Consider the following 57122-nt stretch of genomic DNA (forward strand, 5'->3'; position numbering starts at 1 on the left):
CGACCCGCTACGACAAGACCGCCGAGTCCTACCAGGCAGCCGTCACCCTCGCCTCGCTCCTGATGTGGGCGTGACAATTGAAGACAACTCCTAGGGGCTTCAGGGCGCGTCTGGCGGCCTTGCTGGAGATTAACGCTCGCATTGGGGGACCGTAGGTCGCCCACAGCTCGTCCACAACTAACAAGAGGGTGCGCCGGGTTGAAGCACGCATGACGTCTGGGTCACGGATTGGTCAGCGCACCACCCAGTCCTCGCGGTACGCGGTCCAGTCCCCCTCCCGGGCCGCGAAGTCCACGTACAGGGCCACACCGAAGCGTTGCCGGTCAGGGTCCGTGCGGGACAGCCCGAGGCGGGTGCCGCGTACGGCGGCGGTGACGGTCTCGGCGGACTCGTGGTGCCCGATGTCGCTCTCGTGGAAGAAGGGCAGGCCCATGAGGAGGTCGGTGGTGGGCGGGGTGACCTCCAGGGCGAGCGAGGTCTGCTGGGCGACATAGCCGCCGTACAGGCTCTCCAGCGGCATGGCGGTGTCGTACGACATCACGGCGATCTGGTCGACGCGTCGGGCGACCTCGCCGAAGAACCGCTGCGACCACCACTTGGGGTGTCCGGTGAGGAAGCCGGCGACGGAGTGGAGGGCGGGCAGCGGGTCGATCTGGTGGGCGGCGACGGAGAGCGGGACGTTCCGTGCGTGGGTCTCCTCGCGAAGGGCGTCCAGGAGGGTGAGGTAGTCCCCGTCCCCGGAGTGGAGGGGTTCGAGATCGAAGTGGGCGCCGTCGAAGCCAGTGTCGAGGATCTGCCGGGTGGAGGCGACGACGGCGGCCCGGGTGTCCGGCCTGTCGAGGTGCAGGCCATCGGGGCCCTCGCCGGCGAGCTTGTCGCCGAGCCAGGCCTGGACGCGGAGGTGCGGGGCCGATCGCTGGACGGCGTCGAGGAACCAGCGGGCCCGGGGGTACTTGCCCGGGGGAAGGGTGCCGTCGTGTTCGAGGGGCCCCGCGTGGACGTAGAGATCACGGATCCCGGTGCTCTCCAGCCGCCGCAGCAGAGCGGCGACGTCCGCGTCCCGCTTGCGCCCGTCCACCCACGCATGGCCGAGCCAGATCGCGTCACGGTTTCGGGTGTACGTGCCGTCCTCGGGGTCTCCCGCGTAGTTCAGGCGCAGCGCCAGGGCGGCGGTGAGGGTGGGGAGGAGGAGCAGGAGGGCGAGGACCAGGGCGGCGCGGACCGCCCTTCGGCGCCACTTGCCGCCCCGCTCCGGACGCACCCCGGTCGCGTCCGCGCATTCCTGCTCATACTCTCCGAAATGTGACGTCATCCTTGATCCGGGGTCGGCCTCGGCGGGCCACCGCGCAGATATCCGTGCGCGTGGCGCATGCCGTGGTGGGTGTGCTGATCGCCTTGGCGTGGCTGGTTCTGCCGGGGATGACGACAGGAACCGATGGGCCGGTTGCGGACGGGCCGGTCGCCGGCGCCGTCGCCCAGGAGGAGCCGGACGACTCCTCCGCCGCGGAACTCGTGCTCCCGCTGGTCGCGGCCGTCGCCGCCGTCGCGGTCGCCGGATACGCGTATGTACGGCGCAGTCGGCGGGCGCGCACCCGGACGACACCCGGTGGCGGGCCCGCCACGGCGTCCGAGCCGAACCTCGCCGAGCTCGACGAACGGGCCCGGGGTCTCCTCGTCGAGGCCGACGACTGGGTGCGCACCAGCCGGGAGGAGCTGTCCTTCGTCGAGGGGCGCTCCGGGACGGAGGCCGCCGCGTCGGCCCTCCGCGCCGCCTCCGCCGAACTGGCCTCCGCCTTCCGCATGCGGCAGCGCTACGACGACGGGCTCCCGGAGGACGACGCCGGGCGGCGGCAGGCGCTCGCGGGGATCGTCGGCCGGTGCGAGGAGGCGGGGCGGCGGCTGGACGCGGAGGCGGCCGGGTTCGATCAACTGCGCGCTCTGGAGGGGGACATCGGCGAGGCACTGGCGGTGGCGGAGGGGCGGTTCCGGGAACTCACCGCCCGTACCTGGAGCGCGGGCGCCGCACTCGCCGAGCTGGGGAAGCGGTACGGCTCCGCGGCGGTGGCCGATGTGGGCGGTTACGTCGAACAGGCCAAGGACCGGCTGGTGTTCGCCACCTCGCGGCTCAACGAGGCCCGGCAGGGCGCCGACCGCGGGGAGACCGACGTGGCCGTCCGCCAACTGCGGGCCGCCGAGGGGGCCGTCGCGCAGGCCGAGGTCCTCGTCCACGGCGTCGAACGGCTCGCCGAGGAGCTGGCGGCGGCCGCCGCCCTGGTACCGGCCGCGCTGACCGGCGCCGAGACCGAGATCGCCGGGGCCCGCGCACGGGCCAGGGGCGCGGGCTCGCCCGGGGGTCCGCCGGACGTCCGGATCGGCCGCGCGGACGGCGTCCTGGCCGCCGTACGCGAGGAGCTGACCGCACGGCCGTACGACCCGGTGGACGCCTTGCGGCGGATCGTGCGCGGAGTCGCGCCGGTCGCGGACGGGCGGGCCGGGGTGCTGACGGCCGCCGCGTCGCTCGCGGCGCGCAGTGCCGTCGCGGCGGCGGACGATCACATCGCGGCCCACCGGGACGCCGTGGGCGGCACGGCCCGCACCCGTCTCGCGGAGGCGGTACGGCTCCTTTCGGCAGCCCCCGGGCTCACCGACCTGCTCGTCGCCGACGCCCTCGCCCGCCGGGCCCGGGAACTCGCGGAGCAGGACGTCCGGCTGCGCGGCGCCGGCGAGGCACGGGCGGCCGGCAGTTACGGCGGGCCCCGGACCCGGGCCCGCCGCGGGTGAGGATCAGAACAGGCTCAGCAGGGCTTCCGCCGGGTCCGTCAGGCCTGTCTCGCCGTCCGGGAGGGGCAGCTCGAACCAGACCGTCTTGCCGCGGGGAGTGCGGCGCGAGCCCCAGGCCGCGCTGAGCAGGCCCACCAGCTGGAGGCCGCGGCCGCCCTCGTCCGTGTCCCGGGCCCTGCGGCGGCGGGGCTGGACCAGGCCCGCGTCCCAGACCTCGCAGACCAGGGTGCGGTCGAGGAGGAGGCGGAGGCGGATGTCGCCCTCGCCGTAGCGCAGGGCGTTCGTCACCAGCTCGCTGACCAGCAGCTCCGTGGTGTCGACCAGGGGCTCCAGGTCCCAGGTGAGGAGCTGGCCGCGGGCGTACTCGCGGGCCCGGCCGACGCTGCGCGGCTCGCGGGGCAGCGTCCAGTCGCCCACCGATTCGACGGGCAGGCCCTGGACGCGGGCCATGAGCAGCGCGATGTCGTCCTCGCCGTGGTGGGTGTCGAGGGTGTTGAGGACGTGGTCGCAGACGTCCTCCAGCGGGCGGGCCGGGTCCGTGAGCGCCCCCACGAAGGCCTGGAGACCCTCGTCCAGGGGGTGATCGCGGCTTTCGACCAGTCCATCCGTGTAGAGAGCCAGCAGGGCGCCTTCGGGAAGTTCGACCTCCACCTCCTCGAAGGGCTCCCCGCCGACACCGAGCGGCATGCCCGGCGGTACGTCCAGCATCAGCGCGTCCTCGCCCGGCTCGACCAGGACGGGCGGCAGGTGGCCCGCGTTGGCGAAGGTGCAGCGGCGGGTCACCGAGTCGTACACGGCGTACACGCAGGTGGCGAGGTACACCTCGGAGAGGTCGGCCTCGCGGGGGCGGCGGGCCGCCCGGGTCGCCTGCTGCACGCCGCCCGGGGCGCCGAGTCCGCGCGCGATCTCGTCCAACGCGCTCAGCACTTCGGCGGGTTCGAGGTCCAGCAGGGCCAGGGTGCGCACGGCCGAGCGGAGTTCACCCATCGCGACCGCCGCGCGCAGGCCGCGGCCCATCACGTCGCCGACCACCAACGCCGTACGGTGTCCGGGCAGTTCGATCACGTCGAACCAGTCGCCGCCCACCTCGCTCGGCCGGTCCGAGGAGGAGTTGCCCGGCAGATAGCGGCAGGCGATGTCCAGGCCGGAGGCGACCGGGTCGCCGGGCGGGAGCAGGGACCGCTGCAGTATCAGCGCCCGCTCGTGCTCCCTGCGGTACAGCCGGGCGTTGTCGATGCACACCGCCGCCCGCGCGGCCAGCTCCACCGCCAGATCCCGGTCCCGGTCCCCGAACGGCTCGCTGCCCTTCGTCCGGGAGAACTGCGCGAGGCCGACGACCGTGTCGTGGGCGACCATCGGCACGGCCAGCGTGGACTGGACGAGGCCGCCCTCCTCGGCGGGCACGGACTGCGGCCGTGCGGTGCGCAGGGCGTCCGCGCACGGGGAGTTGAAGGGGTAGTGGTGGACCGCGCCGACCGCGACCGGGGCGCCGCCGCCGACGAGGGGCGCGTCGGAGACAGCGCTGGCGAAGGCGACCCGGCGCAGTTCGGCGCTGCCGTCGGCGAGGCCCGGCGGGGTCTCGTCGCCGGCCAGGAGGCCCTGGTAGAGGTCGACGGTGGCCAGATCGCAGAAGCCGGGGACCACCACGTCGAGCAGTTCGCGGGCCGTGGTCTCGAGGTCGAGGGAGTTCCCGATGCGGGCGCCGGCCTCGTTCAGGAGGGCGAGATTGCGCCGCGCGGCGGCGGCTTCCCGGGCGGCGGCCCTACGAGCCGTGATGTCGGTGCCGAGCCAGGCGATCCCGATGGGGCGGCCGGAGCCGCTGTGCACCCGGTAGAGGTTGACGGACCAGTGCCGCCGGTCGTCGGACCCCGGCAGGAAGCCCGTGACGTGCATGTCCGTGATGGAGTCGCCGGTCTCCATGACGCGGCGCAGGGTGGCCGTCACCCGGTCGGCCTCGGGCCTCGGCAGATAGTCGTGCACGCCCTTGCCGCGATGCTCGTCGGGGGTGCCGCCGAACAGCGAGGCGAACCGCTGGTTGGCGCGGCGCACCCGCAGGTCGGGGTCGATCAGCAGGAAGCCGAAGGGAGATTGACCGAAAATCGCCTGAGCAGCGGCGAGGTCGGTCTCGATCCCGCGCAGGGTCCGCACATCGACGACGATGCAGACGGCGGCCTTCTCCCCGTCCTCGGTCCGCGTCGGCATGACGTAGACCTCGGCCAGCGCCTCCTCCCCGCGTCCGCCGGTCTCCGGGTCGGGCTTGCGGAAGGGGACGACCCCGGTCCACTCCCGGCCGTCCAGGATCTCGGCCATCTTGCGGTGGCCCTGCTCCCGCCGGTCGGGGTCGATGAAGGCCGCGATGGGGTCCATGCCGACGGCACGTGAGGCGGGAATGCCGAAGAGCTGCTCGGCGCGCAGGCTCCACTGGTCGACCAGACCGTCGGGGCCGATGGAGAAGGACGCGACGCGGATGTAGTCGTACATGGAGCCGGGCGGGCTGCTCTGCCACATGGCGTCGGCGGGCGGCACCTCGTCGGAGGCCCGCGCCGCATCGACCGCGGCGGCCCTGTCGGCAGCCGCGGCCGCCGTCCTTGCGCCGTCCGACGGGTCCTCGGACTCCGTGGCCTTCGCTGGTATCTCGCTCACGCGAACCGTCCCCTCCAGCTCACCGCGTCCGGCACCGGTCACCGAAAGGCGGCTGCCCGCAGTATCCAGCACTACGGCGCCGCGCAACACGGTGTTCACGATCACAGCACGTTCCCGATCGTTTTTGGACCGGACCGCGGAAACACTTCCAGTCTTCTAACCAGCCAACACGCTGTCGAATCACGCACTCCGACAACCGCCAGTGGCCTGAACCAGTACGTCGACAGGGCGGGGGCGGACGTACAGGGTTCCGCCCACGGCCCTCAGGGCACCACGAGTTCGAACCACACCGTCTTGCCGGAGCCCCCGGGACGGGTGCCCCAGCGGCGCGAGGAGTGGGCGACCAGCTGGAGGCCGCGGCCGCTCTCGTCCTCCGGGCGGGCGACCCGTTCGCGCGGCAGGTCGGGGATCGGGTCGGAGACCTCCACCAGCAGGACGTCGCCGATGCGGGAGGGGCGGACGAGGCGGACGCCGATGGGGCCGGTGGCGTGCCGGAGGGCGTTGGTGACGAGTTCGCTGACCAGGAGGGCGGCGATGTCGGCGAGGCTGTCCAGGCCCCAGTCGCGCAGTCGGCTCCGGACGGCGGCCCGGGCGGCGCGGACGGCGCCGGGCTCGGCGGAGAAGGTCCACTCGACGCAGTCGCCTTCGGTGTTGATCACACCGATCACTTCCCAGGCAGCGGCTCTACCCATGTCCGATTTCGTGGGGTTAATGGCCACATACCCGATATTCGGGGCGGTGTATCGCCGCTCAGGGCGCGCAGTGGCACTAACGGCGTAGGAGGCGCGCACCCTCAGCGCCCCTCGAGAAGCGCACGCCCTCACCCCGGCGCTCGCCACCTCACACCCTCACCCCAGCCGGCTCGCCACCTCACGCACCGCCGGTACGTCCTGCGGCAGCCAGTCGACGTCCCACAGCTCGTCCGGCGTGAGCCAGCGCAGCTCGTCGTGGTCCTCAAGCGGCTTCGGCGCCGGGGAGCCGGGCAACAGGCGCGCCGTCCACACCTTCAGCACGTAGGGGTCGCGCAAGGGCCACTCCCCGGGTACCCGCTCGCGCGGCTCCGTCTCCACGCCCAGTTCCTCGCGCAGCTCGCGGACCAGGGCCGCCTCCGGGGTCTCGCCCGGTTCGACCTTGCCGCCGGGGAGTTCCCAGCGGCCGGCCAGCTCGGGGGGCGCGCTGCGGCGCGCGGCGAGGAGGCGGCCGCCGTCCAGCAGGGCGGCGCCCACCACCACGATCGGTTCCGTCATGCGCCGGAGCCTACGGGACCCCGGGGCATGGCTCAGTTGGCGGTCTCGCTGCCGCCCTGGCCGATCCGCTCGACCCAGTAGAGCTGCTTGTGCCCGCGGGAGTCGAGGCTGTCCGCGATCTTCTGGGCCTCGGCCCGGGTCGCGTATCGGCCCACGCGGTAGCGATTGCCGTTGTCGTCCTGGCGTATCACGAGCCAGGGGAGAGTGATCGTGCTGTCGTTCATCGCGCCCCACCACTCCTTCCCACCCGAGGCCGTCCCGCCCGCGGCCTGTGCCGTGCCCCGCCCGCTAAGGAAACCGCAATCCGCATATGCCCGAGCCTACGCCTAACCTTCACGCAGCGAATACGGCTTTTCACAAAGAGGTACGCAACCGGCCAGGACGCAGGGGGCGCACGTCATCGAATGCGCCGTCCCCGCCCGCCGACGCATCCGGTCAGCGGCATACCGGAGACGTCGGCGACCACCTGGGACGACGACGGAGAACGACCAGATTCCAACCCCGCGCGAACCGGCTCCGGTTGACGCGGTGCCGGGGACAACCGCACCGGAGTTGTGCGCTACTTCACGGGAAGGTGATAGGCGACCCGGTAGCGGTCGGCCGGGACGACCACGTCCGCGGTCTCCACGGGGCGCCCCGAGGCGTAGTAGGTGCGCTGGACGACCAGGACGACATGGCCGGGAACGCCGCCCAGCGCGTGGAGTTCCTCGGCGAGGCCGGGGCGGGCGCCGACCTCCTCGGTGACGTTGTCCACGATGACGTCGATCGCGCGCATCCGCTCGACGACGCCCATGCCGCCCAGCGGTCCCTCCTCGGGCAGCATCACGGGGGTGCGGCCGGTGACCGCGAGGGGCTCCCAGGAGGTGGAGAGCATCATCGCCTCGCCGGCCTCCCGGAACAGATACCGGGTGCACATGACCCGGTCGCCGGGCTGGATGCCGAGCCGCTCGGCGACCGCCCCGCTCGCCTCGGCCTGCTCGCTGCTGGACTCCCAGGTGCCGCGCGTCTCACCGTCGGCCTGCTCCTGCCGGAACGGCGTGGCCCCGCCGGAGGGGCGGAACCCGGAGCGGGCGATACGGCGGGGCACCGGCCGCTCGCGGACATAGGTCCCGGAGCCGGAGCGGCCCTCGACCAGCCCTTCGGCCATGAGCACCTTGCGCGCCTCCAGGGCGACGGTGTCCGAGACGCCGTACTCCTCGCGGATCCTCGCCTGGGACGGGAGGCGGGTGTGCGGGGGCAGTGAACCGTCGACGATCTTCTGGCGGAGATCACCCGCGACACGCAGGTATGCCGGCTGCTCACCGAATGTCACTGGCCGCTCCCATCAGGTTGTACAGACAGCAACAGCGTGGCAACCGTGGGTTGTGCCATGCAAGCAAAGGCCAGAGAATCACTCGATGTGATGACTTGTGCCCGGTGCGGGCTTTACGCAGGCACTTTCTCCCCGCTATAGCCGCGCTCACACATCGAGTTCGTCACCGCCCGGGCTCTCGCTCCCGCCGTCGTACTCCCCGTCGTAGCTGGGCACGGTGGTGGCGAGGCCCAGAGCCTTGCGCGCGGTGACGGTGGTGGGGCCGTCGACGTACCCGTAGCCGGTGTCGTAGTGCTCGTAGAAGGTCTCCACGTCCTTCGTGCCGGCCGCCTTCGCCCACGCCGTACGGGCGCCCTTCATGTCCTTGACGAGGTCGGCGACGGGCTTCTCGGCGGCCGCCGGCCAGCCGTGCCCCTCCAAGGCCTCGATCTGCTCGCCGAGGACGCCCTCGACCTCCTTCGCCCAGGCCCGGTTGGCGGGCAGGTCGTCCTCGGGGAAGTCCTCGGGCTCCTCGAAGAGCACGTCGTCCACGGTGTTGAGCGCCTCCAGGAAGGCGATCTGGTCGGCGTCGAGCGTGGTCGCGTCGCTGCGCAGCGAGCCGGTGAGGGTGCCCCCGTCCTCGGTGCTGCCGAACAGGCAGGTGATCTCGCGGTCCCCGAAGCGCCAGCTCTGGCTGGACGGCAGGAGGTAGTAGACGTCCACGTCGTCCGGCACCGCCCAGGGGTCCATGGCGTACTCGGCTTCCAGGGTGTAGCACCTGTCCTCGGCGGTCCGGGTCACCGAGTCGTCGCCGGGGTAGCGTCCGCCGGGCAGCGTGACCACGGCGAACACCTCACCGTCGTGCCGCCCGGCGCAGGGCACCTCCTCGACGTCGTAGGTGGCGCCCTCCAGGGATCCCGAGGGGGAGTCGAAGCAGTCGCCCTTGTCGAGCGCGTAGGCCGTGCCGTTCTCGCTCGCGGCGTCCTTCAGGTCGTCCCACAGGTCGGTGGCGAACCCGGTGGACAGCGTCACCGTCCACAGCGCGAGCCCCACGGTGGACAGCACGGAACCAGCGACCGCCATCCCCTTTCCGCGCTCGCCCCTGCGCTTGATCTGGGCCAGCGCCACCAGCCCGAGGACCAGACCGACGGCCGGCAGGAAGCAGAGGATGCCGAGGACCAGGGCGGCGATGGCCAGGCCGTTGACCGGCACGGGGCGGCCGTAGGGCCCGTAGGGGTGGTACGGGTACGGGGCGTAGGGGCCCGGAGCGGATGCGTACGGTCCGTAAGGTCCCGGGCCCCCCTGGGGCTCGTGCGGCTGGTGCGGCCCGTGAGGCGGAGGTATGGACACGAGTACCGTGCTCCTGGTTCGGGCGGTGAGGCCGGGACGGTGGGGAACTGCCGTACGACGCGAACTGTCGTACGACGGAACGCAACGCGCATGGTAAGCGCGGTACGGGTGGGGGTGGAATGCGGGTCACGAATGCCACGATCCGGGCGGTCAACGGACTGACCGCCCGTTGGGCCGGGGTCGCGGAGGGAGGCACGGTCTTCTCGGCGGCCGGCGTGTGGCCGCTGCTGGCCTTCCTCGCGGACGGAGCGGCGGGCCGGGCGCGCGCGGAGCTGGCGGACGCGGTGGGGCTGCCGGCGGACCAGGCGGCGGCAGCGGCGCGGGAGTTGCTCGCGGGGCTGGGGGCGGCGCGCGGGGTGGACGCCGCGCTCGGCCTGTGGACCAGCCGGGCCCTGGAGCTGCGCGAGCCCTGGGAGGCGGGACTGCCGGCCGACGCGCACGGGGTGCTCACCGGTGACGGCGACGCCGATCAGAAGGCGCTGGACGCCTGGGCCGCCAAGCGGACGGGCGGGCTGATCGAGCGGATGCCGGCACGGGTGACGGACGGGACCCTGCTGGTTCTGGCCAGCGCGCTGGCGATGCGGACACGGTGGCTGCGGCCCTTCCGCGAGACGCCCTGGCAGCCGGACGGCGGCCCGTGGGGCGAGCGCGTGCTGCTCGGGCTGCGGCGGAACACCGAGCTGCTGGACCGGATCGGGGTCGCGGACACGCCCTCGGGTCATGTCACCGAGCTGAAGGTGCTCGGGGACAACGCCGTCGACGTCCATCTCCTGCTCGGCGACGAGGGGATGACGCCGGGACAGGTCCTGGGCACGGGCGTGGACCTGCTCGGGGGCCGCCGCCCGGTCGTTCCCGGGTCCCGGCATCCCTACGGCGAGGCGGGCCCGGGGCTGCGGGTGGTGAGGGAGCTCTCCACGAGGCCCGCGCCGCCGACCCTCGCGGTCACCACGGCGGCCTACGAGGTGACCGCGAGCCACGACCTGCTGGAGCAGGACGCGTTGTTCGGCCTGACGACGGCCCGCACGGCGGTCGCCGGCCACTTCCCGGACGTGAGCCCGACGCCCCTGTGCGTCGAGCAGGCCCGGCAGTCGGCGATGGCGAGGTTCGGCGCCCGGGGCTTCGAGGCCGCCGCGGTGACGGCTGTGCCCATGGCGGCGGGATCGGCCATGCCCCGGCTGCGCTGGCGGGTGACGACCGTCGAGGCGGACTTCGGCCGCCCCTTCGCCTTCCTCGCCGTGCACCGCCACACGCGGTTGGTTCTGGCGGCCGGCTGGGTCGCGGAACCGACGCCGTTTCCCGGGATGCCGTGGTGAACCCGGTTCACGCCGTGAACCGGGTGACCGCGCGCTGGGCCGACACCGTGGATCACGGCACCGTTTTCTCCGCCGTGGGAGTCTGGCCGCTGCTCGCCTTCCTCACGGACGGTGCCGCCGAGCTGACCCGGGAGGAGCTGGCGGAAGCTCTCGGGGTGCGCGCGGAGGAAGCGGCGTTCCTCGCCCGGGAGTTGCTCGCGTCACTGGAGTCCGTCGACGGGTTGGACTCCGCCCTCGGGCTCTGGACCAAGCGCACGCTGACTCCCCGCGAGGAGTGGCTGGCCGGGCTGCCCGCCGGGGCCCACGGTGTGCTCGGCGGGGATCTCGAAGCCGATCGCAAGGCCCTGGACGCCTGGGCGGCGGAGCGGACCGGCGGGCTCGTGGACGCCGTGCCGGTGGAGCTGACGGAGCTGACGGAGCTGGTGCTGGCGAGTGCGCTGGTGCTGCGGACGACGTGGGAGGAGCCGTTCGAAGGGGCTTACGGCCGCTGGCTCGGCTCCTTCGACCACGCCGGGCTCAGCCGCACCACCGAGGGCCTGGACACCCTCGCGGTCGCCCGGACGGACGCCGGAAAGGTCACCCGAATCGAGGTGCGCGGCGACAACGGCATCGACGTCCATCTGCTGCTCGGCGAGGAGGAGATGCCTCCTGGTCAGGTGCTCGGCGCCGGTCTCGGCTGCCTCTCCGGCGAGCTGCGGCCGACCCCCGGCGAGCGGCTGAAGCAGGGGGTGGCCGGTCCCGGCCTGCGCATCTCCAAGTGCGGCAGCGCGCATCCGGTGACTCCGCGTCTGACCCTGGACACCGTCGAGTTCGGCATCAACGCCAGGCACGACCTGCTCGCCCGGCCCGAGCTGTTCGGGCTCTCCTGTGCCACCGACCCGGCGTGGGGCGGCTTCCCCTTCATCAGTGACGCGCCGCTCGGCGTCGGTTCGGCCGGGCAGTCCGTGACCGCCACCTTCAGCGCCGAGGGCTTCCGGGCGGCGGCGGTGACCGTGGCGGGCATGGCGTGGCTGGGCGCGCCGGGCGGGGAAACGCCGTACGAGACGACCAAGGCCTACGTCCGTATCGACCGGCCCTTCGGGTTCCTCGCCGTGCACCGGGAGACGCGGCTCGTCCTCGTCGCGGGCTGGGTGACGGATCCCAGGCCCTACGACGAGGACGAGTACAGCTATCCGGAGGACGATCCGGCCCTCACGTGAGCGTCAGAACTGCAGGGCCCAGGCGTCGATCCGCCCGGTGTCCAGGTTCGCGTTGTCGCTGACCCTCAGCTTCCACGTGCCGTTGGCGGCCTCGGAGGAGGCGTTCACCGAGTACGTGGTGTTGATGTTGTCCGAGCTGCCGCCGGTGCCGTAGCCCTTGAGCGTGTACGCCGTCCCGTCGGGGGCGATCAGCTGGACCTGGAGGTCACCGATGTAGGTGTGGACGATGTGCACCTCGACGGCCAGGGCCGCCGGAGCGTTGCCGGACACGCCGGAGACCGTCACCGGGGACTCCACGGTGGAGTTGTCGCTGATCGCGTAGTCGCCGGTGTTCTCGAAGCGCGGTCCGGGCGGGGTGGTGGTGCCGCCGCCGACGTAGAGCAGCCGGTTGGGCGAGCCGGTGCCGGGGCTGGTGACGACGTTCGGGGTGGCCGCTGTCGTCAGTGCCGCGGAGACCTGCGCGGGTGTGGCCGTCGGGTTCGCGCCCAGGTGGAGCGCGGCCGCGCCGGCCACGTGCGGGGCCGCCATCGACGTACCGGAGATCGTGTTGGTGGCGGAGTCGCTGGTGTTCCACGCCGAGGTGATGGACGAGCCCGGGGCGAACAGGTCCAGGACCGAACCGTAGTTGGAGTAACTGGCCTTCGCGTCCGACGAGGTGGTCGCTCCGACCGTGATGGCCTCCGTCACGCGGGCGGGGGACCTGGTCGAGGCGTTGGTGGACTCGTTGCCAGCCGCGACCGCGAAGGTGACGCCGGACGCGATGGCGTTGCGGACCGCGGTGTCGATCGCGGTGTCCGCGCCGCCGCCGAGGGACATGTTGGCCACGGCCGGCTTGACCGCGTTCCGGGCCACCCAGTCGATACCGGCGACGACCTGGGCGGTGGTGCCCTGACCGCTGTTGTTGAGCACGCGGACGCCGACGACGCGGGCCTTCTTGGCGACGCCGTAGGCCGTGCCCGCGACGGTGCCGGCGACATGCGTGCCGTGGCCGTGGCCGTCCTGGGCGGTGTTGTCGTTGTCGACGGCGTCGTACCCGTAGGAGGCACGGCCGCCGAAGTCGCCGTGGCTGATGCGGACGCCCGTGTCGATGACGTACGCGGTCACGCCCTGCCCGGCCGAGTCCGGGTAGGTGTACGAGCTGTTGAGCGGGAGGTTGCGCTGGTCGACCCGGTCCAGGCCCCAGGAGGGCGGGTTGGGCTGGGTCGCGGTGATGCTGAAGGTACGGTTCTGCACGACGGAGGCGACGGCCGGGTCGGCGGCGAACCGCTTCGCCTCGGCGGCGGAGGCCTCGACCGCGTAACCGTTGAGCGCCTTCTGGTACGTACGCTCGATGTCGGCCCCGTACTTCCGGGCGAGCGCCCGGCCCTCGGCGGAACCGGCGCGGGCCGCCTCCGGCTTGAGGGTGACGATGTAGCTGTCCGCCACGGCGTTGGCCGCTCCGGCGTACTGGACCCGGCCGTCGTCGGCGGTCGGGGCGGCACCGGCGGGGAGGGCGGAGACGAGGCCCGCGGTGAGGACCGCGGAGGCCGCCACGCTGATCGCGGCCAGTCTTCGCCGGGTAGAACGCATCACTGCCATCTGAGGGATCCTCCTCAATCGGTGGTGCGCTGGTGGGGGGAGGTGCGGGCACGCCGGAGTCCGCCCAAGATGGACGTGATCATGTCAACTCAGTTCCTGTGCGAACTCTGTGCACCAGCCGAAAGATTGAGGCTTCCACAGGAATTCCACAAGGGCCCTGCACGGACGTAACACACGTGCCATGCGCCGGTCATGACACGCCGTCACCTCGTGCCGGGCCCTCGCGATCAGGGTGGTCCGGGTTCCGGATCCGCTCCTCGTCAGTCGTCGAACGCGGTCGCCCGGGTGCGCTTCTCCCAGGCGACGACGTCCTCGCGCACCTGGTCCAGATGACCGAGTACGGCGGTCACGGCGTCGTCGCCGAGGGGCAGCCGGAGCGGGGTCCGCTCGGCCCGGAGCGCGGCCAGGACGGCGGCCGCCGCCTTCGCCGGATCGCCGGGCTGGGTGCCGTCGCCGCCCTCGACCATGCCCCGGGTCGCTGGACGACGCAGAGGTAGGCGCCGTCCGGGTCCTCCTCGGCCGGGGTGAGCCGGTAGATCTCGCGGAAGGCCTGCTTGAACGGCTGCCGGACCCGCGCTTCGAGCAGCAGGTCCCGCCAGGCCCGGACGGAGTCGGCGTCGGAGCGCAGGGGGTGCCAGAGCCGTAGGACTCGGCGATGAGGGCGCCCAGTTCCTCGTCGGAGATCTGGGACAGGTCGGGGAACGCCTCGTCGTACGACGATTCGGGGTCGGTGAGCGCGTTCTTCAGCCGGTCGGCCAGGTCCATCGGGCATGCCTCTCGTCGAGCCTGCCCGGATCATGGCAGTCGCCACTGACAACGCCGTCGGCACGGCCGCCCGGCGGTCACTGTCAGTGGGGGCGGCTACGGTGACAGCCACTTGATCGAGAGGTCACGGCCGGGGGGCCGGGCGGAGGGGAGGGGCCGTGCGCCCGACGGAAGCCGAGGTCGGTGAGGCGCGCCCGACGGAAGCCACAGCGAGTGACGTACGCCCGGACGAGGACACCTTCGTCATGCCCGCCGCCTGGCGGCGTCTGGTCCACCCGAGGCGTGGCGGTATCCGTCGCACGGTGCCCGAACCGCGCTCGGACGCGGAGGAGTTGCTGGCCCGGCGGCTGAGGGAGGAGTCGGCCTGGATCGAGGAGGTGCTCGCCGCGCCGGAGAGCGATCCGCGGATCGTCGAGGCCCTGCGCGCGCATCTGAACGGCGGTCACAGCCCGCTCGGCGCCGCCGCGCTGGCCCCGCTGACCATGCACCACCAACTCCCCGAGGGCGTCTTCGTGGACGCCTGGACGCGTGTGCACGGTCTGGTGTTCGCCGCTCGGGCGGTCGTGGAGTACTTCGAGGTCGAGGCCCACTGGATCCAGTTCGGCATGCGGCGGGAGGACTCCCGGATCCGCTTCCGCGCCGACGCGGTCTGCGCGGACGGCCACTGGGCCCGGCCCTTCGCCGACCGGCTGCGGGCCCTGCTGGCCGTGACCGACGAGAAGACCTATCGGCAGGCGGTCACCGTCCTCGCCAAGTGCCGGACCACCCCGCGGGGCCGCGTCGTCGTGTCGTACGTCGTGCCCGGCGAGCGTGAGTGGGTAGCCGAGGCCGCAGCGGACGCCGCTGTGGTCGATCCGACGCTGCGGGCGATGCTGCTCTGCTCGCTGAACTCCCCCGAGCAACTGGAGGGCTTCGGCAGCCGCTTCGAGCTCGGCTGGAACGACTGGTCGATGGCCCTGGTCGCCACGCTCGCCGAGGGTGTCGGCAAGGACATCGCGCCCGTCCTGGAACGGGGCATCGAGGAGGCGTACGGCACCGACCGGTTGCGCGCCTTCGCCGGCGCCCTGGTGGAACTGCCGACGGACGAGGCGTTCCGGGTACTGCTGGCCCGTGTCGAGGACAAGCACGTACGGCCGTGGCTGATGGAGGCGATGCGCCGGTGGCCGGTCCGCGCCCTGCGGCTGACGGGCGCGGCGGCGACCGGTTCGGGCAAGAGCGCGGCGACGGCGGGGCAACTGCTCGCCGCGCACATCCGGACCCACCCCGAACTGACCGCCTCGGTGCTGCCGGAACTGCCCGCGCGGGTGGCCGAGTTCGTGGAGCCGTGGCTCTCCGCCCGGGACCGGGTGGCCGAGGCGCCGGCCGAAGAGCTGCCCGAGTTGCTGGTCAGCCCGCCGTGGGCGACGAAGCGCGAGGCCGCGAAGGCGCGGATCGCCTCGACGCCGCCCCCGGCCCCGGAGCCGCGGGTCGTCTGGCAGCCCGATGAGCGGCAGGCGTGGGCCGGGACCACGTCCTGGTACAGCAGTTGGCGGGGCAAGTACGACTTCAAGGACGAGATCAAGGAGCTGCGGGCCGGCGGGCGGATGTCGGACGTCCGGCAGGCCCGGCTGTTCGTCACCGGGCCCGAGGACGTCGTACGCCCGCTGCTCGCCGACTGCGCTCCCGAGGACTACTGGGACGGCGAGGCCGCGCTCAAGCCGGTGGCCGCGCGGTTCGGGGTGGACGCCCTGCCGCTGCTGTCCCGCGCCGCCACCCGGCATCCGGCCACCCTGGGCACGCTGGTCATGCCGTATCTGAGCGTCGAGGTCGCCGCGCTGGTGGGTGACTGGGTGACCCGGCTGAAGTCGGCGGACGCCATGGGCCGCGCCTGGCTGCGACGGCACGCTCTGGCCTCCGTCCCGTATCTGCTCCCGCACGCGCTGGGCAAGGCGGGCCCGGCCCGCCGGGGCGCCGAGCGGGCGCTGCGGCTGCTGGCGGAGGCCCATGGCGAGGAGGCGGTGCTGGCGGCCGTCGCGGGGGCCTGCCAGGAGGGCGCGGGCGCGGAGGCCGTCGGCGTGGTCGGGGAAGCGCTGGCCGCCGATCCGCTGGTGAGTGCCCTTCCGGCCCGGATGCCGGTCGTCGGCGCCTGGGCCGAGCCCGCGCTGCTGCCGCAGATCGTGCTCGAGGCGGGCGGTGCGCTGCCCGTCGAGGCGGTGCACCACGTCCTCACCGTCCTCGCGCTGTCCAAGCCCGGCGACGTCTACCCCGGCCTCGACATCCTGACCGAGCACTGCACCGCCGACTCGCTCGCCGACTTCGCCTGGGGCCTGTTCGAGCAGTGGCGCCTGGCCGGCATGCCCCCTAAGGAGAGCTGGGCGCTGCACGCGCTCGGCTGGCTCGGCGACGACGGGACCGTACGGCGGCTCACCCCCGTGGTGCGCGCCTGGCCCGGCGAGAGCGCCCACCACCGCGCGGTGGAGGGGCTGAACGTGCTCGCGGCGATCGGCACCGATGTCGCCCTGCTGCATCTGCACGGCATCGCCCAGCGGGTGCCGTTCAAGGCCCTGAAGGCCCGCGCCCAGGAGAAGATCGCCGAGGTCGCCGAGGGGCTCGGGCTCACCGCCGAGCAGCTGGGCGACCGGCTCGTCCCCGACTTCGGCCTGGACGCGGACGGCAGCACCGTCATCGACTACGGCACCCGGCGGTTCACGGTCGGCTTCGACGAACAGCTGCGTCCCTACGTCCGGGACGCCGACGGCAGGCTCCGCAAGGCGTTGCCCGCACCGGCGGCGAAGGACGATCCGGAGCTGGCCCCGGCCGAGCGCAAGCGGTTCGCCGCGCTGAAGAAGGACGTCCGGACGGTCGCCGCCGCCCAGGTACGGCGGTTGGAGGCCGCGATGGTCGCCCAGCGGGCGTGGACGGCAGGCGACTTCCAGGAGCTGTTCGTGGCACACCCGCTGCTGTGCCATCTGGTCCGGCGCCTGGTCTGGCTCCGCGAGGCCGACGGTGGGGTGACGGCGTTCCGGGTCGCGGAGGACCGTACGTTCGCCGATGTCCGGGGCGATGAGCTGACGCTGCCCGAGGGGTCGGGCGTCCGACTGGCCCATCCGCTGTGTCTGGGCGAGGAGGTGGGCGCGTGGGCGGAGCTGTTCGCCCGCCACGGGATCCTGCAGCCCTTCCCGCAACTGGGCCGGGCCGTGTACGCCCTCACCGAGGAGGAGACCCTGGGCCACCGGCTGGCCCGGTTCGAGGGGACCACGGTGCCGGTCGGCAGACTGCTCGGCCTCACCCAGCGGGGCTGGGAGCGGGGACAGCCGCAGGACGCGGGCGTGGAGCGCTGGTTCCACCGGCGGATCGAGGACGACCGGTACCTGGTCATCGGCCTCGAACCGGGCATCGCCGTGGGCGCCGTCGACATGCTCGGCGACCAGACCTTCAGCGCCGTATGGCTGAACGCGGGCCCGGACGACTACTGGCCCGGTCGCCGGCACGAGCTCCGTTTCTCCGGCCTGGACCCGATCACGGCCTCCGAACTGCTGGCCGACCTCACGGAGGTGACCGCCCCTTGACGGCCACCCCCGTGATCCTCAGCTGCCGGGGTGACCGCGGACGCTTCTCCTCCCGCGGTGGCGCCACCAGGTGACCAGCCAGAGCACGTTGACCCCGCCCAGCACGACCAGCACGACCAGGGAATCGAGGGTCTCCGCGAGGGAGTGCCCCGGCCCGAGGCCCTGTGCGGCGCGGACCAGCAGGGCGATGTCGAGGGGCAGGGTGACGGCGGCCATGAAGGCCAGGCAGGCCGCCGTACCGACGACGAGGACGACGCTGTAGACGCGGACGGCCCGGCGCTCGTGCGCGGGGAGCGCCGTGCTCGGGTCGGCGCCGGGCGCGCGCAGGACGGTCCGGCGGAACCGGTAGCGGGCGTAGGCGAGGCCGTCGCCGTACAGGTTCCGGCAGCGGGTGAGGTCCTGGAGGACGAAGTAGAGGTCCGTGCGGGTGAACACCATGCACTGGAAGGGCAGCGGGAGCAGGGCCAGCAGTACGCCCGCGGCCAGCAGGCGATGGGCGGTCGTGCCGGGGTCCGTGACGGCGAGGATCAGGAGCAGGGACGCGGCGACGGAGAGGTTCAGGGCGATACCGGCCAGATAGGCGGTCAACCGATGGCGCCGGGGCGCGAGTTCGATGCCGCTGATGTCGGTCTGCATCACCAGGAACTGCAGTCGCGTGCCGAGCCGGATCCTTCCCGGTACGCCCACGGCGCGGGCGGTGACCAGGTGCGCCAGCTCATGGGCCAGTACCAGCGTCCATCCGGCGGCCGCCCCGCTGAGCAGCACCAGGCTGCCGTGCGGGCTCCACAGCAGGTCGCGGTAGCCCGGCAGCAGGTCGGGACGGCGGATCAGGACGACGACGGCGGCCAGCAGGAGCGCTCCGGCCAGCACCGGGAGCGCGGGATGCAGGGCGAGGCGGACGTGGCGGGGGCGCAGCCGGTGCAGGGAGGCGGGCGGCGGTTCGGGGTCCGGCAGCGGGCGGTCCGCGATCCGGGCCACGAAGCCCAGCGCGGCCAGATCGCCCACGAAGTCCGCGATCTCGACCTCCTCGCCGGTCTCCTGGTACAGGATCTCGGCGGTCCTGGCCACGCTCAGCCCCTCGCCGAGCAGTTCCACCGCGCGCGCTCCGACCGCCGGCAGGGCGACGAAGGTCCGGGTCGCCATCCGGCCGACGATCCACTCCTCGCCGTCCCGGCGCATCGCCAGGTCGTGCAGCGTCACCCGGGCCGACGGCGCGATCGCTGCGGTCTCCGTCATACGCGGTCCCCTCCGCAGGCGGGGCAGTCGGGCCGGCGCTCCGAGCGCTGGAGGATCGGGTCGCCGGGAACCATGAGGTTCAGGCCGAACCGGCAGCCGGGGTCCAGGTGCGGGACGCCGCACAGCAGCGCGAGGCCGGCATGGGCCAGCAGGGTGCCCGAGAGGCTCGCGGTGACGGCGTTGGCCGGATTCCATGGCATACGGGGAGAGGCGACGTCCTCGTCCTGACCGGGCCCGAGCCGCAGATCGCGGCGCTCGGCCTCGGAGCTGCGCAGGCACTCCCAGCACGCGCCCCGACCGGGGCTGAACACCCCGACGCTCACCAGCGGCCCGCGATACCCGGCCTCGGCCCACGGGGTGCCGGTGGCCAGGCAGACCTGGTTGGCCCAGCGCCGGATGACGGCGGGGCGGTCGGCGGCGAGGAGCAGCAGGTCGTACGACGGCACCAGGCGTCGGATGTCCTCCGGCCCCCGCACCTCGCTGCGCTCCCCGGTGACCGTCGCCTCGGAGTTGAGGGCTCGCAGCGCGGGCAGCGCCGCGTCGAGCTTGGGCGTCCCTATGTCGTGCTCGCCGTAGAGGGTCTGCCGGTTGAGGTTGGACAGCTCGACGACGTCCGGTTCGAGGCAGTGCAGGCGGCCCACTCCGGAGGCCACGAGGTCCCGCGCGGCGGCTCCGCCGGTGCCGCCGAGGCCGATCAGCAGGACACGGGCCCGGCGCAGCCGCAGCTGCGGTTCCCAGGTGCTCTCCCGCGGCCGGAGATCCATCCAGCGTTGCAGGGTCATGCTCCTGCTGTACCGCTCGCGCTCCCCCTCGGACAGCGCCGCCGGTGGCGGGGCGCCGGCGTCCTCCACGTATCCGGCGGCGGCGAGGTCGGCCATGGCCCGCGCGATGTCGGGGACCGGCAGGTCGGGGTGGCCGCGGGACACGTCGGCGACGACGTCCTCGGCGGTGCGGGTGCCGTCCATGGCCTCGACCAGCGTCCACACCCAGCCGTCGGGATCCTTGACCTCGGCGCCGATGCCGTAGACGACGCTCCCGATCCTGATGTGCCCGTCCGACGTCCGGTAGGCCCGGTGCTCCGGCTTGATCCGCGGTCGCCGCATCGCGTGCAACGTCATTTTCCCGCCAATGTCACAGACCTCAACTACCCCTATGGCAACGGACATTGACAACAGTGACCCGAGAGGCGAACGCTGGCAAGAGCACGATCACCGCACGCCACAGCCACCACCGGGAGGACACGGCATGCCGAACAAGATCGAGATTCGTCCGCTGGACAAGAAGGAGACCACCGGCGACAGCGGTGGCAACGGCGGCTCCTGACCGGCCGCACCCGATGGACCGCTACCTCACGGTCGCGGACGTCACCGAGTCGGCGCGGCGGCTGGTCTCCCGGTTCCCGGGGGCGGTCCGTCTGCGCCGGATCGGGATGTCCCGCGCGGGCCGCCCGCTGCTGATGCTGTCCGTGGGACACGGGCCGCGGCACGTCCTGGTGGTCGCCCGACCCCACCCGGACGAACCGGCCAGCGGCGCGACGGCGCTCGCGCTGGCGGAGCAAGTGGCCAACGGCGGAGGGACGTTCGGCGCGACCGACTTCTCCCCGGTCGCCGGGGACGGCAGGCCGGCGGCGGCCGGCCCCACCATGACGGCGGACGCCCGGACCCCCGTGACGGCCGGCACGGGAACCACTACGGCAACCGGCCCCTCCCCCCGCACCCGGGAAGGGAAGTCCGCGGCGAGCGACCCCTCCATGGTCACCTGGGACATCGTGCTGTGCCTCGATCCGGACGGCGCGGCGCTGGCCGAGGGCATCGAGGCGGCCACGGCCGGACCCGCCCCGACGCTGGAGGGCTACTACGGCACGGCCTACCGCCCCGTCGCGGCGGAACAGCCGGAGTGGGCGCCGATCGAAGGGTGCCGACTGCCCGAGAGCCAGGCGCTGTTCCGGGTGATCGAGGAAGTGCGCCCGTTTCTCCAGTGCTCCCTGCACAGCGTCGAGGCCGGCGGCAGCTGGCTCCAGTTGACCCGGGGCCTGCCCGAACTGGCCACCCCTTTCGAGGCGTCGGCGAGGCGGAGCGGCATCCCGGTCCAGCACGGCACCTTCGACGCCCTGTACTGGGAGAACCCCAGCCCGGGAACCTACGTCCTGCCACCCCCGGACAGCACCGCCCGCCTGGCCGCCGGCTCCGAGAACATCGCCCTGTCCACCTGGTGCGCACCCCAGGGCTACGGCGGCGCGACCGCGATCATCGAAGTCCCCATGTGGGCAACGGACCTGGCGCAGGACCCGACCCCCCACCCCGACCCGGTGCGGGCACTGCGCGACCTGTCGGCCCTGGTACGGGACGGTGGCCGCCAGGTGACGGAGATCCTCGAGAAGTCCCGGGACTTCCTGCCGCCACCCGAGACGGACCCCCTCAGGCGCGTACTGGAGTGGATGGCGGACGGCCTCTACGACCTGGTCGCCGACTCCTGGCAACCCCTGGCCGAAAACCCCCGGTCGGTGACCACGGCCCAGATCTGCACCCTGGACATCGTCGCCCGCCGCCAGCCCCTACGAGCAGCGGGCCTCCTCCTACGCCTCCTGAGGGCGTCGAACGCCCCCGAGGCCTCGGCCCTCCACCACGACCTGACGGAACTCTTCACCACGTGGTGCGCGGACTTCGAGAAGGCCCTGCACCTGCGCTGGGTCCCGATCCCCCACCAGATCGCGCACCAGACCCGCACGGTCATGGCGGCGGCGGAAAGCGCACTGAGGGCCCGGGGCTGAGGCGGGCCGCAAAAGGAGGACCTGGACCGCCTTCACGAGGTCGCAGTCGGGTGCGCCGGCTCCCCGTTCGTCACGCCCAGACGCGCCTGCTCCTCCTCGACGATCCTGCGGGCCAACTCGGTGTCCGACACGTCGATCGCATCCGGGGTGGCTTCGGCCACGGCGCTGCGGCGGGCGTACGCGTCGAACAATCGCGTCTTGTCCTCCAGCATCCTCACCATGCGTTCGTCCACTCCCCCGGTGGCGAGAAGGCGATGCACGTGAACCGACCTGACCTGACCCATGCGGTGCGCCCGGGCCACCGCCTGGTGTTCGATGGTCGGCTTGATCTGCGGCTCGCAGATGACGACGACCGAGGCAGCCTGCATGTTGAGGCCGACACCCCCCGCCTGGATCTGCGCCAGAAGCACCGCTGGTCCCTTGACCTCGGCGAAGTCGTCGACGATCTGCTGCCGTCGCCCGGCCGGGACGTTGCCGGTGAGCGGACCGAGCATCGGGATACCGGCGGTGGGACCCGCAGCGAGCGCCGCCTCCACCACGTTCAGGACGTCCCTGAAATAGGAGAAGACCACTGTCTTCTGCCCGTTCTCGCCGGCCTCCGACACGATCTCGCGGAGCCGGTCCAGCTTGGCCGACCGCTCGGGGCGCATGTACGCGGCCCTGCGCATCGCCATGAAGTTGCCCGCGCGGACGGCCTCGCGGTACGCCTCCTCGTCCGACGCGCTCAGCTCCTCCCATTCGTCGGTCCGCTGAAGGCTCGGGAGTTCCGTCAGCACGTCTTCCTGGTTGCGCCTCAGGTAGACCGGGGCGACGGCCTTGCGGAAGGCCACCGATCCCGCCAGGGCGTCCCGCTCGCCCAGGGTGTCGGCCACTCCTTCATCGAGCATCCGGACCAGGTTGCGGAACTCCCCAACCCGGTTCTCCATCGGGGTTCCGGTCATGAAGAGGCTGCGTTCACAACGCTCCGCCCACAGGGCGACCGCCTGGGACCGCTTGGTCTTCGGGTTCTTCACGGAGTGCGCTTCGTCGACGACGAGCAGTCCGACCTCGCCGCCGCCCGGAGCCGGAAATCCGCGCAGTGCGTCGAACGTGGTCACCCCCACACCGCCGCGCCCCTTCCAGTCGGCGAACGCGTACTGCCGGTCGGGTCCGTGGAGCACCATGACGCGCAGGGCGCTACGGGCCTCGATCTCCCGGGTCCAGTTCACGAGAACGCTCGCCGGGCAGACGACCATGAAATGACTCTGTCCCTCGGCGGCCAGGTGGGCCAGCACGGCGATCGCTTGGATGGTCTTCCCGAGACCCATCTCGTCGCCGAGTATCACTTTGCGCTGCGCGAGGACGAAGCGTGCGCCGAACGCCTGGTAGCCGCGCAGGGAGACCCGCCGGTGCGAGTCGTCGAGCCCTTGCCCCCGCACCCGCTCGGCGATCTCCTCCGGCAGGAACCCCTCGGCGGCGGCGGTGTCCGGCAGCCGTCCGGCGATTTCGGCGAGAACGCTGTAGTACTCCGCGGAGCGGAGTTCGAAGTCCACCCACGCCGCGATGTCGGACGAGGGTCCGCGCAGCAGGTCCACAGAGGCCTGGGCCAGCAGTTCGGGCAGGTCGGCCCGTTCCGCTTCGTCCACCAGTGAGCGGATCTCGGCGACCGCGGCCAAGGCGCGTGCCTTCTTCTCCTGGCCGGCCAGGAGCATCCTGAATCGCCCGGCGGCGGGTTTCGCCTCGACCAGCAACGGGCCGAGTTGTTCCGAGAGGACCGCGGCTCGGTCCACCGCGCGCCGGGCGTCCGGTCCGGCTTCCACCAGGACGTGCAGGGCCATGACGAGCGCGGTGGTGGTCGGCTCCGGCCGGTCCACGTCGATGTGGACGGCCACCGTCTCGTGCGCCGCTTCGGAGAGCCTGCGAGCAGCGGCGAGGATCTGATCGACCGTGCGCTGCCCGACACCGGGAATCTGCCGCAACCGGTAGGGGCCCGCTTCGAGCACCCGGCCCACCGTGCCGAGGCCGCTCTTCTCGACGTTCCCCAGCCGCAGGCGTCCCTCGGTGACGTCCTGCAACCGGGCGACGGGGATGGCGTCGAGTTCGCGAGTGACCGCCGCGTCGTGAAGCGGCTTCAGCGCCGCCCGCACCGCCTCGACCGCCCTGCCGTGGTCCTCGGCCAGTGCCTGTGCCGCGTCGTACAGTCGCGCTCCCCCCGCGACCGTGTCCCGCTCCCCACGCCCCACGCTTCCCGCCCCTCTCGCGCTGTCCCCGCATCCTCCCATCGCGGGCACCGGCCTATGGGGGGTACGCCGATGCCCGACCCACCGAGCGGCAGGTCGGGCACGGTTCTTGCCAGGTGTCAGACGTTGAAGCGGAACTCCACCACGTCCCCGTCCTGCATGACGTAGTCCTTGCCCTCCATGCGCGCCTTGCCCTTGGCGCGGGCCTCCGCCACCGAGCCCGTCTCCACCAGGTCCGCGAAGGAGATGACCTCCGCCTTGATGAAGCCCTTCTGGAAGTCGGTGTGGATGACGCCGGCCGCCTCGGGGGCCGTGGCGCCCTTCTTGATGGTCCAGGCGCGGGATTCCTTGGGGCCGGCCGTGAGGTAGGTCTGCAGGCCGAGGGTGTTGAAGCCGACGCGGGCCAGGGTCGCGAGGCCCGGCTCCTCCGCGCCCACCGACTCCAGCAGCTCCAGCGCGTCCTCCTCGTCCAGCTCGGCGAGGTCCGCCTCCAGCTTGGCGTTGAGGAAGATCGCCTCGGCGGGGGCGACCAGCGCGCGCTGCTCGTCCTTGAAGGCGTCGTCGGTCAGCTCGTCCTCGTCGACGTTGAAGACGTAGAGGAAGGGCTTCGTCGTCAGCAGGTGCAGGTCGTGCAGGAGCTCCTCGTTGCCGGAGCCCTGGACGATGCCCGCCGAGAACAGCGTGTCGCCCTTCTCCAGGATCTCCTTGGCCGCCTCGACCGCCGCCACCTTCGGGGCCACGTCCTTCTTGATCCGCGACTCCTTCTGCAGCCGCGGCAGGACCTTCTCGATGGTCTGGAGGTCGGCGAGGATCAGCTCGGTGTTGATCGTCTCGATGTCGTCCTTGGGCGAGACCTTGCCGTCGACATGGACGACGTTCTCGTCCTTGAAGGCACGGATGACCTGGCAGATCGCGTCGGACTCACGGATGTTCGCCAGGAACTTGTTGCCCAGGCCCTCACCCTCGGAGGCGCCGCGCACGATGCCCGCGATGTCGACGAAGTCGACCGTCGCCGGGAGCACCCGCTGGGAGGAGAAGATCTCGGCCAGCTTGGTCAGACGCGGGTCCGGTACGCCGACGACGCCCACGTTGGGCTCGATCGTGGCGAACGGGTAGTTGGCCGCCAGCACGTCGTTCTTGGTCAGGGCGTTGAACAGGGTCGACTTGCCGACATTCGGCAGACCGACGATTCCGATCGTGAGCGACACGTTGCGACTTCCCGAAGTGAGAGGAGGACTGGAGGCCGGCGGGCCCGATCCACCAGTCTACGGCGTGACCCGCCCGGTACCGGATGTCCGTCGAACGCTTGGCCAAGGTCCGCCCCTCGGCGTGTCCCATGGGCGATTCGGCACATAAACAGACCTAAGTTGGTCCAGTGGAGCAACACAGGACGCGCCCAGCGCAGTACAAGCAGCCCGGGCAGCAGGGCACGCGCCGGGCCGCGCCGCCCCTTCCGCCGCAGGCCAGAGGGGGCGCGCAGGCCCGGACAGGCGCCCCCCGCCGGCCCCCCACCGCCGTCCGGCGCCCGCCGCCCCCGGTGGTGCAGGCACTGCGCCGGATGCCGAACCCCCGCCTCACCGGACTCGGCGTCGGACTCTTCTGCGCGGTGGTGATGCTCGCGCTCGGCTCCCTGGACGCCCTGCTGCTCGGCCCCTCGCTGACCGTCTACGGCGTGCTGTTCCTGCCCGTGTGCGTCCTGACCGCCGTCTGGGTGCGCAAGGCGGACCTGGTGACCGCCGTCATCGTCGTACCGATCGCGTTCGCGCTGGGCCTGGTGCCGGTGGCCGACAGCGGCGACAGCACCGGGGACCGCCTGATGGGCCTGTTCACCGCGCTCGCCACCCAGGCCGGATGGCTGTACGGCGGAACGCTGGTCACCGGTGTGATCGTCACCGTGCGCAAGGTGCGTCTGATGCGGCGCAGGGCGGCCCGCAGCCGCCCGCCCGTCTGAGCGGCCCGCTCAGCCCGAGCAGCCCGCTCAGCCCCTGCAGCCGGCGAGTCGTCCGAGCAGCCCCGGCAGCCCACAGTCGTCCAACCGTGAGCTACTCCGCCGCCCGCATCGCCGCCCCCACGATGCCCGCGTTGTTCTGCAGCTGTGCCGGGACGATCTCCGCCTTGATCCCCTCGATGTAGTGCAGGAACTTCTGCGACTTACGGCTGACCCCGCCGCCGATGATGAACAGCTCCGGCGAGAACAGCATCTCCACGTGGGCGAGGTACTTCTGGACCCGGTGCGCCCAGTGCTCCCATGTCAGCTCGCCGTCGTCCTTGGCCTTGCTGGAGGCCCGCTTCTCGGCGTCGTGGCCGTGCAGCTCCAGATGGCCCAGCTCGGTGTTGGGCACCAGGGCGCCGTCCACGAACAGGGCGCTGCCGATGCCCGTGCCGAAGGTGAGCAGGATGACGGTGCCCTTGCGGCCCTGTCCCGCCCCGAAGGCCATCTCGGCGACTCCGGCGGCGTCCGCGTCGTTGACCACCGTCACCGGCAGGCCGCCCAGACGCTCGCCGAACAACGCGCGGGCGTCCGTGTCGATCCAGCTCTTGTCGACGTTGGCCGCCGTACGGATGGTCGAGCCGCCGGTCACCACGCCCGGGAAGGTCAGCCCGACCGGCCCCGTCCAGCCGAAGTGGTCGACGACCTGCTTGACGCCGTCGGCCACCCCGTCGGGCGTCGCCGGATGCGGGGTGAGCACCTTCAGGCGCTCCTGGGCCAGGTCGCCCCTGTCCAGGTCCACAGGAGCGCCCTTGATACCGGAACCACCGATGTCCACACCGAAGATCTGCATGGCTCCACGTTACGACGGACGACTGACCGTCACTCCTGGGAGCCGTCCTTGCGCTCCGCGATCAAGGTCGCGGCCTCTTCGCGCAGGTCCCGGCGCAGCTCCTTCGGCAGCGAGAAGGTGATCGACTCCTCGGCCGCCTTCACCAGCTCGACATCGCCGTAGCCGCGCTGGGAGAGCCACTCCAGGACCTCCTCGACGAGGACCTCGGGGACGGAGGCGCCGGAGGTGACGCCGACCGTGGTGACGCCCTCCAGCCAGGCCTCGTCGATCTCGCTGGCGAAGTCCACGAGGTAGGCCTCGCGCGAGCCGGCCAGCTTCGCGACCTCGACGAGCCGCTTGGAGTTGGAGGAGTTGCGCGAGCCGACGACGATGACCAGTTCGGCCTCGGCGCCCATCTGCTTCACGGCGAGCTGGCGGTTCTGCGTGGCGTAGCAGATGTCGTCGCTCGGCGGGGAGATGAGCTGCGGGAACTTCTCCTTGAGCGCGTCGACGGTCTCCATCGTCTCGTCCACGCTCAGCGTGGTCTGGGACAGCCAGACGACCTTCGACTCGTCGCGCACCTCGACCTTGGCGACGTCCTCGGGGCCGTCGACGAGCTGGATGTGGTCGGGGGCCTCGCCGGAGGTGCCGATGACCTCCTCGTGGCCCTCGTGGCCGATGAGGAGGATGTCGTAGTCCTCGTTGGCGAAGCGGACGGCTTCCTTGTGGACCTTGGTGACGAGCGGGCAGGTGGCGTCGATGGTGGCGAGCTTGCCGCGCGCGGCCTCCTCGTGGACGACCGGGGCGACGCCGTGCGCCGAGAACATGACGATGTTGCCGGGCGGCACCTCCTCGGTCCGCTCGACGAAGATCGCGCCCTTCCTCTCCAGGGTCTGGACGACGTACTTGTTGTGCACGATCTCGTGCCGGACGTAGACCGGAGCTCCGTACTGCTCGAGGGCTTTCTCGACGGCGATCACGGCGCGGTCCACACCCGCGCAGTAGCCACGGGGGGCGGCGAGCAGGACACGGCGGCCAGGCGAAGCAGTCATGCGTCCCATCGTAAGGGTGCGTTCGGCGGGTCGAAGATCGCGGCGGTGACGGGGGCTCTGGACACTGGCGGCATGTCCGACATTGGTACGGCGTCCCCCGCGGCGGACCCGGAACACCACCGTCTGCGACGGACCCTGGGCTTTCGCGACCTGGTGGTCTACGGGCTGCTGTTCATCGCCCCCATGGCCCCGGTCGGTGTCTTCGGCACGCTGGACGCGAGGTCGCACGGCGCCGTCGCCCTCGTGTACGTCGTCGCCACCGTCGCGATGGCGTTCACCGCATTCAGCTACGCGCAGATGGTGCGGGTCGTCCCCCAGGCGGGGTCCGTGTTCGCCTACGCGCGGGCCGGGCTCGGGCCGCGGGCCGGTTTCGTCGCGGGCTGGATGGCGATGCTGGACTACCTGCTGATCCCGGCGGTCGCGTACCTGTTCTCCGGGATCGCCATGGAGGCGCTCGTCCCGGAGGTCGGCCGCTGGGTGTGGACGGCGCTCGCGGTGGTCGTCACGACGCTGCTGAACCTGTGGGGGGTGCGCACCGCGGCCAAGGTGGGCTTCCTGGTGCTGGCCATGGAGATCGTGGTCCTGCTGGTGTTCGCGGTGTCGGCGGTGGTCGTCCTCGCGCGGGACGGCTCCGAGCGGGGCTGGCTGTCGCCGCTGTCCGGGGACGGCAGTCAGGGCGCGTTCGCGCTGTCGGCGGTGCTCGGCGCGGTGTCGATCGCGGTCCTGTCCTACCTCGGCTTCGACGCCATCGTCTCCTTCGCGGAGGAGGTCACCGGCGGCTCGGAGAGGGTCGCGCGGGCGGTCCTGCTCTGCCTGGCGCTCGCGGGTGCGCTCTTCGTCGCACAGACCTACCTGGTGGCCCTGCTGGAACCCACGTCCTCCGCCGAGCTGGCCGCCGATCCGGGCCGGCAGGGTTCGGCCTTCTACGACGCCGTCGACGCCTCCGTCGGGACGTGGCTGCACGACCTGGTCGCCGTGAGCAAGGCGATCGGCGCCGCGTTCGCCGCGCTGGCCGGGCAGGCGGCGGCCGGACGGCTGCTGTTCGCGATGGGCCGCGCCGGACGCCTGCCGCGGCTGCTGTCGCGCACCGACTCCGGCGTCCCCCGCCTCGCCCTGTCCTGCGCCGCCGTGCTCACCCTGGTCGCGGCGGTCTGGGCGGCCCGCCGCGACGACGGCATGGATCATCTGGTCTCGGTGGTCGACATCGGCGCCCTCACCGCCTTCACGCTGCTGCACGCGAGCGTGGTGGGCTGGTTCGCGGTACGGCGCAACGGCGGGCCGGTGAGCTGGTGGCGCCATGTGCTGGTGCCGGTCGCCGGCGCGGCGATCACGATCGCGGTGATCGTGGCGGCCTCGGGCACGGCCCAGGTCGTGGGCGCGGTCTGGCTGGCGCTGGGCCTGGCGGTGCTGGTGGCGCAGCGGGGGCGGGAGCCGGCCGGGGACGCGTGAGACCGCGCCCCGGTCGGGGACGGTTCGTTGTCGGTGGCTGCGGATACGCTCACGGGCATGGCTCTCAACACGTCCGCGGAATCCCCGCTGCCCGTAGGCGAGGTGTCACGGCTCATCGGGGGGTGGATCGACCGGCTCGGGGCGGTCTGGGTCGAGGGGCAGATCACCCAGCTCTCGCGGCGGCCGGGCGCGGGGGTGGTCTTCCTGACGCTGCGGGATCCGTCGTACGACATCTCCGTGAGCGTCACCTGCTATCGCCAGGTCTTCGACGCCGTGGCGGACGTGGTGAGCGAGGGCGCCCGGGTCGTCGTCCTGGCGAAGCCCGAGTGGTACGCCCCGCGCGGGCAGCTGTCACTGCGGGCCGCCGAGATAAGGCCCGTGGGGGTCGGCGAGCTGCTGGCACGCCTCGAGCAGCTGAAGAAGGCGCTGGCTGGCGAAGGGCTGTTCGCCCCGGAGCGCAAGAAGCCGCTGCCGTTCCTGCCGCAGCTCATCGGCCTGGTCTGCGGGCGGGCCTCCGCCGCCGAGCGGGACGTGCTGGAGAACGCCCGGCACCGCTGGCCAGCCGTCCGCTTCGAGGTGCGCAATGTCGCCGTGCAGGGCGTGCACGCGGTGGCGCAGGTCGTGCAGGCGGTGAAGGAGCTCGACGAGATCGACGACGTGGACGTGATCGTCGTCGCGCGCGGCGGCGGCAGCGTCGAGGATCTGCTGCCGTTCTCCGACGAGCAGCTGGTGCGCACGGTCGCCGCGTGCCGCACACCGGTGGTCTCCGCGATCGGGCACGAGCCGGACAACCCGCTCCTGGACTACGTCGCCGACCTGCGCGCCTCCACGCCCACCGACGCGGCCAAGAAGGTCGTACCGGACGTGGGCGAGGAGTACGAGCGGGTGCGGATGCTGCGCGACCGTGCCCGGCGGTGCGTCGAGGCGGTCGTCGAGCGGGAGGAGCGCGGACTGGCCGCGGCGCTGGCCCGGCCGTCGATAGAGGATCCGCACCGGATGATCGACGAGCGCGCCGATCACGTCGCGGCCCTGCTGGACCGCGGCCGCCGCACCCTCGGACACCTCCTCGACCGCGCCGACTCCGAGCTGACGCACACGCACGCGCGCGTGGTGGCCCTCTCCCCCGCGGCGACCCTGAAGCGCGGGTACGCCGTGCTCCAGAAGGCCGACGGGCATGTGGTCCGGGGTCCGGAGGAGGTCGGCGGCGACGAGGTGCTGCGGGCACGGGTTTCCGAGGGTGAGTTCAGTGTCAGGGTCGATGTCTGAGGTGAATGGATGACCGGCAAGGTGGATGAGGCGCTCGGGTACGAGCAGGCGCGGGACGAGCTGATCGAGGTCGTACGACGCCTCGAGGCGGGCGGTACGACGCTGGAGGAGTCCCTGGCGCTGTGGGAGCGCGGGGAGGAGCTCGCCAAGGTGTGCCGGCGCTGGCTGGACGGCGCACGGGCCCGCCTGGACGCGGCGCTGGCCGAGGAGGCGGCGGAAGAGGAAAAGGCAGCGGCCGGGGAGTAGCGGGCCGGGGCGTTGTGAAGCGGATCACCGCGCCCCGCTTTTTGTTGAAGAGTCAACTTCACTGACATATGGTTGACGTGTCAGCTGATCCGGCGACCGGATCCGACGTACACCCCCGAGAAGGTTCACGCATGTCTCTCGTTCTTGACCCCGCCGCCCAGGACCTGCTCTTCCGCGAGGCCCGCACCGCGAACACCTTCACCGACGAGCCGGTGACCGACGAGCAGGTGCAGGCCATCTACGACCTGGTCAAGTACGGCCCGACCTCCATGAACCAGTCCCCGCTGCGCGTCACGCTGGTCCGCTCCGCCGAGGCCCGCGAGCGTCTCGTGCAGCACATGGCCGAGGGCAACCAGGCCAAGACCGCCGCCGCCCCGCTGGTCGCGATCCTCTCCGCGGACAACGAGTTCCACGAGGAGCTGCCGACCCTCTTCCCGCACTTCCCGCAGGCCAAGGACCTCTTCTTCGGCGAGCGCGCCGCCCGTGAGGGCTCCGCCGCCCTGAACGCCGCCCTGCAGGCCGCGTACTTCATCATCGGCGTCCGCGCCGCGGGCCTCGCCGCCGGTCCCATGACCGGCCTGGACTTCGAGGGTGTCCGCAAGGAGTTCCTGGACGACGACCACACCCCGCTGATGGTCGTGAACATCGGCAAGCCGGGCGCCGACGCCTGGTACCCGCGCTCGCCGCGTCTGGCGTACGACGAGGTCATCACGACCGTCTGAGCGTGACCGCATGACGACGGCCCCCCGGCTCGAACGCCGGGGGGCCTCCTTCGTGCGTCACTTCGTCTCCAGCGCCCCCGCCAGCTCCGTGAGCTGCTCGAAAGACCCCGTGCCGGCCACCACCGTCGTCGCGTCGTCGGCCTTCAGCACGAGCGCGTCGTAGCGGCCGCCGGTCCAGCGGGTCCACGTCCTGCCGTCGATCCGCTGCGTGGCCTTGGTCTCGTGGGCGCCCTGGGTGGCCTCGGCGAGGAACACCTTCGGCTTCTGAGTGGACTGCTGGAGCTGGACGTACTCCCCGTCGGGGGTGTGGAAGCCGAGGTGCCAGGTGTCGCCCTCGGCGCCCTGGAACCGCACCGAGGTCGCCTTCCAGTCCTTGGCCAGGCCCTCGGGGGCCGCGATCGGGTAGGCGGCGGCGCGACGGGCGGTGAGCAGCTCGACGCGGTAGTCGACCCGCGGGAGGTCCGGAGCGGACTCCTCGTGCGGGATGAAGAGGTACACGACCCCTGCCGCGAGGATCGTCACCCCGAGGGAGAGGACCATGTTCCGGACCGACTGCCGCTTAGCGTTCGTACCTGCCACGCCCCCTATCGTCGCAGGTGCCCCGGTCCGCTCATCCGTGGGGTCCCCTGCTCATTTTGTCGACCTGACGATAGAGTCTGGGCCATCACCCTCATCCGGCCGTCGTCGTATCAGAAAGGTGCGCTCCGATGACCGATCATCATCACTTGCCGTCCGAGCTCGATGTACCCTCCGAGGCCCCCGACCGCAACCTCGCCCTGGAACTCGTCCGGGTGACCGAAGCAGCCGCGATGGCCGCGGGCCGCTGGGTCGGGCGCGGCGACAAGAACGGCGCCGACGGTGCCGCGGTGCGCGCCATGCGGACCCTCGTCTCCACCGTGTCGATGAACGGCGTCGTCGTCATCGGCGAGGGTGAGAAGGACGAGGCGCCGATGCTCTTCAACGGGGAGCGGGTCGGCGACGGCACCGGTCCCGAGGTGGACATCGCGGTCGACCCGATCGACGGCACCACCCTGACCGCCAAGGGCATGCCGAACGCGATCGCCGTCCTCGCGGCCACCGAACGCGGGGCGATGTTCGACCCGTCGGCCGTCTTCTACATGGACAAGCTGGTCACCGGGCCCGAGGCGGCGGACTTCGTCGACATCAACGCGCCGGTGTCGGTGAACATCCGCCGGGTCGCCAAGGCCAAGCGCTCCACGCCCGAGGACGTCACGGTGGTCATCCTCGACCGGCCGCGGCACGAGGGGATCATCAAGGAGATCCGGGACGCCGGCGCGCGCATCAAGCTGATCTCCGACGGCGATGTCGCCGGGTCGATCTACGCGCTGCGCGAGGGCACCGGCGTCGACATGCTGCTCGGTATCGGCGGTACGCCGGAGGGCATCATCTCCGCCTGCGCCGTGAAGTGCCTCGGCGGCACGATCCAGGGCAAGCTGTGGCCGAAGGACGACGAGGAGCGGGCGCGGGCGATCGACGCCGGGCACGACCTGGACCGGGTGCTCACCACCGAGGACCTGGTGACGGGCGAGAACGTGTTCTTCGTCGCCACCGGCATCACCGACGGTGAGCTGCTGCGGGGTGTGCGCTACCGGTCGGACTCCGCGGTCACCGAGTCGATCGTGATGCGCTCGAAGTCGGGCACGGTCCGCCGGATCGACTCGGAGCACCGGCTCAGCAAGCTGCGGGCCTACAGCGCGATCGACTTCGACCGGGCCAAGTAGGCCGTACCGAAGAGAAGTGGGGCGCCCCCGGTGCGGTGGGGGCGCCCTCTTCCTGTACGGGGGCTCAGCCCGCCTGAGCTATGCGGCCCGTCGTCCGCGCCGCCTTCTTCAGTTCCAGGTCGCGGCGCCTGCGCCGGGCCAGGACCACTCGACGTTCGGCCGCGGTGAGTCCGCCCCAGACGCCGTACGGCTCGGGCTGGAGGAGGGCGTGTTCGCGGCACTCGACCATGACCGGGCAGCGTGCGCAGACCCGCTTGGCCGCCTCCTCACGGGAGAGCCGGGCGGCGGTCGGCTCCTTGGAGGGGGCGAAGAACAGGCCGGCCTCGTCGCGTCGGCACACCGCCTCGGTGTGCCACGGGGCGTCTTGGTCCCTGTCTCGCACTGGCACCCGCTGGGCCGGAACGGCAGCGACCTGCAGGGACGAATGCGGCGGTTGCAGCACGGTCTACTCCTGACGACGGCTTCGCGAGCGAGAGACGATGCAGCAAGGTCTACCCGTTGTGCGCGTGCCTATGCAGGGAGTTCCGAAGCGCTGGATTCCGGGGGCTCCTGAGGGGGCGGATGAGCGGACTGGTTGCTTTCGGTTGCCGTGGGATTCGCGATCGTCAATGATCCAGATGCTTGCGCAAACTCTTCTCGACCTTGGCGTGGACCCGGTCGAGGATGTCCGTCACGAACTTCCCGCGCCTCGGCGCGCCCTCGACGCTGCCCAGCACGGCCCACCCGTCCAGGTAGATCACGGGCGCCGCCGGGTCCTCCGCGTCAACGGTGTCCACCTCGAAGCTGCCGAGGACGCCGCCGCCCGCGCCACGCAGCGACACGTTCTCCGGGACGCGGACATCGACGCTGCCGAAGAGCGCGAACGCCTTGATGACGACCTGCTGGTACTCGAAGAGCGCCTCGCTGAGGTCTATCTCGACGCTGCCGAAGATCGCGTAGGCGTGGATCCGGCGCCCGGCGCGCCAGCGGCCCTTGCGGACGGCGCTGCTGAAGATCGCGACGGCGGTGTCGTCCGGATCCGCCGGGAGGTTGGTCGGGCGGTTCGGGACGGTGGCGTACGACGAGGCGGTCCGGGGCCGATGAGCCGCGGGCAGGTCCTGGATGAAGGCCTCCAGCTCGCCCACCGTCTTGGCGTTCAGCACCCCCTCGACCCGCTCGCTGTGCTCATCGGCGGTGAGGCGGCCCTCGGCGAGCGCCTCGCGCAGGATGTCCGCGATCCGGTCGCGGTCGGCGTCGGAGGCGCGCAGGTCGGTGGCCGCGACGGGCGCGGTCTGCTTCTGAAGGTCCACGACAGCAGCGTACCCAAACACGATAGATCGCGATAGCCCTCGCCGGACTCCAACTGAGCCTTACCTCACAAGCTCGCCATGAGCGGCAGGTTCTACGCTGGGGAGGCTCGCCAGCGTCGGCGGGCAGCCGTCCGTCAGAGTGAGGAATGGGCTGAGATGCCTGAGTTCGCGTACACCGATCTGCTCCCCATGGGAGAGGACACCACCCCGTACCGGCTGGTGACCTCCGAGGGTGTCTCCACCTTCGAGGCCGACGGGCGCACGTTCCTCAAGGTCGAGCCGGAGGCGCTGCGCAAGCTCGCCGCGGAGGCCATCCACGACATCCAGCACTATCTGCGCCCGGCCCACCTCGCGCAGCTGCGCCGCATCATCGACGACCCCGAGGCGTCCAGCAACGACAAGTTCGTCGCGCTGGACCTGCTGAAGAACGCCAACATCGCGGCGGCGGGCGTCCTGCCGATGTGCCAGGACACCGGCACGGCGATCGTGATGGGCAAGCGCGGACAGAACGTTCTGACCGAGGGCGGCGACGAGGAGGCGCTCTCGCGCGGCATCTACGACGCCTACCTGAACCTCAACCTGCGGTACTCGCAGATGGCTCCGCTCACCATGTGGGAGGAGAAGAACACCGGCTCCAACCTCCCCGCGCAGATCGAGCTGTACGCCACCGACGGCGGCGCCTACAAGTTCCTCTTCATGGCGAAGGGCGGCGGCTCGGCCAACAAGTCCTTCCTCTACCAGGAGACCAAGGCCGTCCTGAACGAGGCCTCCATGATGAAGTTCCTGGAGGAGAAGATCCGTTCGCTCGGTACGGCCGCCTGCCCGCCGTACCACCTGGCGATCGTCGTCGGCGGTACGTCCGCCGAGTACGCGCTGAAGACCGCCAAGTACGCCTCCGCGCACTACCTGGACGAGATCCCGGCCGAGGGCTCCCCCCTCGGGCACGGCTTCCGGGACAAGGAGCTGGAGGAGAAGGTCTTCGAGCTGACGCAGAAGATCGGCATCGGCGCGCAGTTCGGCGGCAAGTACTTCTGCCACGACGTGCGCGTGGTGCGCCTGCCCCGGCACGGCGCCTCCTGCCCGGTCGCCATCGCCGTCTCCTGCTCCGCCGACCGCCAGGCCGTCGCGAAGATCACGGCGGAGGGCGTCTTCCTCGAGCAGCTGGAGACGGACCCCGCGCGCTTCCTGCCGGAGACGACCGACGAGCACCTCGACGAGGCCGGCGACGTCGTGAGGATCGACCTCAACCAGCCGATGGACGACATCCTCGCCGAGCTCACCAAGTACCCGGTGAAGACCCGGCTGTCCCTCACCGGCCCCCTCGTCGTGGCCCGCGACATCGCGCACGCCAAGATCAAGGAGCGGCTGGACGCGGGCGAGGAGATGCCGCAGTACCTGAAGGACCACCCGGTGTACTACGCGGGCCCCGCGAAGACGCCCGAGGGTTACGCGTCCGGCTCCTTCGGCCCGACGACGGCCGGCCGCATGGACTCCTACGTCGAGCAGTTCCAGGCGGCGGGTGGTTCCAAGGTCATGCTGGCCAAGGGCAACCGCAGCAAGCAGGTCACGGACGCGTGCGGCACGCACGGCGGTTTCTACCTGGGCTCCATCGGCGGACCCGCCGCCCGTCTCGCGCAGGACTGCATCAAGAAGGTCGAGGTCGTCGAGTACGAGGAGCTCGGCATGGAGGCGGTCTGGAAGATCGAGGTCGAGGACTTCCCGGCGTTCATCGTGGTGGACGACAAGGGCAACGACTTCTTCCAGGACCCGGCCCCGGCCCCGACCTTCACGTCGATTCCGGTACGGGGTCCCGGGCTGGCGTGAGGACAGCCGGCACCCGCTGCCGGGGCCAGGGCTCCGGAGGCCTCAGCTGCCGAGGTCGAAGTCCAGCCGCTGATAGTCCCCGTCGTCCGTGAAGCGGATCTGCCCGCTCGCGCCGCGGTAGTCGCCGGTTCCGCCGGTGACCGCCGCGTCGAACGGGGGCTGTTCCTCCTCGGTCAACGGGACCGTCATGAGGACCTGGGCGGTGATCTGACCTCCGGAGAGCACGAAGGTGCCGAGGCACTGGATGTCGAGGGGGTTGCCCGTGCGGACCACCGTGCAGGCGACCCCGTCCCGGCCCACCCTCTCGCCGCCCTTCTCCTGGAAGAGATCGTCGGCGAAGGTGAAGCTGTCGCCGACCTTGGGAACCTGTTGCGGTTCCCCCGTCTCGTCGCCCGCGACCTCCCGGGCGTAGAGCGTGAAGTCGTCCTCCTGGGCGGACACCGGGCCCGCGGTGACGAGGGCGGTGGCAGCCGCCAGCCCTGCACCGAGCGCGCCGAGCGTCCTGATGCTGCGGAGCATGACCTGCCTCCTGTGGGGTGACGAGCCCCCCTGCACTCCTCCCTCATTGTCCGGCGGTCTCCGCCCGCCCGCGCGCCGTGAAGATCCGCGTCCACCGGGAACAGGTGACCTGTCCCGGACGCTGTGACAGGTGGAGGTGATCGGCAGTGGCCGACGCAGAGCAGAGCTATCGCATCGAGCACGACTCCATGGGCGAGGTGCGGGTGCCCGCACACGCCAAGTGGCGGGCCCAGACCCAGCGCGCCGTGGAGAACTTCCCGATCTCGGGGCAGCGGATCGAGCGGGCCCACATCGAGGCGCTTGCCCGGATCAAGGGGGCTGCCGCGAAGGTGAACGCCGAGCTGGGAGTGCTCGACAAGGATGTCGCCGCGGCCATTCAGGAGGCGGCCGCCGAGGTGGCCGACGGGCGCTGGGACGAGCACTTCCCCGTGGACGTCTTCCAGACCGGCTCCGGCACCTCGTCCAACATGAACACCAACGAGGTCATCGCCACGCTGGCGAGCGAGAAGCTCAAGAAGGACGTCCACCCCAACGACCACGTCAACGCCTCCCAGTCCTCCAACGACGTCTTCCCCTCCTCCATCCACATCGCCGCCACTGCCGCCGTCACCCGCGATCTCGTCCCCGCGCTCCAGCACCTCGCCGACGCGCTCACCCGCAAGGCCGAGGAGTTCTCCGACGTCGTCAAGTCCGGGCGTACGCATCTCATGGACGCCACCCCGGTCACCCTCGGGCAGGAGTTCGGCGGCTACGCGGCCCAGGTGAGGTACGGGATCGAGCGGCTCAAGGCCTCCCTCCCCCGGCTCGCCGAACTGCCGCTGGGCGGGACCGCAGTCGGGACCGGGATCAACACCCCTCCGGGATTCTCCGCCGCCGTCATCGAGGAGGTCGCCCGGGCGACCGGGCTGCCGCTGACCGAGGCGCGCGACCACTTCGAGGCGCAGGGCGCCCGGGACGGCATCGTCGAGACCAGCGGACAGCTCAGGACCATCGCCGTAGGGCTGACGAAGATCGCCAACGACCTGCGGTGGATGGCCTCCGGGCCGCGGACCGGGCTCGCCGAGATCTCCCTGCCCGACCTCCAGCCCGGGTCCTCGATCATGCCCGGCAAGGTCAATCCCGTCATCCCCGAGGCCGTCCTCATGGTCGCCGCGCAGGTCGTCGGGAACGACGCCACGGTGGCCACCGCCGGAGCCGCCGGGAACTTCGAGCTCAATGTCATGCTGCCGGTGATCGCCAAGAACGTCCTGGAGTCGGTGCGACTGCTCGCCAACGTCTCCCGGCTGCTCGCCGACCGGACCGTCGACGGCATCGTCGCGCACCGCGAACGGGCCCGCGAATACGCCGAGTCATCACCCTCCGTGGTCACGCCACTGAACAGGTACATCGGCTACGAGGAGGCCGCCAAGGTCGCCAAGAAGGCGCTCGCGGAACGCCGGACCATCCGTCAAGTCGTGCTGGAGGGCGGTTATGTGGAACGTGGCGACCTCACCCTCGCTGAGCTGGACGAAGCCCTTGATGTCCTGCGTATGACGCGCCCGTGACATCTCGTGCGAAGGCTGCGAACCGTGACGTTCGCCGCAGCGTCGTCAGTCAGTGACACCTAATATCTGTGCATGGCAGACGGCGGAGCGATGACGGCAGTGGAAGCGGGCGGGTCTACGGCACACTGGGCGCCCGGAAGTCACATCCTGTGGCGGTACCGGGAGAACGCCGGCACGCGCTTCCACATCGTGCGTCCGGTCACCGTCGTACGGGACGACGCCGACCTGCTCGCCGTATGGCTGGCGCCCGGGACCGAGTGTCTCAAGCCCGCGCTCGCCGACGGCACCCCCGTGCACCAGGAGCCGCTGGGGTCGCGCTACACCAAGCCCCGTACGGTGCAGCGCGACCGCTGGTTCGGCACCGGGGTGCTGAAACTGGCCAGACCCGGTGAGCCGTGGTCGGTGTGGCTGTTCTGGGAGCCGGGCTGGCGGTTCAAGAACTGGTACGTGAACCTGGAGCAACCGCTGGTCCGTTGGGCGGGCGGAGTCGATTCCGAGGATCACTTTCTGGACATCTGTGTCTACCCCGACCGCAGTTGGGGCTGGCGCGACGAGGACGAGTTCGCGCAGGCTCAGCAGGACGGCCTGATGGACGCCGCCGCGGCCGAAGGGGTGCGGGAGGCCGGGCGGGCCGCGGTGGAGGTGATCCGCGCCTGGGGGCCGCCGTTCTCGGACGGCTGGCAACACTGGCGCCCGGACCCGTCCTGGGCTGTACCGTCACTGCCGGAGGAACTGGCGGACGAGCTGCCGGAGGATGTGCCAGGGGAATTCCCGGAGGACTTGGGCCGTACGCCCGCGCACGTGTCCTCATGAGACCCTTGATGCGCCCCCGGGCGAGAAACGTAGGATCGTCCTCCGCAAGGGCGCACGGCGGCAACTACCGGAGCGCGCGCTGGGCTTGACCGATCGTCACCGAGGGGCGGCAGGACGTGAGCGAGGGGTACGAGGGCAACACCGGTACGGGCAGCGCACAGCCCGCCGGTGACACAGGAACAGCCTCTGGCCACGCGGGAATCCCGTTCCTGGGGCACGTATTGCGGGTATCGGGACTTCGGCGGGACGAACGACACGCCCCGGACGGATGGATGCGACACGCGTGACGGAGCAGCCGACCTCCTTCGAGCGCCCCCTGGGCGCCGACCCCGCGGACGCCCGCGGGGCGCTCCGGCGTACCCCGAGCCCGCCCCGCGCCCCCGGAGCCGCCGCGTTACCCGCGCAGGCGCGCACCGGCGAACCGCCCACCACCCCGGGCACGACCGCACCGTCCGGCAACGACAAGGCCCCCGTGAGCAACGGTCCCGAGCACGCGCAGCCCTCCGCCGCCGCGGAGGCCGACACCCATCGTCCCCGGCCGGTGCCCGAGGGCATCCCGGCGCAGCCGAGCACCGCGGCGGCGCCGGACGAGCGCCGCACCGGGCAGGGGCTCCCGCCCGGCCGGCCCACGCCCATGCGGCGGGACGGCGACCGGCTGCGGTTCGTGGGCGCCGCGACCCGCCGGATCGCCCGCGGCATCGATCTCGACGAGATCGTGATGGGGCTGTGCCGGGCCACCGTGCCGACCTTCTCCGACGCGATCCTGGTCTATCTGCGCGATCCGCTGCCGGTCGGCGACGAGCGGCCCACCGGGCCCGTCGTGCTGCGGCTGCGCCGCACCGACCGGATACCGGAGGAGCGGGACACCGAGGGCTTCCTGGCCGTCCCGGGCGTGCCGGAACCCACCGAGCTGGCGGAACTGTCCTCCCTCACCTCCGAGTTGTGCGAGGTACGGCCGGGCGGGGCGCTCGCCGAGGTGCTGCGGGGAGTCCGCCCGGTCTTCGCCGACGCGCCCGCCGCCAGCGCCGCGCTGCCGGAACTCCTCGGCGAGGACGGCGAACTGGTCGTGCCGGGCGGACAGCGCGCGATCCTCGCGCCGCTGCGCGGCCGGCGCCGGGTGATCGGCGCCGCGCTCTTCCTGCGCCGCCCCGAGCGCGTCGCCTTCGAGGCGGACGACCTCCTGGTCGCCGCCCAGCTCGCGACGCACAGCGCGCTCGGCATCGACAAGGCGGTGCTGTACGGCCGTGAGGCCTACATCGCCGACGAGCTGCAGCGGACCATGCTCCCGGAGACCCTGCCGCGCCCGACCGGCGTACGGCTCGCCTCCCGCTATCTCCCGGCCGCCGAGACCGCGCGGGTCGGCGGCGACTGGTACGACGCGATTCCGCTGCCGGGCAGCCGGGTGGCGCTGGTGGTGGGCGACGTCATGGGCCACTCCATGACCTCGGCGGCGATCATGGGCCAGTTGCGTACGACGGCCCAGACGCTCGCGGGGCTCGACCTGCCGCCGCAGGAGGTGCTGCACCACCTCGACGAGCAGGCGCAGCGGCTCGGCACGGACCGCATGGCGACCTGTCTGTACGCCGTGTACGACCCCGTCTCGCACCGCATCACGATCGCCAACGCCGGTCATCCGCCGCCCGTTCTGCTGCACCTGGGCGGCCGGGCCGAGGTGTTGCGGGTGCCGCCGGGCGCGCCGATCGGTGTCGGGGGCGTCGACTTCGAGGCCGTGGAACTGGACGCGCCGGCCGGGGCGACGCTGCTGCTGTACACCGACGGGCTGGTCGAGTCGCGGCTGCGGGACGTGTGGACCGGGATAGAGCAACTGCGCGAGAGGCTCGCCGCCACCGCTCAGCTGACCGGGCCCGATCATCCGCCGCCGCTGGAAGCGCTGTGCGACGAGGTGCTCGACATGCTCGGGCCCGGGGACCGGGACGACGACATCGCGCTGCTCGCCGCGCGGTTCGACGGGATCGCGCCGAGTGACGTGGCCTACTGGTTCCTGGAGCCGGAGGACGCGGCGCCGGGCCGGGCCCGGCGGCTGGCGCGACGCGCGCTGTCCCGCTGGGGCCTGGAGGAACTCAGTGACTCCGTCGAGCTGTTGGTGAGCGAGGTCGTCACCAACGCGGTGCGCTACACGTCCCGGCCGGTGACGCTGCGGTTGCTGCGGACCGACGTCCTGCGCTGCGAGGTCGGCGACGACGTACCGCAGTTGCCGCGCCTGCGGCAGGCCCGCGCGACGGATGAGGGCGGACGCGGCCTGTACCTGGTCAACAAGCTGGCCCGGCGCTGGGGTGCGACCCGGCTCAGCACCGGCAAGGTCGTCTGGTTCGAGCTGAATCGCGGCTGATCCGCACGAGAAAGGGCGCCCGGTGCTTCCGGGCGCCCTTTTCTCATTCCTGCGCGTTCGGATCCACCGGATCCTCCGGGATGTCGTCCGGCGGCGGAGTCGTCGTCGGCTGCTCCGTCGTCGGCTCGTCCGTCGGTTCGGCCGTCGTCGGGGTGCCCGTGGGCGTCTGGGTCGGGGACTGGGTCGGCGCCTCGGTGGTCGGCTCCTGGGTCGTCGGCTCCTGGGTGGGCGTCCGGGTCGGCTCCTGGGTCTTCGTCGGGGTCCACGTCGGCTCGACCGCCGCCCCCTGGTCGGTGTCCAGGTCGAACTCGGCCTCCGGGTCCGTGACTCCGAACATGTACGCCGCCCAGATCTGCGCGGGGAAGCTGCCGCCCGCGACCCGGCCGCTGCCCGGCAGGGTGCCCGTCGCGCCCTTCATGTTGACCTGGTCGCCCGTCTTGGCGTCCTCACCGAACATGCCGACCGAGGTCACCAGGTCGGGTGTGTAGCCGGTGAACCAGGCCGACCTGCCGAAGTCGGACGTACCCGTCTTGCCGGCCACCTCCTGGCCGTCGCGCGCCGGGTTCTCACGCACCGAGCGCCGGGCCGTACCGTCGTCGACCACGCCCGTCAGCACCGAGGTCACGGTGTCGGCGGCCTCGCGGCTGAGGACCTGCTCGCCGATCGCGTCCGGCATGGTGAGCGTACGGCTGCGCTGCTCGGCGGACTTGATCAGGGTCGGGGTGACCTGCTTGCCGTGGTTGTCGAGGGTGGCGTAGACCCCGGCCATCTGGAGCGGGCTCGCCCCCATGGAGCCGAGGGTCTGCGCGGGCACCGCCTCCAGGTCGTCGGACATGCCGAGTTCGGCCGCGGTGTCCATCACCTCCTCCATCCCGACGTCGATGCCCATCTGCGCGAACACCGAGTTGATGGACTTGTTCATCGCGGTCTGGACGGTGACGTCGCCGTAGTCGACGTCGTCCTCGTTCGGCGGGGCGAAGCCGACCTTGTTGCCGTTGGCGTCCACCACGGGCCGTTTGCTGTTGCCGTCGTAGACCGTCTTCGCGCCGATCGTCTCGCCGTCCTGCGTCTCGGCCTGGTTCTCCAGGGCGGCGGCGAGGATGACCGGCTTGAAGGTCGAGGCCGGCTGGTAGTCGGTGCGGGTCGCGTTGGAGCGGTAGTGCTTGAAGTAGTCCTCGCCGCCGTACAGGGCGACGATCTTCCCCGTCTTGGGGTCGACGGAGACGGCGCCCGCCTGGATGTCCCCGTCGACGGGTCGCTCCTTCTCGTCCAGCTTGCTGTTCAGCTGGGTGTCGACCGCCTTCTCCAGCTGGGCCTGCTTCTTCTTGTCGATGTTCAGGGTGATGGTCCAGCCCTGGCCCTTGACCTGGGTCTCGGCCTCGGAGCGGGAGATCCCCTCCTCCTTCATGAGCTGCTCTTCGAGCTGGTTGTTGGCCAGTTCGACGAGGTAGCCCTTCTGGCCCTCGAGACCGGCGGCGGCCTTGGGGTCCTTCGGGACCGGGAACTTCATCTCCTGGCGGTCGGCGGAGCTGAGCCAGCCCTCCTCGACCATGTTGTTCAGGACGTAGTTCCAGCGGTCCTTCACGAGCTTCTTGCCGGTCTCCGAGGCGACGGCCCAGTCGTACTGGCTCGGCGCCTGGAGCAGCGCGGCGAGATAGGCGCCCTGCGCGACCGACAGATCCTCCGCGTCGACCCGGTAGTAGGCCTGGGCGGCGGCCTGGATGCCGTAGGCGTTACGGCCGAAGTAGCTGGTGTTGAGATAGCCCGCGAGGATGTCGTCCTTCGACATCTGGCGGTCCACCTTCAGCGAGATCACCAGCTCCCGGAGCTTCCGGGTGACCGTCTGCTCCTGGGTGAGGTAGTAGTTCTTGACGTACTGCTGGGTGATCGTCGAACCGCCCTGCGCGCCCTTGCCGCTGAGCGTGTTGATCAGACCGCGGGCCGTGCCCTTGAAGTCGACGCCGGAGTCCTTGTAGAAGGTCTTGTTCTCGGCGGCGACGAAGGTGTTGCGGACCTCCTCGGGCACCTTGGACAGGTCCACGATCTCGCGGTTGACCTCGCCGTCGCGGGCGAGGACCGTGCCGTCGCTGTACTTGTAGATGTTGCTCTGGAGCCTCGCGGCGGCGTTGCCCTTGGGCACCTCCACCATCATGTACAGCACGATGAAGCCACCGATGCCGAGCAGGCAGAGGCCGAGGAAGGTGCCGAGGACCTTCTTCCAGGTGAAGAACCGGCGTATGCCGGTCTTGCCCGGCGCCCCCGACGAGCGGGGACGCCTGGGGGCCGCGCGGCGGCCACCGCGCTGCCGCGCTCGTCTCTCTTCCGCTCGTCCCATGAGTCCGATCCGCTCCGCTTCGCTCAGGTGTGCACCGATGCCACACAGGTTCGCCGCTCAGGTCAGCTCAGAAAGCTAACACCGGGAGATGTGACAAAGGGACGCCGATCCGGTCTTTTACGGACGTGACAATCAGCACCCGTCCCAACGGAACCGACCGCTGACAGATGCGTAGGGTTGCCTCGCGCGCTAAAGTGATATCACTTAGCTAGATACAAGCTAGTACACGGAAACGGGGGGCCCACCTATGCCGAACGACCACACCACCGCCGCCGCGGACGTACCGGACATGCCCGCGCCACGCGTGCGGGAGTTCAACGCGCACAGCATCGGCGGCGGCCTCGCCCTGCTGCTCGGCCTGGTGGGACTCGCCGCCGGCGCCGGCTGCATCGTCGGCGCCACCGCCGTCTCCGGGGCCGGCCCCAAGGCCGCGCTGATCATCGGCGGCATCCTGATCGCCCTCGCCGCCTTCCTGGCGATGTGCGGGCTGAACATGGTGGCCCCGGGCGAGGCCCGGGTGGTCCAGCTCTTCGGGCGGTACCGGGGCACGATCCGGCAGGACGGACTGCGCTGGGTGAACCCCCTCACGTCCCGGACGAAGATCTCGACCCGGGTCCGCAACCACGAGACCGCGGTGCTGAAGGTCAACGACGCCTACGGCAACCCGATCGAGCTCGCCGCGGTCGTCGTGTGGAAGGTCGAGGACACCGCGCAGGCCACCTTCGAGGTCGACGACTTCCTGGAGTTCGTCTCCACCCAGACCGAGGCGGCGGTCCGGCACATCGCCATCGAGTACCCCTACGACGCCCATGACGAGGACGGCCTCTCGTTGCGCGGCAACGCCGAGGAGATCACCGAGAAGCTCGCCACCGAGCTGCACGCGCGCGTGGAGGCGGCCGGAGTGCAGATCATCGAGTCGCGCTTCACGCATCTCGCGTACGCTCCCGAGATCGCCTCGGCGATGCTCCAGCGGCAGCAGGCCGGGGCGGTCGTCGCGGCCCGGCGGCAGATCGTGGACGGAGCGGTCGGCATGGTCGAGGCGGCGCTCGCCCGGATCTCCGAGCGGGACATCGTGGAACTGGACGAGGAGCGCAAGGCGGCGATGGTGTCGAACCTGATGGTGGTGCTGTGCGGGGACCGCTCGCCGCAGCCGGTCCTCAACACGGGGACCCTCTACCAGTGACAGCTCCTCAGGGCCGGCCGCAGCGCAAGCAGGTACTGCTGCGGCTGGACCCGGCCGTGTACGAGGCCCTCGCCCGCTGGGCCGGGGACGAGCTGCGCTCGGCCAACGCGCAGATCGAGTTCCTGCTCAGGAAGGCCCTCGCCGACGCGGGCCGCCTGCCGAGGGAGGCGGGTCCCATCCCGCGCCGCGGCAGGCCCCCCGTGGACCCGCCCGGGACCGAGTAGCAGAACCGTGACAATCGGCCCTCACCTGGGCCGACCCACGCTCCGCCAGGAGCTGCACACCCGGCGTATACACCGGGCGTATACACCCCGTGTAGAGTCCTCGGCATGTCCATCGGTCACACCCTCCTGGGGCTCCTGGAATCGGGCCCGCGTCACGGCTACGACCTGAAGCGGGCCTTCGACGAGAAGTTCGGTCACGACCGGCCGCTGCACTACGGCCAGGTCTACTCGACGATGTCCCGCCTGCTGAAGCACGGGCTCGTCGAAGTCGACGGCATCGAGCCCGGCGGCGGTCCCGAGCGCAAGCGGTACGCCATCACCGACGCCGGCGTCACCGACGTACAGCAGTGGCTGGCGACGCCCGAGAAGCCGGAGCCGTATCTCCAGTCGACGCTGTACACCAAGGTCGTCCTCGCGCTGCTCACCCGGCGGGACGCGGCCGACATCCTCGACACCCAGCGGGCCGAGCATCTGCGGATGATGCGGATCCTCACCGACCGCAAGCGCAAGGGCGATCTCGCCGACCAGCTGATCTGCGACCACGCCCTGTTCCATCTGGAAGCCGATCTGCGCTGGCTGGAACTGACCGCCGCGCGGCTCGACAAGCTGGCGGAGGTGGTGGTCAAGTGACGCCGCCGCCCGGTGCCCTGCTCGCGGCCGAGGAGCTGCGCAAGGCCTACGGTCCGACCGTCGCGCTCGACGGCGCCGAGTTCTCCGTGCATCCCGGGGAGGTCGTCGCCGTGATGGGGCCCTCCGGCTCCGGGAAGTCGACGCTGCTGCACTGCCTCGCCGGGATCGTCCCGCCGGACTCCGGCTCGATCACCTACGCGGGCCGGGAGCTCGCCACCATGAACGACGCCGAGCGCAGCGCCCTGCGCCGCTCGGAGTTCGGGTTCGTCTTCCAGTTCGGCCAGTTGGTGCCCGAGCTGACCTGCGTGGAGAACGTGGCGCTGCCGCTGCGGCTGAACGGCACCTCCCGCAAGGAGGCCGAGCGGACCGCGCTGTCCTGGATGGAACGGCTCGAGGTCGACGACCTCGGCAAGAAGCGGCCCGGCGAGGTCTCCGGCGGTCAGGGGCAGCGGGTCGCCGTCGCCCGGGCGCTGGTCACCAGCCCCCGGGTGCTCTTCGCCGACGAGCCGACCGGCGCGCTGGACTCCCTCAACGGCGAGCGGGTGATGGAGCTGCTCACGGAGGCCGCCCGGTCCACCAACGCGGCCGTCGTGCTGGTCACGCACGAGGCGCGGGTGGCGGCCTACTCCGACCGCGAGATCGTCGTACGGGACGGACGGTCCCGGGACATGGAGCGGATCGTATGAACCAGTGGGGGAGGGACCTCGCCCTGGGTTTCCGGTTCGCCTTCGCGGGCGGGCGGGAGGGCTGGACCCGGGCCCTGCTGACGGCCGTCGGGGTCGGGCTCGGGGTGGCGTTGCTGCTGCTGACGACGGCGATCCCGAACGCGCTGGCGGCCCGGGACGACCGGGGGAACGCGCGCACGGACATCACCTACAGCTCCGAGGCACCGCCCAAGGGCGACGACACCCTGCTCGTCGCCGACGCGAGCACGGCGTTCCGCGGCACGGACGTGCACGGGCGGACGCTGGAGCCCGAGGGGCCGCGGGCACCGCTGCCGCCCGGGGTGGAGAAGTTCCCCGCGGTGGGCGAGATGGTGGTCTCGCCCGCGCTGAAGCGGCTGCTGGAGTCCGGTGACGGCGGGCTGCTGCGCGAGCGGCTGCCGGACCGGATCGTGGGCACCATCGGCGAGAGCGGGCTGATCGGCTCGGCCGATCTCACCTTCTACCAGGGCGGCGAGGGCCTCGCCCGGTACGTCGACGGCGCCGAGGTCACCCGAATCTCGCAGTACGGCGACCCCAACCCGTACCGCGAGAAGACCGACCCGGTGCTGGTGCTGCTGATCCTCGTCGTCTTCGTGGCGCTGCTGATGCCGGTCGCGGTGTTCATCGCGGCGGCCGTGCGGTTCGGCGGCGAACGGCGCGACCGACGGCTCGCGGCACTGCGGCTGGTCGGCTCCGACGGCCGGATGACCCGCCGTATCGCGGCCGGCGAGGCGCTCGGGGGTGCGCTGCTCGGTCTGGTCTTCGGTACCGTCTTCTTCCTGATTGGGCGTCAGATCGCGGGCTCCGTCGAGGTGTTCCGGTTCAGTGTGTTCCCCAGCGACCTGAACCCCTCCCCCGCGCTCGCCCTGCTGGTGGCCGTGGCGGTTCCGGCGGCCGCGGTGCTGGTGACACTGCTCGCGCTGCGCGGGGTGGTCATCGAGCCGCTGGGCGTGGTGCGGACGGCGAAGCCCCCGCGGCGCCGGTTGTGGTGGCGGCTGCTGCTGCCGCTCGGCGGGCTCGCGATGCTCTACCCGATGATCGGGCAGGGCAACGACGAGGGCGACTTCAACCAGTACCTCGTCATCGGCGGTGTGCTGTTCCTGCTGGTCGGCGTGACCGCGCTGCTGCCCTGGGTGGTGGAGACGGTCGTGGCCCGGCTCGGCGGCGGTGGCGTGGCCTGGCAACTGGCCGTACGAAGGCTGCAGTTGAGCAGCGGTACGGCCGCGCGGCTGGTCAACGGCGTCGCCGTGGCCGTCGCCGGTGCCATCGCGCTGCAGATGCTGTTCTCCGGGGTGGAGAGCGAGTACACCAAGGACACCGACTACGACCTCACCCAGGCGCAGATGCAGGTGAACGTGGCCGGTGGCGTGGAACTCGACCACGCGGCACGGAAGTTGCGCGCGACCGAGGGCGTGCGTCAGGTCGTCGCCCACTCCGAGGGCTACCTGGGCGACAAACGCGTCGACCCCGAGCGCACCTCCGCGCTGACCGTCGGCGACTGCGCGGCGCTGCGCGAGGTGGCCGACCTGGGCTCCTGCCGCGACGGTGACGTGTTCGCCGTGCACGGCGCGGAGTACGACACCGACACCGAGGGACTGGCGGTCCCCGGCCGGAAGCTGTACCTGGACCCGACCTACGCGGGCTCCGTTCCGGGCAAGGAGGTCGCCTGGAAGGTGCCGGCGGGGATCCGCACGGTCGAGTCGCGCACGGATCTGAGCGGGATGGAGCGGGGCGGCTTCCTGATCACCCCCGAGGCGCTGCCCGAGGGCGCGCTGGCGGGCATGGTCGGGCGGGCGTACATCGGGCTCGATCCGTCGGTGCGTGACGCCCGCGAGTACGTCCGCAACACGGCGGCGGCGCTGGGCCCGCTGGTGCGCTCCAACGACTGGTCGGCCTCCGAGCGGTCCAACCGCTACGCCTCCATCCGCACCGGTTTGTTCGTCGGCGCGGTGTGTGTGCTGGTGCTGATCGGGGCGAGCCTGCTGGTGTCGCAGCTGGAGCAGTTGCGCGAGCGCAAGAAGCTGCTGTCGGCGCTGGTCGCCTTCGGCACCCGGCGGCGCACGCTGAGCCTGTCGGTGCTGTGGCAGACGGCGATCCCGATCACGCTGGGCCTGGCGCTGGCCTCGACGGTGGGTCTGACGCTCGGCGCGGTCCTGCTGCGGATGACGGCGACGCCGGTCCGGGTGGACTGGGGCAGCCTGCTGTCCATGACCGGCGCCGCGGCCGGGGTCGTCCTCGCGGTGACCCTGCTGAGCCTGCCTCCGCTGCTGAGGCTGATGCGGCCGGACGGTCTACGGACCGAGTGACCGCGGGCCCCTCCCCCGATCCGCCGGGGAGGGGCCCGTCCAGCTCACAGCCCGTACTCCCGCACCACCCGCCTGACCTGGGCGAACAGCATGCCCACATTCACCGACTTCCGGCAGACGACCACGGCGACGACATCCTGCTGCTCGCTCATCCGCACGAACAGATGGGTGAGGTTCTCGCTGTTGACGAGGATCTCCTGGAAGAAGTGCTGGTCGGTCTCGACGCCCCTGCGCTCCTTGAAGACGTCCTCGATCATCACGACCGTACGGCCCTGGAAGAGATCGAGGGTGGCGCCCGCCAGCAGGTCCAGCACCTCCGGCGGATGGTTGTCGACCGTCTCGTAGGACAGCAGCATGCCGGTGCCCATGTCGACCACGCCCGAGGCCACACAGTCCGGGGCGTCCGTCCGCAGGGCTTTGACCAGGCCCATCACCTGGTCGGAGAAGCCGGTGGTCATCCGTTTGGTGGCCATGTGCTCAGACACCTTCCGTCGCTTTCTCGCTGCTCGTGAGGATCGAGTCGATCCGGCGCAGGGCCGGCTGGGTCGCCTGGTGCAGTCGGTCCAGGTCCATGCCTTCGTCGCCGACGACGACCATCAGCGCGGTGTCGCCGACGGCGTAGAAGGCCGCGCAGCCAGCACTGCCGTAGGTCACCGTCCGGCGCAGGGCGCCCCGTTCGGCGGCCTGGGCGGTGCGCCGGGCGAGGCCGAGGCCGGCCGCGGCGAGGGCGGCGAGGCACTCCGCGTCGATGGAGTCGGCGGTGTCGGCGGCGATGAGCAGCCCGTCCGACGCGGCGACCGCCGTGTCGGTGATGCCGGTCACCTGTTCACGCAGACCGCGCATCTCGCGTGCCAGCGCTTCGTGGTCCATGTCGTCAACGCTCCTCTTGCTTTTCTCATGGGGTCGTCCGGCTCATTCGGCGGGTCCGTTCCTCAGGCGGAAGAGCCATTTCCAGCTCGCCGCGGTCCGTTCCGGGGCGAGCGCTTCGGCGATGCCGCTGGCGCCGGGTTCACGGCGGGGCAGGGCGTCCGGTGCGGGGGGTGGTCCGGGGGGCGGCTCCGGGAGCGCGGGCACTCTGCGCCGAAGGCCTTCGGGAGGGGTGCGGATGCGGACCGGCCGGGGTTGCGGGGGCAGCTCCAGGAGACCGTCGGCGAGCATCCGGGCGACCTCGACGGTGACGGTGTAGACACCGCGCCCGGTGCGGAAGGCGAGGTCCCGGGCGGTGCTGCGGCCGTCGGCGTGGGTGAGCAGATCGTGCCGGAGGGGGGTGAGGGGGCCGTCCGCCTCCGGTGCGGGAAGCGGGCGTTCGCGGTCGGGGTGCACCGGGTGGGGCAGCGCGTCGAGGGCGGCGATCCTGCGGGAGGTGTCCTGGAGCAGCCGGGCCGGCGGTTCGCCGACCGCGAGCGGCGCGACCGGCTCGGCGCCGAGCACGGGCCGGCAGTGGTCCACGGTGCCGGCCGCGATGGCGAACACGGCGTCGTACAGCGCCATCACGCAGACCACCCGCAACTGGGCGTCGCCCGCGTAGCCCCGAGCGACCAGCCCGGCCGCGGGCCAGTGCGCGCCCCCGGACTCCCGTACCAGCGCGGCCCACTGCTCGGCGCTGACCCGGCCGGAGCGCAGCAGCAGCGCCTCGGGGCCGGGCGCTCCGGCCGACTCGGCGGCGACGACGAGTCCGGCTCTGAAGTGGACGGTGCCGCCCGGTGTTCCGGCGACGCGCAGCGCCCCCGTGCAGCCGTCGCGCCCGCACGCGGCCAGGGCCGGCGCCAGGTGGTGGTAGCCCGACATCACTCCCCCAGGCCTCTCGCACATACGCCTGACGCGTAGCGCTGAGGGGGGAATTCCTATCAGTCACGCGGTGACTACCGACCGCGAGTTTCCGACCTGCCGCTAGTTGACGGAAGTTGACGTGCCCAGCGGTTCAAAGCGCTGACTTGGGCGCCGATTTGACCGACTGGGCGGGCGGCTCGCCGTCAGTCGTCGCCGTCCACCACCCGTACCGGCAGCGGGCGCAGCGCGTCCCGCAGGGCGGTGGCCAGTTCCTGGTACTCCGCGCCGCGGGCCGCGCCGCTGCGCATGGCGAGGGCGATCCGGCGGGTGGGGGCCGGGTCGGAGAAGCAGCCGGTCATCAGCTGGTTGCTGCGGGTCGTCTCGACCCTGACGGCGGTCCGCGGCAATAGTGTGACGCCCAGGCCACCGGCGACGAGCTGGACCAGGGTGGACAGCCCGGCGGCCGTCGTGGTCACCGGGGCGTCCTCGCGGCCCGCCTCCCGACAGATGTCGAGAGCCTGGTCGCGCAGACAGTGCCCCTCGTCCAGGAGCAGCAGGTTGAGCTCCTTCAGCGCCTCGCGTGCGATCCCCTCCCGGCCGCCGAGCTCGTGGTCCAACGGGGTGACCAGCACGAAGTCCTCGTCGAAGAGCGGGAGTTCGACCACCCCGGGAACCCCGAGCGGGACGGCCAGCAGCAGCAGGTCGAGTCGGCCGGTGTGAAGTCCGTCGACGAGGGAGGCGGTCTGCTCCTCGTGCACCTGCAGATCGAGGTCCGGGTAGCGGTCGTGGGCCAGCCGCAGGACGGTGGGCAGCAGGTACGGCGCCACGGTCGGGATGACGCCGAGCCGGAGCACTCCGGTGAAGGGCGCCCGTACCGCCTCCGCCTCCTCCAACAGGGCGCCCACCTCGTCCAGTACGGCCTTGGCGCGCAGGGCGAGCCGTTCGCCGGCCGGGGAGAGGAGCACCTTGCGGGTCGTACGCTCCAGGAGGGTGACGCCCAGGGTCTCCTCCAGCGCGGCCACGGCGCCGGACAGGGCGGGCTGGCTCATGCCGATGGCGGCGGCCGCGTCCCGGAAGTGCAGATGTTCCGCCACCGCGGCGAAGGCCCGCAGTTGGGCCAGGCTGGGCAGCCGCCGCTTGGCACCCGTATTACTCACGGTCACTGATAATCGCCTCCGATCAACATGACCGAGTGTAGCGATTTCTCTAATCAATGCACGGTGTGCCAGCATCGGGCACGTCCAACCCATGGGAAGCGTCCGTGATCCGGACACTTCCTCGCTGCAAGGAGAGCGTGTGCTCACTGTTGGTGACAAGTTCCCCGAGTTCGAACTGACCGCCTGTGTCTCGCTGGAGAAGGGCAAGGAGTTCGAGCAGATCCACCACAAGTCCTACGAGGGCAAGTGGCTGGTGGTCTTCGCATGGCCCAAGGACTTCACCTTCGTCTGCCCGACCGAGATCGCCGCGTTCGGCAAGCTGAACGAGGAGTTCGCCGACCGCGACGCCCAGATCCTCGGCTTCTCCGGTGACTCCGAGTTCGTCCACCACGCCTGGCGCAAGGACCACCCGGACCTGACCGACCTGCCCTTCCCGATGCTGGCCGACTCCAAGCACGAGCTGATGCGCGACCTCGGCATCGAGGGCGAGGACGGCTTCGCGCAGCGCGCCGTCTTCATCGTGGACCCGAACCGCGAGATCCAGTTCACGATGGTCACCGCCGGCTCCGTCGGCCGTAACCCCAAGGAGGTCCTGCGGGTTCTCGACGCGCTCCAGACGGACGAGCTCTGCCCGTGCAACTGGAGCAAGGGCGAGGACACCCTGGACCCGGTCAAGCTGCTGGCCGGTGAGTGACGGATGTCCCTCGACTCCCTGAAGTCCGCCGTCCCGGACTACGCCAAGGACCTGAAGCTCAACCTGGGTTCGGTCATCGGCAACTCCGACCTCCCGGCGCAGCAGCTGTGGGGCACCGTGCTGGCGACCGCCATCGCCTCGCGCTCCCCGATCGTGCTGCGTGAGCTGGAGCCGGAGGCGAAGGCGAACCTGACGCCGGAGGCGTACAACGCCGCCAAGTCGGCCGCCGCGATCATGGCGATGAACAACGTCTTCTACCGCACGCGGCACCTGCTGTCGGACCACGAGTACGGCACCATGCGCGCGGGTCTGCGGATGAACGTCATCGGCAACCCCGGGGTCGACAAGGTCGACTTCGAGCTGTGGTCCTTCGCGGTCTCCGCCATCAACGGCTGCGGCATGTGCCTCGACTCGCACGAGCAGGTGCTGCGCAAGGCGGGCGTCGAGCGCGAGGTCGTCCAGGAGGCGTTCAAGATCGCCTCGGTGATCCAGGCGGTCGGCGTCACGCTGGAGACCGAAGCGGTCCTCTCCGAGTAGACCGGCCGGTGCTTGCGTGGGCCCCGTTCACCCTTGGTGGGCGGGGCCCTCGGCGTTGACGGCGTCGGGCACCGGCACCGGCTGCTTCGCCTGCTCCTGGGCGTACTTGCGCAGGTAGCCCACCACCGTGTTCGCCACCGCCACCAGCGGTACCGCCACGACGGCGCCGCCGATGCCGGCCACCAGGCCGCCCGCGGCGACCGAGAGGACCACCGCGAGGGGGTGGACGCGGACCGCGCGGCCGAGGATGAAGGGCTGCAGGATGTGGCCCTCGATCTGCTGGACCGCGAGCACCACGACCAGGGTCATGACCGCCGTGAACACGCCCTGGGTCACCAGCGCGACCACGACGGCCAACGCCCCGGAGGCCACCGCGCCCACGAGCGGGATGAAGGAGAACAGGAAGATGAAGACGGCCAGCGGGACGGCCATCGGCACGTCCAGGAAGTAGATCCCGATGCCGATGAAGATCGCGTCGATCAGGGCCACTATCACCGTGCCGCGCACATACGCCGTGAGCGTCCGCCACGCCGCCGGACCGGCCCCGGCCACACCCGGCCGCGCCGCCGCCGGCACCAACTTCAGCGACCACTCCCAGATCCGCCTGCCGTCGTAGAGCAGGAACAGCGTCGAGAAGGCCGCCAGCAGGATGCCGGTCAGCGCCTCGACGATGACCGTGACGCCCTCCAGGCCCGCCGAGGTGATCTCGTCGGTGTTGGCGCCGATCGCGTCGCGGAGGTTCTCGGCGATGTCGTTGATCTGCTTGTCGGTGACGTGGAAGGGGCTGTTGAGCAGCCAGTCCCGCAACTCGTCGATGCCGTCCTGGACCTGGTCGGAGAGGTTGTCGATGTTCTCCATGACCTGCCAGGTGACGAACCAGCCGATCAGGCCCATCACCACGAAGCCCAGGATCGCGGCCAGCGCGGTCGCGAGCCCCTGGGGGACGCCGTAGCGGCGCAGCCGGGCCACCGTGGGCTGGAGCAGCGCCGTCATCAACAACGCGGCCACGAAGGCCAGCACCACCAGTTGTACGGCGCTGATGACCCGCATCAGGACCCACACGGTGCCGGCCAGCACCAGCAGCCGCCAGCCCGCCTCGGCGGCGACCCGCACTCCCCACGGCACGGCCAGCGCGGGATCGGGACGCGCCGGTGCGGCCGTCACGGGTTCCGGGCGCGGCGGCACCTGGTCGGCGGGCGGCAGAGCAGGCCCGGACTCGGGCGCGGTGTCGGCGTTCTCGCGCTCCACCTCCGCGCGGCGCTGGTCCAACCGCTCCCCCATACTCGTGAGGCCGGCTCCGACCCGGCCGAGCCACCCTGGCACTCGCGACATGATTCGTCCTCTTCCCCCGTCTTTCCCCACCACTCCCCCCGGAGTCGTCCCGTCCGACCGTACATGGCAAAGCCCCCCACCTTAGGACGGTGAGGGGCTGAGCGAGGTTGAGAGGCGCGGCCTGGTACCGGGGGGCCTAGTACCAGTGGTTGGCCTGCCAGAACGACCAGGCGTCGCAGGGACTGCCGTAGCGCTCGTTCATGTAGTTGAGGCCCCACTTGATCTGCGTGGCCGGGTTCGTCTGCCAGTCGGAGCCCGCGGACGCGTACTTGCCGGCCGGGAGCGCCTGGAAGAGACCGTAGGCACCCGAGGAGGGGTTGACCGCCTGGTAGTTCCAGCTGGACTCGTGGTCCACGATGTTGCTGAAGCACTGGTACTGACCGGACGGCACCATCTGCTGGGCCATGGCCTGGATCTGCGCGATGGTGTACGAGCTCTGCACCGGGAAGCTGGAGGAGGACCGGGAGGCCTTCGCCTCGGCCTCTTCACGCTCCTTGGCTTCCTCCGCAGCCTTCGCCGCCTTCTCGGCGGCGTCCTTCTTCTCGATCGCGGTCTGGGCGGCGGCCTTGCGGGCCGCTTCCTCCGCGGTCTTCTTGGCGCTCGCGTCCGCGGCGATGGCCTGGACGTTCGCCTGCTGCGTCAGGGACGCGGTCTGTACCTGGGCCTGCTGACCCGTGGGTATGTCCGCGAGGAGCGTCGCGTCGGCTGCCGTCGCTTCGGCGTCGTTGTTCTGCGCGGTGCTGCCCGAGGCAACGCCGACGACGCTTCCGACAGCGGTGACCGCGGTGGCCGAGGCCACTGCGAATCCCCGGACCGAAATCCGGCTCACACGGTTTCCTTCCAGCATCGCCCGCTTCGGTGACCCTGGCGGACGCAATCGTGCCCCTGGCACTGGCCTCCCAACTACGGGGTCACGGGAGGCGCGGGCCCGGTGGGCAACTCCCCTGCGGGGAGCGCCGCGTGGTGCGCGGGCGGCATACGACGACGCTATGGAGTTAGCGGTGCTTCTCAAGTGGTGCCGTACCGCTGGGGGTACAGGTGTGTCGTATGCGGGGCCTGACAGGAGTGAGACTCTGCCGTACCCGGACGCCGCAAGGCAATTCTGTGTTGCGTGTGAAAGCTCACATCCCGTTTGGCCCAGGGAGTTCCGAGAAACGGCAGCACGCGAAAGCGCCGCCCGGCTAGGCTCTTGGCCCTTCCGGACGGCGCCAACTGGCCGCTATGACCTCAGACTTGGCCGTCCTCCAGCATTTCGGTCACAAGGGCCGCAATCTGGGACCTCTCGGACCGCGTCAGCGTGACATGCGCGAAGAGCGGGTGCCCCTTCAGCTTCTCCACGACGGCGACGACACCGTCGTAGCGCCCTACGCGCAGATTGTCCCGCTGTGCCACGTCATGGGTCAGAACGACCCTTGAATTCGCGCCGATTCGGGACAGAACGGTCAGCAGGACGTTCCGTTCCAGCGACTGCGCCTCGTCGACGATCACGAACGCGTCGTGCAGCGAGCGACCGCGGATGTGCGTGAGCGGCAGCACCTCCAGCATGCCGCGCGCGGTGACCTCCTCGATGACCTCACGGCTGGTGACCGCGGACAGCGTGTCGAAGACCGCCTGTGCCCAGGGGCTCATCTTCTCGGCCTCGGTGCCCGGCAGATAGCCGAGTTCCTGCCCGCCCACCGCGTACAGCGGCCGGAAGACCATCACCTTCTGGTGCTGACGGCGCTCGAGGACCGCCTCCAGACCCGCGCACAGCGCCAGCGCCGACTTTCCGGTGCCGGCCCTGCCGCCCATCGAGACGATCCCGATGTCCGGGTCGAGCAGTAGATCGAGCGCGATGCGCTGCTCGGCGCTGCGGCCCTTGATGCCGAAGGCCTCCCGGTCGCCGCGCACGAGACGGATGTTGCCCTCGGCCGTCACCCGGCCGAGCGCCTTGCCGCGCTCGGACTGGATGGTGAGCCCGGTGTGCACCGGCAGGTCCGCCGCCTCGGGCACATAGACGTGCCCTTCCTCGAAGAGGATGTCCACCTGCTCGCCGGGCAGCGTCAGTTCGGACATTCCGGTCCAGCCGGAGGAGTCCGTGATGGCGAGTTCGGCGCGGTACTCCTCGGCGAGGAGCCCGACGGACGAGGCCTTGATCCTGAGCGGGAGGTCCTTCGACACCACGGTGACGTCGAACCCCTCGGCCTGCAGATTGCGGGCGACCGCGAGGATGCGGGAGTCGTTGTCCCCCAGGCGGTAGCCGGTCGGCAGAACGCTGGGGTCCGAGTGGTTGAGCTCGACACGGATGGTGCCGCCGAGTTCCCCGATCGGAATGGGGGCATCGAGGCGGCCGTACCGGACGCGGAAGTCGTCCAGCAGGCGCAGTGCCTGCCGGGCGAAGTAGCCGAGTTCGGGATGGTGCCGCTTGGCCTCCAGCTCCGTGACCACGACGATGGGGAGCACGACCTCGTGCTCGTCGAAGCGGTTCAGGGCGTTCGGGTCGGCCAGCAGGACGCTGGTGTCGAGAACGTAGGTGCGCCGGTCGGGCTTGTGGCGCTTTGTGCTGGTCACCACGGAAGGACGTACCCCCTCGGAAGAGGTCGGGGAGCGACGGAGAGGAGCTGGACCGGTCGACGGCCGCGATGCACGGGCCGAGAACCGGCCCTCCGCTGCTTCGTCCGTGCGGTGCGCGCACGATCGGGCTGGTGCAAAGGGCCTCCCGGGCGGACGGCCCCGTGCCGTCCGCTGAGATC

General features: G+C 71.4%; 49 protein-coding genes and 2 pseudogenes. 23 read left to right on the forward strand and 28 right to left on the reverse strand.

Annotation, left to right across the window (positions count from 1 at the left end; genetic code table 11):
* Positions 1-232: 232 nt before the first annotated feature.
* Positions 233-1312, reverse strand: coding sequence for a hypothetical protein (locus tag ACWDRW_RS31100; protein ID WP_451728799.1), 1080 nt, complete (start codon positions 1310-1312; stop codon positions 233-235).
* Here ACWDRW_RS31100 and ACWDRW_RS31105 point away from each other — a divergent pair.
* A complete protein-coding gene (locus tag ACWDRW_RS31105; protein WP_451728800.1) occupies positions 1303-2781 on the forward strand; it encodes a hypothetical protein in 1479 nt (492 codons plus the stop codon). The two genes, ACWDRW_RS31100 and ACWDRW_RS31105, sit on opposite strands and share 10 nt — an antisense overlap.
* Positions 2782-2784: 3 nt before the next feature.
* Here ACWDRW_RS31105 and ACWDRW_RS31110 read toward each other — a convergent pair whose 3' ends face one another.
* The 6 genes from ACWDRW_RS31110 to ACWDRW_RS31135 all read right to left on the reverse strand — a co-directional run bounded on the left by ACWDRW_RS31110 (position 2785) and on the right by ACWDRW_RS31135 (position 9312).
* Entirely contained in the window at positions 2785-5424 is a 2640-nt protein-coding gene (locus tag ACWDRW_RS31110) for a SpoIIE family protein phosphatase (RefSeq protein ID WP_451728803.1), read from the reverse strand.
* Positions 5425-5687: 263 nt separating this feature from the next.
* Positions 5688-6116: an ATP-binding protein gene (locus ACWDRW_RS31115; RefSeq protein WP_451728805.1), complete on the reverse strand. Its 429-nt coding sequence runs from the start codon at positions 6114-6116 to the stop codon at positions 5688-5690.
* Positions 6117-6272: 156 nt separating this feature from the next.
* The gene (locus ACWDRW_RS31120; RefSeq protein WP_451728807.1) at positions 6273-6671 is read right to left on the reverse strand and encodes a (deoxy)nucleoside triphosphate pyrophosphohydrolase; all 399 of its coding nucleotides are present in this window, start codon (positions 6669-6671) and stop codon (positions 6273-6275) included.
* A gap of 32 nt (positions 6672-6703) precedes the next feature.
* Positions 6704-6895, reverse strand: coding sequence for an SPOR domain-containing protein (locus tag ACWDRW_RS31125; RefSeq protein ID WP_451728810.1), 192 nt, complete (start codon positions 6893-6895; stop codon positions 6704-6706).
* Between the two features lie 335 nt (positions 6896-7230).
* Entirely contained in the window at positions 7231-7983 is a 753-nt protein-coding gene (locus ACWDRW_RS31130) for a GntR family transcriptional regulator (RefSeq protein ID WP_451728813.1), read from the reverse strand.
* Between the two features lie 147 nt (positions 7984-8130).
* On the reverse strand, positions 8131-9312 hold the full coding sequence (locus ACWDRW_RS31135) for a DUF4190 domain-containing protein (RefSeq protein ID WP_451728816.1): 1182 nt from the start codon (positions 9310-9312) through the stop codon (positions 8131-8133).
* A gap of 119 nt (positions 9313-9431) precedes the next feature.
* On the opposite strand from ACWDRW_RS31135, the gene ACWDRW_RS31140 reads away from it, so the two are divergent.
* Both ACWDRW_RS31140 and ACWDRW_RS31145 read left to right on the forward strand, forming a co-directional pair.
* Entirely contained in the window at positions 9432-10625 is a 1194-nt protein-coding gene (locus ACWDRW_RS31140; RefSeq protein WP_451728819.1) for a serpin family protein, read from the forward strand.
* A complete protein-coding gene (locus tag ACWDRW_RS31145; RefSeq protein WP_451728821.1) occupies positions 10619-11824 on the forward strand; it encodes a serpin family protein in 1206 nt (401 codons plus the stop codon). The genes ACWDRW_RS31140 and ACWDRW_RS31145 overlap by 7 nt, the downstream gene beginning before the upstream one ends.
* A 3-nt stretch (positions 11825-11827) precedes the next feature.
* Here the strand turns inward: ACWDRW_RS31145 and ACWDRW_RS31150 are convergent, their stop codons facing one another.
* The 3 genes and pseudogenes from ACWDRW_RS31150 to ACWDRW_RS31160 all read right to left on the reverse strand — a co-directional run.
* The gene (locus ACWDRW_RS31150) at positions 11828-13402 is read right to left on the reverse strand and encodes a S8 family peptidase (protein WP_451728823.1); all 1575 of its coding nucleotides are present in this window, start codon (positions 13400-13402) and stop codon (positions 11828-11830) included.
* 260 nt (positions 13403-13662) lie between these two features.
* Positions 13663-13878: pseudogene (locus ACWDRW_RS31155) on the reverse strand (short-chain dehydrogenase/reductase); the annotation flags it as partial.
* A gap of 44 nt (positions 13879-13922) precedes the next feature.
* Positions 13923-14201 (reverse strand): annotated as a pseudogene (locus ACWDRW_RS31160) (DUF4132 domain-containing protein); the annotation flags it as partial.
* Between the two features lie 2299 nt (positions 14202-16500).
* Between ACWDRW_RS31160 and ACWDRW_RS31165 the strand changes: the two are divergent.
* Complete coding sequence (locus tag ACWDRW_RS31165) at positions 16501-17715, forward strand: DUF4132 domain-containing protein (protein ID WP_451728981.1); 1215 nt, start codon at positions 16501-16503, stop codon at positions 17713-17715.
* Positions 17716-17733: 18 nt separating this feature from the next.
* Here ACWDRW_RS31165 and ACWDRW_RS31170 read toward each other — a convergent pair whose 3' ends face one another.
* Both ACWDRW_RS31170 and ACWDRW_RS31175 read right to left on the reverse strand, forming a co-directional pair.
* On the reverse strand, positions 17734-18951 hold the full coding sequence (locus ACWDRW_RS31170) for a hypothetical protein (protein ID WP_451728826.1): 1218 nt from the start codon (positions 18949-18951) through the stop codon (positions 17734-17736).
* Positions 18948-20054 carry a HesA/MoeB/ThiF family protein gene (locus ACWDRW_RS31175; RefSeq protein WP_451728829.1) on the reverse strand — a complete coding sequence of 369 codons (1107 nt, stop codon included), beginning with the start codon at positions 20052-20054 and terminating at the stop codon, positions 18948-18950. The genes ACWDRW_RS31170 and ACWDRW_RS31175 overlap by 4 nt, the downstream gene beginning before the upstream one ends.
* A 49-nt stretch (positions 20055-20103) precedes the next feature.
* On the opposite strand from ACWDRW_RS31175, the gene ACWDRW_RS31180 reads away from it, so the two are divergent.
* A complete protein-coding gene (locus ACWDRW_RS31180) occupies positions 20104-20274 on the forward strand; it encodes a hypothetical protein (protein WP_451728832.1) in 171 nt (56 codons plus the stop codon).
* Between the two features lie 13 nt (positions 20275-20287).
* Positions 20288-21721: a M14 family zinc carboxypeptidase gene (locus tag ACWDRW_RS31185; RefSeq protein ID WP_451728835.1), complete on the forward strand. Its 1434-nt coding sequence runs from the start codon at positions 20288-20290 to the stop codon at positions 21719-21721.
* Positions 21722-21753: 32 nt separating this feature from the next.
* Here the strand turns inward: ACWDRW_RS31185 and ACWDRW_RS31190 are convergent, their stop codons facing one another.
* Entirely contained in the window at positions 21754-23943 is a 2190-nt protein-coding gene (locus ACWDRW_RS31190) for a DEAD/DEAH box helicase (RefSeq protein WP_451728838.1), read from the reverse strand.
* A gap of 116 nt (positions 23944-24059) precedes the next feature.
* Positions 24060-25148 (reverse strand): redox-regulated ATPase YchF, encoded by a 1089-nt coding sequence (gene ychF, locus ACWDRW_RS31195; RefSeq protein ID WP_451728841.1) that lies wholly within the window; start codon positions 25146-25148, stop codon positions 24060-24062.
* 167 nt (positions 25149-25315) lie between these two features.
* On the opposite strand from ychF, the gene ACWDRW_RS31200 reads away from it, so the two are divergent.
* The gene (locus ACWDRW_RS31200) at positions 25316-25891 is read left to right on the forward strand and encodes a DUF6542 domain-containing protein (protein ID WP_451728843.1); all 576 of its coding nucleotides are present in this window, start codon (positions 25316-25318) and stop codon (positions 25889-25891) included.
* Between the two features lie 91 nt (positions 25892-25982).
* Here the strand turns inward: ACWDRW_RS31200 and ppgK are convergent, their stop codons facing one another.
* Both ppgK and ACWDRW_RS31210 read right to left on the reverse strand, forming a co-directional pair.
* A complete protein-coding gene (gene ppgK / locus ACWDRW_RS31205) occupies positions 25983-26723 on the reverse strand; it encodes a polyphosphate--glucose phosphotransferase (RefSeq protein WP_451728846.1) in 741 nt (246 codons plus the stop codon).
* 29 nt (positions 26724-26752) lie between these two features.
* Positions 26753-27763, reverse strand: a complete 1011-nt coding sequence (locus ACWDRW_RS31210) for a 4-hydroxy-3-methylbut-2-enyl diphosphate reductase (RefSeq protein WP_451728849.1) — start codon at positions 27761-27763, stop codon at positions 26753-26755.
* A 63-nt stretch (positions 27764-27826) separates the two neighbouring features.
* Here ACWDRW_RS31210 and ACWDRW_RS31215 point away from each other — a divergent pair, with 63 nt between their 5' ends.
* The 4 genes from ACWDRW_RS31215 to ACWDRW_RS31230 all read left to right on the forward strand — a co-directional run bounded on the left by ACWDRW_RS31215 (position 27827) and on the right by ACWDRW_RS31230 (position 31437).
* Positions 27827-29203 (forward strand): APC family permease, encoded by a 1377-nt coding sequence (locus tag ACWDRW_RS31215; protein WP_451728852.1) that lies wholly within the window; start codon positions 27827-27829, stop codon positions 29201-29203.
* Positions 29204-29260: 57 nt separating this feature from the next.
* Positions 29261-30469 (forward strand): exodeoxyribonuclease VII large subunit, encoded by a 1209-nt coding sequence (gene xseA, locus ACWDRW_RS31220; protein ID WP_451728855.1) that lies wholly within the window; start codon positions 29261-29263, stop codon positions 30467-30469.
* Positions 30470-30478: 9 nt separating this feature from the next.
* Positions 30479-30715, forward strand: coding sequence for an exodeoxyribonuclease VII small subunit (locus tag ACWDRW_RS31225; protein WP_451728857.1), 237 nt, complete (start codon positions 30479-30481; stop codon positions 30713-30715).
* Positions 30716-30846: 131 nt separating this feature from the next.
* A complete protein-coding gene (locus ACWDRW_RS31230; protein WP_451728860.1) occupies positions 30847-31437 on the forward strand; it encodes a malonic semialdehyde reductase in 591 nt (196 codons plus the stop codon).
* A gap of 57 nt (positions 31438-31494) precedes the next feature.
* Here the strand turns inward: ACWDRW_RS31230 and ACWDRW_RS31235 are convergent, their stop codons facing one another.
* Positions 31495-32016: a DUF4245 domain-containing protein gene (locus ACWDRW_RS31235; RefSeq protein ID WP_451728863.1), complete on the reverse strand. Its 522-nt coding sequence runs from the start codon at positions 32014-32016 to the stop codon at positions 31495-31497.
* A gap of 128 nt (positions 32017-32144) precedes the next feature.
* Here ACWDRW_RS31235 and glpX point away from each other — a divergent pair, with 128 nt between their 5' ends.
* Positions 32145-33179: a class II fructose-bisphosphatase gene (glpX, locus tag ACWDRW_RS31240; RefSeq protein ID WP_451728865.1), complete on the forward strand. Its 1035-nt coding sequence runs from the start codon at positions 32145-32147 to the stop codon at positions 33177-33179.
* A 64-nt stretch (positions 33180-33243) separates the two neighbouring features.
* Here glpX and ACWDRW_RS31245 read toward each other — a convergent pair whose 3' ends face one another.
* Together ACWDRW_RS31245 and ACWDRW_RS31250 are read right to left on the reverse strand one after the other, a co-directional pair.
* A complete protein-coding gene (locus ACWDRW_RS31245) occupies positions 33244-33621 on the reverse strand; it encodes a WhiB family transcriptional regulator (RefSeq protein ID WP_451728868.1) in 378 nt (125 codons plus the stop codon).
* Positions 33622-33784: 163 nt separating this feature from the next.
* The gene (locus ACWDRW_RS31250; protein WP_451728870.1) at positions 33785-34468 is read right to left on the reverse strand and encodes a DUF1707 domain-containing protein; all 684 of its coding nucleotides are present in this window, start codon (positions 34466-34468) and stop codon (positions 33785-33787) included.
* 156 nt (positions 34469-34624) lie between these two features.
* Here ACWDRW_RS31250 and ACWDRW_RS31255 point away from each other — a divergent pair, with 156 nt between their 5' ends.
* Positions 34625-36292, forward strand: coding sequence for a fumarate hydratase (locus ACWDRW_RS31255; protein WP_451728873.1), 1668 nt, complete (start codon positions 34625-34627; stop codon positions 36290-36292).
* A 42-nt stretch (positions 36293-36334) separates the two neighbouring features.
* Here the strand turns inward: ACWDRW_RS31255 and ACWDRW_RS31260 are convergent, their stop codons facing one another.
* Positions 36335-36811 carry an allene oxide cyclase barrel-like domain-containing protein gene (locus ACWDRW_RS31260; protein ID WP_451728875.1) on the reverse strand — a complete coding sequence of 159 codons (477 nt, stop codon included), beginning with the start codon at positions 36809-36811 and terminating at the stop codon, positions 36335-36337.
* 146 nt (positions 36812-36957) lie between these two features.
* Between ACWDRW_RS31260 and ACWDRW_RS31265 the strand changes: the two genes are divergently transcribed.
* From ACWDRW_RS31265 to ACWDRW_RS31275, 3 genes are all read left to right on the forward strand, one after another.
* Positions 36958-38355, forward strand: a complete 1398-nt coding sequence (locus ACWDRW_RS31265; RefSeq protein ID WP_451728878.1) for a class II fumarate hydratase — start codon at positions 36958-36960, stop codon at positions 38353-38355.
* 72 nt (positions 38356-38427) lie between these two features.
* Positions 38428-39168, forward strand: a complete 741-nt coding sequence (gene fomD / locus ACWDRW_RS31270; RefSeq protein WP_451728881.1) for a cytidylyl-2-hydroxypropylphosphonate hydrolase — start codon at positions 38428-38430, stop codon at positions 39166-39168.
* A 283-nt stretch (positions 39169-39451) separates the two neighbouring features.
* Positions 39452-41518 carry a SpoIIE family protein phosphatase gene (locus ACWDRW_RS31275; protein ID WP_451728884.1) on the forward strand — a complete coding sequence of 689 codons (2067 nt, stop codon included), beginning with the start codon at positions 39452-39454 and terminating at the stop codon, positions 41516-41518.
* Positions 41519-41561: 43 nt separating this feature from the next.
* Here the strand turns inward: ACWDRW_RS31275 and ACWDRW_RS31280 are convergent, their stop codons facing one another.
* Complete coding sequence (locus ACWDRW_RS31280) at positions 41562-43853, reverse strand: transglycosylase domain-containing protein (protein ID WP_451728887.1); 2292 nt, start codon at positions 43851-43853, stop codon at positions 41562-41564.
* A 247-nt stretch (positions 43854-44100) separates the two neighbouring features.
* Between ACWDRW_RS31280 and ACWDRW_RS31285 the strand changes: the two genes are divergently transcribed.
* The 5 genes from ACWDRW_RS31285 (at position 44101) to ACWDRW_RS31305 (ending at position 48900) form a co-directional block, all read left to right on the forward strand.
* Positions 44101-45036 carry an SPFH domain-containing protein gene (locus ACWDRW_RS31285; RefSeq protein WP_451728890.1) on the forward strand — a complete coding sequence of 312 codons (936 nt, stop codon included), beginning with the start codon at positions 44101-44103 and terminating at the stop codon, positions 45034-45036.
* On the forward strand, positions 44982-45260 hold the full coding sequence (locus tag ACWDRW_RS31290; protein ID WP_451728892.1) for a hypothetical protein: 279 nt from the start codon (positions 44982-44984) through the stop codon (positions 45258-45260). Before ACWDRW_RS31285 ends, ACWDRW_RS31290 begins: the two co-directional genes overlap by 55 nt.
* Before the next feature lie 105 nt (positions 45261-45365).
* Positions 45366-45890, forward strand: a complete 525-nt coding sequence (locus ACWDRW_RS31295) for a PadR family transcriptional regulator (protein ID WP_383311861.1) — start codon at positions 45366-45368, stop codon at positions 45888-45890.
* Entirely contained in the window at positions 45887-46576 is a 690-nt protein-coding gene (locus ACWDRW_RS31300) for an ABC transporter ATP-binding protein (protein ID WP_451728894.1), read from the forward strand. The genes ACWDRW_RS31295 and ACWDRW_RS31300 overlap by 4 nt, the downstream gene beginning before the upstream one ends.
* On the forward strand, positions 46573-48900 hold the full coding sequence (locus ACWDRW_RS31305; RefSeq protein WP_451728897.1) for an ABC transporter permease: 2328 nt from the start codon (positions 46573-46575) through the stop codon (positions 48898-48900). Before ACWDRW_RS31300 ends, ACWDRW_RS31305 begins: the two co-directional genes overlap by 4 nt.
* 44 nt (positions 48901-48944) lie before the next feature.
* On the opposite strand, the gene ACWDRW_RS31310 is transcribed toward ACWDRW_RS31305, so the two are convergent.
* The 4 genes from ACWDRW_RS31310 to ACWDRW_RS31325 all read right to left on the reverse strand — a co-directional run bounded on the left by ACWDRW_RS31310 (position 48945) and on the right by ACWDRW_RS31325 (position 51833).
* On the reverse strand, positions 48945-49373 hold the full coding sequence (locus ACWDRW_RS31310) for a hypothetical protein (protein ID WP_451728900.1): 429 nt from the start codon (positions 49371-49373) through the stop codon (positions 48945-48947).
* 4 nt (positions 49374-49377) lie between these two features.
* Positions 49378-49770, reverse strand: a complete 393-nt coding sequence (locus ACWDRW_RS31315; protein WP_451728902.1) for a roadblock/LC7 domain-containing protein — start codon at positions 49768-49770, stop codon at positions 49378-49380.
* 42 nt (positions 49771-49812) lie between these two features.
* Entirely contained in the window at positions 49813-50688 is an 876-nt protein-coding gene (locus ACWDRW_RS31320) for a MarR family transcriptional regulator (RefSeq protein ID WP_451728904.1), read from the reverse strand.
* Positions 50689-50873: 185 nt separating this feature from the next.
* Positions 50874-51833 (reverse strand): LysR substrate-binding domain-containing protein, encoded by a 960-nt coding sequence (locus ACWDRW_RS31325; protein ID WP_451728907.1) that lies wholly within the window; start codon positions 51831-51833, stop codon positions 50874-50876.
* Positions 51834-51966: 133 nt separating this feature from the next.
* Between ACWDRW_RS31325 and ACWDRW_RS31330 the strand changes: the two genes are divergently transcribed.
* Positions 51967-52521, forward strand: a complete 555-nt coding sequence (locus tag ACWDRW_RS31330; RefSeq protein ID WP_451728909.1) for a peroxiredoxin — start codon at positions 51967-51969, stop codon at positions 52519-52521.
* Positions 52522-52524: 3 nt separating this feature from the next.
* Positions 52525-53058, forward strand: a complete 534-nt coding sequence (locus ACWDRW_RS31335) for an alkyl hydroperoxide reductase (protein WP_451728912.1) — start codon at positions 52525-52527, stop codon at positions 53056-53058.
* A 27-nt stretch (positions 53059-53085) separates the two neighbouring features.
* Here the strand turns inward: ACWDRW_RS31335 and ACWDRW_RS31340 are convergent, their stop codons facing one another.
* The 3 genes from ACWDRW_RS31340 to ACWDRW_RS31350 form a co-directional block, all read right to left on the reverse strand.
* A complete protein-coding gene (locus tag ACWDRW_RS31340; RefSeq protein ID WP_451728914.1) occupies positions 53086-54390 on the reverse strand; it encodes an AI-2E family transporter in 1305 nt (434 codons plus the stop codon).
* A 136-nt stretch (positions 54391-54526) separates the two neighbouring features.
* Positions 54527-55219 (reverse strand): aggregation-promoting factor C-terminal-like domain-containing protein, encoded by a 693-nt coding sequence (locus tag ACWDRW_RS31345; protein ID WP_451728917.1) that lies wholly within the window; start codon positions 55217-55219, stop codon positions 54527-54529.
* A gap of 398 nt (positions 55220-55617) precedes the next feature.
* Positions 55618-56943, reverse strand: a complete 1326-nt coding sequence (locus ACWDRW_RS31350; protein ID WP_451728920.1) for a PhoH family protein — start codon at positions 56941-56943, stop codon at positions 55618-55620.
* Between the last annotated feature and the right edge of the window lie 179 nt (positions 56944-57122).

This window comes from Streptomyces sp. NPDC003635 (assembly GCF_053587635.1).

Excerpts from the sequence above, each read along its gene's own strand:
- ACWDRW_RS31305 (WP_451728897.1), top strand. The coding sequence starts at position 46,573 with ATGAACCAGTGGGGGAGGGACCTCGCCCTGGGTTTCCGGTTCGCCTTC.
- ACWDRW_RS31340 (WP_451728914.1), bottom strand. The coding sequence starts at position 54,390 with ATGTCGCGAGTGCCAGGGTGGCTCGGCCGGGTCGGAGCCGGCCTCACG.
- ACWDRW_RS31120 (WP_451728807.1), bottom strand. The coding sequence starts at position 6,671 with ATGACGGAACCGATCGTGGTGGTGGGCGCCGCCCTGCTGGACGGCGGC.
- glpX (WP_451728865.1), top strand. The coding sequence starts at position 32,145 with ATGACCGATCATCATCACTTGCCGTCCGAGCTCGATGTACCCTCCGAG.
- ACWDRW_RS31335 (WP_451728912.1), top strand. The coding sequence starts at position 52,525 with ATGTCCCTCGACTCCCTGAAGTCCGCCGTCCCGGACTACGCCAAGGAC.
- ACWDRW_RS31125 (WP_451728810.1), bottom strand. The coding sequence starts at position 6,895 with ATGAACGACAGCACGATCACTCTCCCCTGGCTCGTGATACGCCAGGAC.
- ACWDRW_RS31100 (WP_451728799.1), bottom strand. The coding sequence starts at position 1,312 with ATGACGTCACATTTCGGAGAGTATGAGCAGGAATGCGCGGACGCGACC.
- ACWDRW_RS31140 (WP_451728819.1), top strand. The coding sequence starts at position 9,432 with ATGCGGGTCACGAATGCCACGATCCGGGCGGTCAACGGACTGACCGCC.
- ACWDRW_RS31180 (WP_451728832.1), top strand. The coding sequence starts at position 20,104 with ATGGCAACGGACATTGACAACAGTGACCCGAGAGGCGAACGCTGGCAA.
- ACWDRW_RS31280 (WP_451728887.1), bottom strand. The coding sequence starts at position 43,853 with ATGGGACGAGCGGAAGAGAGACGAGCGCGGCAGCGCGGTGGCCGCCGC.
- ACWDRW_RS31285 (WP_451728890.1), top strand. The coding sequence starts at position 44,101 with ATGCCGAACGACCACACCACCGCCGCCGCGGACGTACCGGACATGCCC.
- ACWDRW_RS31315 (WP_451728902.1), bottom strand. The coding sequence starts at position 49,770 with ATGGACCACGAAGCGCTGGCACGCGAGATGCGCGGTCTGCGTGAACAG.
- ACWDRW_RS31115 (WP_451728805.1), bottom strand. The coding sequence starts at position 6,116 with ATGGGTAGAGCCGCTGCCTGGGAAGTGATCGGTGTGATCAACACCGAA.
- ACWDRW_RS31320 (WP_451728904.1), bottom strand. The coding sequence starts at position 50,688 with ATGTCGGGCTACCACCACCTGGCGCCGGCCCTGGCCGCGTGCGGGCGC.
- ACWDRW_RS31215 (WP_451728852.1), top strand. The coding sequence starts at position 27,827 with ATGTCCGACATTGGTACGGCGTCCCCCGCGGCGGACCCGGAACACCAC.
- ACWDRW_RS31185 (WP_451728835.1), top strand. The coding sequence starts at position 20,288 with ATGGACCGCTACCTCACGGTCGCGGACGTCACCGAGTCGGCGCGGCGG.
- ACWDRW_RS31210 (WP_451728849.1), bottom strand. The coding sequence starts at position 27,763 with ATGGGACGCATGACTGCTTCGCCTGGCCGCCGTGTCCTGCTCGCCGCC.
- ACWDRW_RS31225 (WP_451728857.1), top strand. The coding sequence starts at position 30,479 with ATGACCGGCAAGGTGGATGAGGCGCTCGGGTACGAGCAGGCGCGGGAC.
- ACWDRW_RS31230 (WP_451728860.1), top strand. The coding sequence starts at position 30,847 with ATGTCTCTCGTTCTTGACCCCGCCGCCCAGGACCTGCTCTTCCGCGAG.
- ACWDRW_RS31170 (WP_451728826.1), bottom strand. The coding sequence starts at position 18,951 with ATGACGGAGACCGCAGCGATCGCGCCGTCGGCCCGGGTGACGCTGCAC.
- ACWDRW_RS31150 (WP_451728823.1), bottom strand. The coding sequence starts at position 13,402 with ATGGCAGTGATGCGTTCTACCCGGCGAAGACTGGCCGCGATCAGCGTG.
- ACWDRW_RS31310 (WP_451728900.1), bottom strand. The coding sequence starts at position 49,373 with ATGGCCACCAAACGGATGACCACCGGCTTCTCCGACCAGGTGATGGGC.
- ACWDRW_RS31260 (WP_451728875.1), bottom strand. The coding sequence starts at position 36,811 with ATGCTCCGCAGCATCAGGACGCTCGGCGCGCTCGGTGCAGGGCTGGCG.
- ACWDRW_RS31255 (WP_451728873.1), top strand. The coding sequence starts at position 34,625 with ATGCCTGAGTTCGCGTACACCGATCTGCTCCCCATGGGAGAGGACACC.
- xseA (WP_451728855.1), top strand. The coding sequence starts at position 29,261 with ATGGCTCTCAACACGTCCGCGGAATCCCCGCTGCCCGTAGGCGAGGTG.
- ppgK (WP_451728846.1), bottom strand. The coding sequence starts at position 26,723 with ATGCAGATCTTCGGTGTGGACATCGGTGGTTCCGGTATCAAGGGCGCT.
- ACWDRW_RS31175 (WP_451728829.1), bottom strand. The coding sequence starts at position 20,054 with ATGCGGCGACCGCGGATCAAGCCGGAGCACCGGGCCTACCGGACGTCG.
- ACWDRW_RS31295 (WP_383311861.1), top strand. The coding sequence starts at position 45,366 with ATGTCCATCGGTCACACCCTCCTGGGGCTCCTGGAATCGGGCCCGCGT.
- ACWDRW_RS31165 (WP_451728981.1), top strand. The coding sequence starts at position 16,501 with ATGCCCCCTAAGGAGAGCTGGGCGCTGCACGCGCTCGGCTGGCTCGGC.
- fomD (WP_451728881.1), top strand. The coding sequence starts at position 38,428 with ATGGCAGACGGCGGAGCGATGACGGCAGTGGAAGCGGGCGGGTCTACG.